General features: G+C 45.7%; 43 protein-coding genes, 1 tRNA gene, 1 pseudogene and 1 other annotated feature (1 of these 46 running past the window's edge). Of the genes and pseudogenes, 11 read left to right on the forward strand and 34 right to left on the reverse strand.

The annotated features are described in order from the left end of the window. Together QUA77_RS06240 and QUA77_RS06245 are read left to right on the forward strand one after the other, a co-directional pair. Positions 1-427: pseudogene (locus tag QUA77_RS06240) on the forward strand (CopG family transcriptional regulator); the annotation flags it as partial. A gap of 183 nt (positions 428-610) precedes the next feature. After that, complete coding sequence (locus QUA77_RS06245; RefSeq protein ID WP_333449584.1) at positions 611-2,227, forward strand: FAD-dependent oxidoreductase; 1,617 nt, start codon at positions 611-613, stop codon at positions 2,225-2,227. Positions 2,228-2,378: 151 nt separating this feature from the next. Here QUA77_RS06245 and rplL read toward each other — a convergent pair whose 3' ends face one another. The 9 genes from rplL to rplS all read right to left on the reverse strand — a co-directional run bounded on the left by rplL (position 2,379) and on the right by rplS (position 6,955). Beyond that, positions 2,379-2,771, reverse strand: a complete 393-nt coding sequence (gene rplL / locus QUA77_RS06250; protein WP_333037133.1) for a 50S ribosomal protein L7/L12 — start codon at positions 2,769-2,771, stop codon at positions 2,379-2,381. Between the two features lie 138 nt (positions 2,772-2,909). Next, positions 2,910-3,518 (reverse strand): 50S ribosomal protein L10, encoded by a 609-nt coding sequence (rplJ, locus tag QUA77_RS06255; RefSeq protein ID WP_333073877.1) that lies wholly within the window; start codon positions 3,516-3,518, stop codon positions 2,910-2,912. A gap of 29 nt (positions 3,519-3,547) precedes the next feature. Then, positions 3,548-3,720 (reverse strand) — a sequence feature (ribosomal protein L10 leader region). A 110-nt stretch (positions 3,721-3,830) separates the two neighbouring features. After that, entirely contained in the window at positions 3,831-4,544 is a 714-nt protein-coding gene (gene rplA, locus QUA77_RS06260; protein ID WP_190663916.1) for a 50S ribosomal protein L1, read from the reverse strand. Between the two features lie 199 nt (positions 4,545-4,743). Beyond that, positions 4,744-5,169, reverse strand: coding sequence for a 50S ribosomal protein L11 (gene rplK / locus QUA77_RS06265; RefSeq protein ID WP_006635588.1), 426 nt, complete (start codon positions 5,167-5,169; stop codon positions 4,744-4,746). A gap of 3 nt (positions 5,170-5,172) precedes the next feature. Continuing rightward, positions 5,173-5,811: a transcription termination/antitermination protein NusG gene (gene nusG, locus QUA77_RS06270; protein ID WP_242721257.1), complete on the reverse strand. Its 639-nt coding sequence runs from the start codon at positions 5,809-5,811 to the stop codon at positions 5,173-5,175. Beyond that, complete coding sequence (gene secE / locus QUA77_RS06275) at positions 5,808-6,041, reverse strand: preprotein translocase subunit SecE (RefSeq protein WP_172186534.1); 234 nt, start codon at positions 6,039-6,041, stop codon at positions 5,808-5,810. The genes nusG and secE overlap by 4 nt, the downstream gene beginning before the upstream one ends. Before the next feature lie 143 nt (positions 6,042-6,184). Continuing rightward, positions 6,185-6,394, reverse strand: coding sequence for a hypothetical protein (locus QUA77_RS06280; RefSeq protein ID WP_333037135.1), 210 nt, complete (start codon positions 6,392-6,394; stop codon positions 6,185-6,187). After that, positions 6,365-6,437 (reverse strand) — tRNA-Trp (locus tag QUA77_RS06285). The genes QUA77_RS06280 and QUA77_RS06285 overlap by 30 nt, the downstream gene beginning before the upstream one ends. Positions 6,438-6,571: 134 nt before the next feature. Further along, positions 6,572-6,955 carry a 50S ribosomal protein L19 gene (rplS, locus tag QUA77_RS06290; RefSeq protein ID WP_333037136.1) on the reverse strand — a complete coding sequence of 128 codons (384 nt, stop codon included), beginning with the start codon at positions 6,953-6,955 and terminating at the stop codon, positions 6,572-6,574. A 40-nt stretch (positions 6,956-6,995) separates the two neighbouring features. Here rplS and QUA77_RS06295 point away from each other — a divergent pair, with 40 nt between their 5' ends. Next, positions 6,996-8,423, forward strand: coding sequence for an inorganic phosphate transporter (locus QUA77_RS06295; protein ID WP_445302061.1), 1,428 nt, complete (start codon positions 6,996-6,998; stop codon positions 8,421-8,423). Between the two features lie 271 nt (positions 8,424-8,694). Here QUA77_RS06295 and QUA77_RS06300 read toward each other — a convergent pair whose 3' ends face one another. From QUA77_RS06300 to QUA77_RS06315, 4 genes are all read right to left on the reverse strand, one after another. Continuing rightward, complete coding sequence (locus tag QUA77_RS06300) at positions 8,695-9,294, reverse strand: hypothetical protein (protein WP_333449586.1); 600 nt, start codon at positions 9,292-9,294, stop codon at positions 8,695-8,697. Positions 9,295-9,647: 353 nt separating this feature from the next. Continuing rightward, complete coding sequence (locus tag QUA77_RS06305) at positions 9,648-9,908, reverse strand: hypothetical protein (protein ID WP_333449587.1); 261 nt, start codon at positions 9,906-9,908, stop codon at positions 9,648-9,650. A gap of 130 nt (positions 9,909-10,038) precedes the next feature. Further along, positions 10,039-14,145, reverse strand: coding sequence for an amino acid adenylation domain-containing protein (locus tag QUA77_RS06310; RefSeq protein WP_333449588.1), 4,107 nt, complete (start codon positions 14,143-14,145; stop codon positions 10,039-10,041). Positions 14,146-14,263: 118 nt separating this feature from the next. Next, on the reverse strand, positions 14,264-19,210 hold the full coding sequence (locus QUA77_RS06315) for an amino acid adenylation domain-containing protein (RefSeq protein WP_333449589.1): 4,947 nt from the start codon (positions 19,208-19,210) through the stop codon (positions 14,264-14,266). A gap of 154 nt (positions 19,211-19,364) precedes the next feature. Between QUA77_RS06315 and QUA77_RS06320 the strand changes: the two genes are divergently transcribed. Further along, positions 19,365-20,474, forward strand: a complete 1,110-nt coding sequence (locus QUA77_RS06320; RefSeq protein ID WP_333449590.1) for an alpha/beta hydrolase — start codon at positions 19,365-19,367, stop codon at positions 20,472-20,474. An 822-nt stretch (positions 20,475-21,296) separates the two neighbouring features. On the opposite strand, the gene QUA77_RS06325 is transcribed toward QUA77_RS06320, so the two are convergent. From QUA77_RS06325 to QUA77_RS06345, 5 genes are all read right to left on the reverse strand, one after another. Then, a complete protein-coding gene (locus QUA77_RS06325) occupies positions 21,297-21,452 on the reverse strand; it encodes a hypothetical protein (RefSeq protein ID WP_333449592.1) in 156 nt (51 codons plus the stop codon). A gap of 124 nt (positions 21,453-21,576) precedes the next feature. Next, positions 21,577-24,327, reverse strand: a complete 2,751-nt coding sequence (locus QUA77_RS06330) for a DNA methyltransferase (protein WP_333449593.1) — start codon at positions 24,325-24,327, stop codon at positions 21,577-21,579. 487 nt (positions 24,328-24,814) lie between these two features. Beyond that, positions 24,815-24,997 (reverse strand): SDR family oxidoreductase, encoded by a 183-nt coding sequence (locus QUA77_RS06335; RefSeq protein WP_333149533.1) that lies wholly within the window; start codon positions 24,995-24,997, stop codon positions 24,815-24,817. A 74-nt stretch (positions 24,998-25,071) separates the two neighbouring features. Next, on the reverse strand, positions 25,072-26,169 hold the full coding sequence (locus QUA77_RS06340; protein ID WP_333449594.1) for a HAMP domain-containing sensor histidine kinase: 1,098 nt from the start codon (positions 26,167-26,169) through the stop codon (positions 25,072-25,074). 237 nt (positions 26,170-26,406) lie between these two features. After that, positions 26,407-29,742 (reverse strand): non-ribosomal peptide synthetase, encoded by a 3,336-nt coding sequence (locus QUA77_RS06345; protein WP_445302063.1) that lies wholly within the window; start codon positions 29,740-29,742, stop codon positions 26,407-26,409. A 538-nt stretch (positions 29,743-30,280) separates the two neighbouring features. On the opposite strand from QUA77_RS06345, the gene QUA77_RS06350 reads away from it, so the two are divergent. Both QUA77_RS06350 and QUA77_RS06355 read left to right on the forward strand, forming a co-directional pair. Further along, entirely contained in the window at positions 30,281-32,068 is a 1,788-nt protein-coding gene (locus QUA77_RS06350; RefSeq protein ID WP_333449596.1) for an EamA family transporter, read from the forward strand. 107 nt (positions 32,069-32,175) lie between these two features. Next, the gene (locus QUA77_RS06355) at positions 32,176-32,736 is read left to right on the forward strand and encodes a Uma2 family endonuclease (RefSeq protein WP_333449597.1); all 561 of its coding nucleotides are present in this window, start codon (positions 32,176-32,178) and stop codon (positions 32,734-32,736) included. Between the two features lie 46 nt (positions 32,737-32,782). Here the strand turns inward: QUA77_RS06355 and QUA77_RS06360 are convergent, their stop codons facing one another. The 4 genes from QUA77_RS06360 to QUA77_RS06375 form a co-directional block, all read right to left on the reverse strand. Beyond that, entirely contained in the window at positions 32,783-34,813 is a 2,031-nt protein-coding gene (locus QUA77_RS06360; protein WP_333449599.1) for a bifunctional serine/threonine-protein kinase/formylglycine-generating enzyme family protein, read from the reverse strand. A 409-nt stretch (positions 34,814-35,222) separates the two neighbouring features. Beyond that, on the reverse strand, positions 35,223-35,849 hold the full coding sequence (locus tag QUA77_RS06365) for an FMN-binding negative transcriptional regulator (protein ID WP_333449600.1): 627 nt from the start codon (positions 35,847-35,849) through the stop codon (positions 35,223-35,225). Between the two features lie 237 nt (positions 35,850-36,086). After that, positions 36,087-36,521 carry an MAPEG family protein gene (locus tag QUA77_RS06370; protein WP_333449601.1) on the reverse strand — a complete coding sequence of 145 codons (435 nt, stop codon included), beginning with the start codon at positions 36,519-36,521 and terminating at the stop codon, positions 36,087-36,089. A gap of 15 nt (positions 36,522-36,536) precedes the next feature. Beyond that, a complete protein-coding gene (locus QUA77_RS06375) occupies positions 36,537-36,959 on the reverse strand; it encodes a DUF6220 domain-containing protein (RefSeq protein ID WP_333449602.1) in 423 nt (140 codons plus the stop codon). A gap of 92 nt (positions 36,960-37,051) precedes the next feature. Here QUA77_RS06375 and QUA77_RS06380 point away from each other — a divergent pair, with 92 nt between their 5' ends. Further along, on the forward strand, positions 37,052-37,795 hold the full coding sequence (locus QUA77_RS06380; protein ID WP_333449603.1) for a LuxR C-terminal-related transcriptional regulator: 744 nt from the start codon (positions 37,052-37,054) through the stop codon (positions 37,793-37,795). Positions 37,796-37,923: 128 nt separating this feature from the next. Here the strand turns inward: QUA77_RS06380 and QUA77_RS06385 are convergent, their stop codons facing one another. The 5 genes from QUA77_RS06385 to QUA77_RS06405 form a co-directional block, all read right to left on the reverse strand. Then, positions 37,924-38,997 (reverse strand): M14 family metallopeptidase, encoded by a 1,074-nt coding sequence (locus QUA77_RS06385; RefSeq protein ID WP_333449604.1) that lies wholly within the window; start codon positions 38,995-38,997, stop codon positions 37,924-37,926. A 140-nt stretch (positions 38,998-39,137) separates the two neighbouring features. Further along, entirely contained in the window at positions 39,138-39,260 is a 123-nt protein-coding gene (locus QUA77_RS06390) for a hypothetical protein (RefSeq protein ID WP_333037157.1), read from the reverse strand. Between the two features lie 18 nt (positions 39,261-39,278). Then, the gene (locus QUA77_RS06395; RefSeq protein ID WP_333119678.1) at positions 39,279-39,602 is read right to left on the reverse strand and encodes a hypothetical protein; all 324 of its coding nucleotides are present in this window, start codon (positions 39,600-39,602) and stop codon (positions 39,279-39,281) included. A 215-nt stretch (positions 39,603-39,817) separates the two neighbouring features. Beyond that, positions 39,818-40,045, reverse strand: coding sequence for a hypothetical protein (locus tag QUA77_RS06400; RefSeq protein WP_333119680.1), 228 nt, complete (start codon positions 40,043-40,045; stop codon positions 39,818-39,820). Between the two features lie 132 nt (positions 40,046-40,177). Beyond that, entirely contained in the window at positions 40,178-40,399 is a 222-nt protein-coding gene (locus tag QUA77_RS06405) for a hypothetical protein (RefSeq protein ID WP_333037160.1), read from the reverse strand. Positions 40,400-40,487: 88 nt separating this feature from the next. Between QUA77_RS06405 and QUA77_RS06410 the strand changes: the two genes are divergently transcribed. After that, the gene (locus QUA77_RS06410) at positions 40,488-40,661 is read left to right on the forward strand and encodes a hypothetical protein (RefSeq protein ID WP_333449605.1); all 174 of its coding nucleotides are present in this window, start codon (positions 40,488-40,490) and stop codon (positions 40,659-40,661) included. Between the two features lie 174 nt (positions 40,662-40,835). Continuing rightward, positions 40,836-46,544, forward strand: coding sequence for an AAA family ATPase (locus QUA77_RS06415; protein ID WP_333449606.1), 5,709 nt, complete (start codon positions 40,836-40,838; stop codon positions 46,542-46,544). A 333-nt stretch (positions 46,545-46,877) separates the two neighbouring features. Here the strand turns inward: QUA77_RS06415 and QUA77_RS06420 are convergent, their stop codons facing one another. The 7 genes from QUA77_RS06420 to QUA77_RS06450 all read right to left on the reverse strand — a co-directional run bounded on the left by QUA77_RS06420 (position 46,878) and on the right by QUA77_RS06450 (position 55,871). Further along, a complete protein-coding gene (locus tag QUA77_RS06420; protein WP_333449607.1) occupies positions 46,878-47,435 on the reverse strand; it encodes a hypothetical protein in 558 nt (185 codons plus the stop codon). Positions 47,436-48,086: 651 nt separating this feature from the next. Then, on the reverse strand, positions 48,087-48,566 hold the full coding sequence (locus tag QUA77_RS06425) for a GNAT family N-acetyltransferase (protein WP_333449608.1): 480 nt from the start codon (positions 48,564-48,566) through the stop codon (positions 48,087-48,089). Between the two features lie 196 nt (positions 48,567-48,762). Then, entirely contained in the window at positions 48,763-50,349 is a 1,587-nt protein-coding gene (locus tag QUA77_RS06430) for an NAD(P)H-quinone oxidoreductase subunit 4 (RefSeq protein WP_445302062.1), read from the reverse strand. A gap of 551 nt (positions 50,350-50,900) precedes the next feature. After that, complete coding sequence (locus QUA77_RS06435; protein WP_333449609.1) at positions 50,901-52,946, reverse strand: NAD(P)H-quinone oxidoreductase subunit 5; 2,046 nt, start codon at positions 52,944-52,946, stop codon at positions 50,901-50,903. Between the two features lie 224 nt (positions 52,947-53,170). Beyond that, positions 53,171-54,619, reverse strand: coding sequence for a Tic22 family protein (locus QUA77_RS06440; RefSeq protein ID WP_333449610.1), 1,449 nt, complete (start codon positions 54,617-54,619; stop codon positions 53,171-53,173). 115 nt (positions 54,620-54,734) lie between these two features. Next, a complete protein-coding gene (locus tag QUA77_RS06445; RefSeq protein WP_333449611.1) occupies positions 54,735-55,112 on the reverse strand; it encodes a thioredoxin family protein in 378 nt (125 codons plus the stop codon). Between the two features lie 45 nt (positions 55,113-55,157). After that, complete coding sequence (locus QUA77_RS06450; protein ID WP_333372208.1) at positions 55,158-55,871, reverse strand: NnrU family protein; 714 nt, start codon at positions 55,869-55,871, stop codon at positions 55,158-55,160. A gap of 236 nt (positions 55,872-56,107) precedes the next feature. Between QUA77_RS06450 and QUA77_RS06455 the strand changes: the two genes are divergently transcribed. Beyond that, entirely contained in the window at positions 56,108-57,112 is a 1,005-nt protein-coding gene (locus tag QUA77_RS06455; RefSeq protein WP_333054398.1) for a LysR family transcriptional regulator, read from the forward strand. A gap of 125 nt (positions 57,113-57,237) precedes the next feature. Continuing rightward, positions 57,238-57,671, forward strand: the 5' portion of a protein-coding gene (locus QUA77_RS06460) for a serine/threonine-protein kinase (RefSeq protein WP_333449612.1). 1,012 nt of this gene lie beyond the right edge of the window; the window shows 434 of its 1,446 coding nt (coding positions 1-434); its start codon is at positions 57,238-57,240; its stop codon lies beyond the right edge, outside the window.

A 57,671-nucleotide genomic window follows, 5' to 3' on the forward strand; every position in this document is an offset into this window, starting at 1 on the left:
AGAACACCGGGAACACGAGTTTCAGCAACAGCTAGGCGAAAAATCCAGTGCTTTGGAATCTTTGCAGCAGCAACTAGCCGAAAAATCCATTGCTCTGGAATCTTTGCAGCAGCAATTCGCCACCGAAAAGCAAAATCTTGAAAGCCAATTCCAGGAAACCGTGTCGAAGTCGAGTTACGAATCTTTGAAGCACGAGTTAGCAGAAAAGTCAAGTGCGATCGGCGACTTCCAAGTTAAACTGACCAAGTTGCAATATCTGGAAAATGAATTGAGCCAGAGTGCGGCGATACAGCGAAATTACGAGGCTTTGCAGCAACAGTCTCAAGAACAGCTAAGAACCATCAAAGCTTTACGGGAACAGCTAGCTCAAATGCAGGCTGTGGCGGGGATTGGCGAAGCTTATCTCAACAAGTGGCGGCGTCCCTGATTCTGCCATCGGCTACGGCAAAAACTCCGGTTGCTTTGGGCGATCCGGCTGCACCTTACCCCTGAAATGTCCTGTCAACTCGGACTCCTTCCTCTTGTAGCGATAGATTTAAAACTGTCGCCACAAGAGCTTTTTATTGCCAAATATGAGCATACTATTAAGAAATATTACAATAAATAAATTATGAGAGGCGATCGCACCCCTTTTGGCAAATCCAATCCAGCAGACACTAAGGGCCGCGTCACGGTAATTGGAGGCGGCATCGGCGGGCTGACAGCAGCAGCCCTGCTAGCCCGCAGAGGATACAAAGTGCTAGTCTTAGACCAGGCGCTCGTCCCCGGAGGATGCGCTTCCACCTTCAAACGCAAAGGCTTTACCTTCGATGTCGGCGCCACGCAGGTTGCAGGATTGGAACCCGGAGGCATTCACCACCGAATTTTCTCAGAATTAGACATAGAACTTCCCGCCGCCACACCCTGCGATCCAGCTTGTGCGGTGTTTTTGCCGGGAGAAACCGCACCGATTAGCGTATGGCGAGCTCCGCAAAAGTGGCAGGAAGAAAGGCAGCGGCAGTTTCCTGGAAGCGAAGCTTTTTGGCAATTATTGTCTGCATTGTTCAAAGCTAGCTGGAACTTTCAAGGGCGCGATCCAGTTTTACCGCCCAGAAACTTATGGGATTTCTGGCAATTAATTCAAGCTGTTCGCCCCGATACTCTAATTACTTTGCCTTTCACTTTTATGACAGTGGGAGATGCTTTGCGGCTTTGTGGGTTGGGCGACAATTTGCGCTTGAAAACTTTTCTGGATTTGCAGTTAAAATTGTATTCTCAAGTCGATACCGAAGAAACGGCGCTACTTTACGCGGCGACGGCTTTAGGAGTTTCGCAAGAGCCACAGGGATTGTATCATCTACAAGGAAGTATGCAGGTATTGAGCGATCGACTGGTAGAGGCGATCGAACGAGACGGCGGCAAAGTTTTGTTGCGGCACACAGTTGAAAGTATTGTCACCGCCAACGGCAAAGCCACCGGTACAGTGATTCGCAATCAAAAAACAGGCGAAGTTTGGACAGAAACTGCCGATCGCATTGTTGCCAACGTGACCGCGCAAAATTTAGTAAAATTGTTGTCAAGCGAGCGGAGTGTCGGAAATTTAACAGATAATTTATCCGTTAAATCAGAGAGTTCAGAGACAAAAAACCAACTCCCGAGTCAAATGGCAGGCTACAAATATCGAGTCGATAAATTGCCGCCCGCATCCGGTGCTTTCGTGATATATTTGGGAGTGCATGAAAGCGCAATTCCGGCCAATTGTCCGCCGCACCTTCAGTTTCTCTACGATTACGACGGCGAGATTGGGGAGAATAATTCATTATTTGTTTCTGTTAGCCATCCGGGTGATGGCCGAGCACCGAAGGGCATGGCGACAATTATCGCTTCCTCATTTACTGATACTCGAATGTGGTGGAATTCTGTTGATTATGAAGGATTAAAGCAAAAATATACCGCAGGGGCGATCGCGCGTTTGAGCGAATATTTCAATTTGACGCCAGAGTCGATCGTACACCAAGAAGCCGCCACACCCCGCACCTTTGCCCACTACACAGCGAGAGATAGAGGCGTTGTAGGTGGAATCGGGCAGCGAATACCAACCTTCGGGCCATTCGGATTTGCCAACCGCACACCAATTAAAAATTTGTGGTTAGTAGGTGACTCCACCCATCCCGGAGAAGGCACTGCCGGTGTTTCCTATTCTGCTTTAACAGTAGTGCGACAAATGGAGGCCGCCTCTAAAATCTAAGAGGACACGGCAATGCCGTTTCCCTACCCCAAAAATAATTAATCGCGCGAGAGATGTAACTATCGCGCGATTAATTTTAGGGAATAGTCAACAGTCAACAGTCAACCATCATTCCGGTGTCACCGGAATTGATATCCACTACATTCTCTGACTACTTGATAGAAATTTTTGCGCCCACAGCTTCAAGCTGTTTCTTCATTTCTTCAGCAGCTTCCTTAGCAATAGCTTCCTTAACTGCTTTCGGTGCGGCTTCTACCAAGTCTTTTGCTTCCTTCAGACCCAGACCGGTAATTGCGCGGACTTCCTTCAGAATGGCGATTTTCTTGTCAGCAGGAACTTCTTCCAGCATGACAGTAAATTCGGTTTGCTCTTCTACGGGTTCAGCAGCGGCTCCACCACCTGTACCTGGCATCATCATCATGCCGCCGACAGGAGCAGCAGCGCTGACGCCGAAAGCTTCTTCAATTTGCTTGACCAATTCAGAAGCTTCGAGCAAAGTCAGAGACTTAAGTTTTTCCAAGATTTCATCAGTTGCAGTAGACATTCGTTAAACTCCTAGTTCGATTGTAGGTTTGGGATTTGGAATTTGAGATTTGCTCATTCATCATTAGTTTTTCGTCTCCAGTCTTCTATCTATTGCTAAATACTAATGACTGAGGACTAATGACTAATTACTAATGACTTACACAGATGCGCTTTCTGCTTCTGCTTCTGGTTGCGCTTCTGCTTGTGCTTCTGGTTGTGCTTCTGCTGCTACTTCTGCTGAACCGCCGTCTTTTTCAGCATAAGCTTTAAGACCGCGAGCGATCGAAGTAGGAACTTGATTGATACCCACAGCCAACTTGGTTGCGACACCGTTGATAGCGCCAGCAATTTGAGCCATGAGTTGTTCTTTCGACGGCAGATCAGCTAATGCTTTAACATCAGCTTCTTTCAGTACCCGTCCTTCCATGACGCCGCCGCGAAGTTCAGTCTTCTTAGAGACTTTTTGGAATTCTTGGTAAGCTTTAATTGCGCCGCCAATATCTTCTTGCACGAACAGAAATGCCGACGTACCGGTCAGCAATTCCTGTATCGGCTGCCAGGTTTCGTTGCCTTCAACCGCAATTCGCATCAGCGTGTTTTTTGCCACTTGGCAACTGCTGCCTTTCGGACGCAAACGCCGACGCAAATCTGTAATTTCAGCAACAGTTAAGCCCGTGTAGTCGATCACGATCGCCAGTTGAGATTCGCTCAAGGTTTGCTTGAGGTCTGCAATAATCTCATTTTTTACTGCTAAAGTTTTGCCCATACTTATTTCACCTCCTTTTAGGATCGAAAACTGCCCACCAAAAACCCCGACCTTAGAGCCGGGGCAGAGAATTAAAAATTAACAAGTCAGAATTAAAAATAGAAAATTTCTAATCTTTGAGTCTTGAGTTTTTATTTCTTCAGCCTCGGCAGGAAATTAAGCGGTCGGCACCTGCGGTCTTCAGCTTATTGATTTTTGATTAGGCTATCATCAGAAGGCAGAGATTAGCAAGGGTCTGGCGTAAGTCTTGTGAGAGATTTACACAGACAGCCGAAGCTGTCTTTTACCTTCTGCCTTCTGCTTAATTCTGTACTAGGCAGCATCAAGTTTGGTATCGCGCAGAGCACTGATATCGACTTCGATCGACGGGCCCATTGTTGCGGATACGTACAAACTGCGCCAGTAGCGACCTTTAGCACCAGAAGGACGGTTGCGGTCAACAGTTTCTTGCAAAGCATGAAGGTTGACGAGCAAATCTTCCGCTGAGAAAGCTGCCTTGCCAAACATAACATGAACGATGCCAGTTCGATCGGCACGGAATTCTAGTTTACCACCTTTAAACTCGTTGATCGCCTGAGCAATGTCAGTCGTCACCGTGCCACCTTTCGGAGAAGGCATCAAACCGCGCGGGCCCAACAACCGACCCAATTTTGCCACCAACGGCATCACGTCTGGGGTAGCAATCAGGCAATCGAAGTCCATCATGCCCTTTTGAATTTCATCGATCAACTCTTCCGAACCAGCAATATCCGCGCCGGCATTCAAAGCTTCTTTAACTTTTTCGCCCTTAGCAATCACCGCAATTCTGACTACTTGACCAGTTCCTTTTGGTAGCGATACAGTTGTCCGCAACTGTTGGTCAGTATATTTCGGGTCAATTCCCAAACGGATGTGAGCTTCAGCAGCTTCGCCAAACTTAGCGGTTGCTGTTTCTTTCAAAAGTTGCAGAGCTTCCAGCGGTAGATAAGGTCTGTCTTCAACTTTCTTTTGAAGTTCTTGCAGTCTTCGCGATACTTTCTTTGCCATTGCTATCTCCTGGGGTCAGTTGATTTTAGAGTTTAGATTTTAGAATTGAGCCGTTTTGGCCATTTCAAATCTAAAACATTTGCGATTCTTAGCGAAGCTTTGCTTCTCCCCCTGAATCGACTTAGGACTTACGATTTGAGCTTGAAGATTTTAGCTTCAAAATCATGAATTACTGACAACTGCCAACTGGCAACTGACTTTAATCCGCGATCGCCACGCCCATATTTTTAGCCGTTCCTGCCACAATTTTCATAGCAGCCTCAACATCATTAGCATTGAGGTCAGGCATTTTGGTTTCAGCGATTTCTCGTAACTGAGCCTGTGTAATCGTCCCTACTTGCTTGCGGTTAGGTTCTCCCGAACCTTTAGCAATGCCAGCCGCTTTTTGAATCAAAACCGACGCCGGCGGGGTTTTGAGAATAAACGTAAAACTGCGGTCTTCAAAAACCGAAATTTCTACCGGAACCACCAGACCTGCTTGGTCTGCGGTTCTAGCATTGTACTCCTTGCAAAACATCATAATATTGACGCCGTGCTGACCCAGAGCTGGGCCGATCGGAGGAGCTGGGTTGGCTTTTCCCGCCGTAATCGCCAACTTAATTACTGCAACAACTTTCTTTGCCATTAGTTAGTTCTGTTTCTGAACCTGATTGAACTCCAATTCTACAGGCGTATCGCGCCCAAAAATCGAGAGTAAAACTTTGAGCTTGTTTCGTTCCGGGCTAACTTCAATCACATCACCTTCAAAATCCTTAAACGGCCCGGAAAGTACCACAACGTGGTCTCCAGTAGACATCGATACTTTGACAACTGGTTCTGATTCCTGAGCGTTTCTGAAGATCCGTTCTACTTCCGAATGACTCAGAGGTAGCGGTTTGACGTGACCCCTGCCGCGCCCGTAGCGGCGTTTCTGCTCTGCCCCGACAAAATTAATTACATTCGGGGTATTCTTGATCACCTGCCACGTATCCTCGTCCATAAACATACGGATGAGTACGTAGCCGGGAAAGATTTTTTCATCTGACTGCCGCCTGGAACCGTCTTTGCCGACTTTGATTGCCGGAGTTTGCGGAATTTCTACTTGAACGATGCGATCGGCAACATCCAAAGTTTGAATCCGCTGATCCAAGTTTGCCTTCACCCGCTTCTCGCAGCCAGAGGCAACTTGAACAGCATACCAGCGAGCATCAATCTCCGGCACATCTGGCGATGCTGCCTGTCCAGTCGCTTCTGTGGAATACTCAGATTCTTCTGATGCAAAAGTCATGGCCCAAACACCTTTCCCGCGCCCCAGTTAAAGAAGTTATCCACCAAATAGATCAGACTTGCTGAGAGGATTACCATCAAAAGCACGGCCAAAGACTCGCTGATTAGCTGCTGCCTGCTGGGCCAAACCACTTTGTCGAGTTCTTCTCTAGTTTCCTTAAAAAAACCCGCAGGGTTAAACCCAGGCGCCGTTATTTCTTGAGTTTCTTGAGCTTCGTCTTTTTTCGCCACGATTCAATCCCCCTTGCGATTTTAGATTTTAGATTTTAGCTGGTGTGAGTGGCTCGCGGCTCTCAGATTTTGTGACACTAACCACTTACGCCCAAGTCCCAAATCTCAAATCTAAAGCCACGACTTTTTACAAGCCCAACCAATCAACGGCGTAAATGCCGATCGCCGAAACCGATGATCGAGAAGCCACACCGAGCATTTGTTAATGGCATTTTTTGCGAACCGCCCACAAAAATTAATTCTACCCGAAAGTTTGCGGTTTTGACTGTTGCCAGCCAATAGTCCGGGCGCTTTCGGGCAGAATTTAATGTTTGGTGATTCAGCGCGCCCTGGAGGACTTGAACCCCCGACATCAGGTTTTGGAGACCTGCGTTCTACCAACTGAACTAAGAGCGCACAGGTGAGGTTGCTGAAATTCGCTTAACCTCTAGATTTCTATTTTAACACAGTGCGCTCGTAAATGGGAAACTTTTTTTTGAAATTTTTTAATTTCCCATGAACCATGAACCAAAGGGAAGCTGGGTGCATTCCTACAGGGAGCGATCGAACCGCTGTTTGACGCGAGTAGCTTTGCCCACCCGATCGCGCAGGTAGTAAAGTTTTGCTCTGCGGACTTTCCCGCGGCGCATCACTTGGATCGTAGCGATGCGGGGCGAGTGAATCAAAAACACCCGTTCCACGCCGACGCCCTGAAACACGCGGCGGACGGTGATTGTTTCATTAATCCCGCCGTTACGCATGGCAATCACAGTCCCTTCGTAGGGCTGAACCCGTTCTTTGTTACCCTCTCTAATTTTCACGCCGACTCGCACTGTGTCGCCGACGTAAATTTCGGGAACTTGTTTATTGAGTTCTTGCTTGACTCTATCTATTTCTGCCGTCTCGATAGAACGGATTATTTCTGCGCCTTTCATCGGATTTACCAAAACTCACAATCCCTTATCATATATCGAAATGCCCGTTTTATGTCAAAAAATTTCTATGTTAGATACCTCTGGGGTCGTATTTCTGCAACTAGGGGCAATGGCCGCACTCGCCTTGTACGTCGCCGCCAACTTGGGAGCCAACGATGTCGCTAACTCGATGGGAACATCCGTAGGCTCGAAGGCGCTAACGCTGCGACAGGCAATAATTGTTGCAGGCATACTGGAGTTTTCCGGCGCAGTGCTGTTCGGGCAAGGAGTTTCCGAAACTCTGGCAACAGGAGTTGTGAATGCACAAGTGTTCGCGGCCAAACCGCAAGTATTTTTAATCGGGATGGTGTCAGTGCTGATAGCTTGCGGGATCTGGCTGCAAATCGCTACCAGTCGAGGTTTGCCGGTTTCTTCATCCCATGCAGTGGTGGGCGCGATCGCAGGTTTTAGCTGTGTTGCAGCCGGAATTAATGCAGTTGATTGGCGAACCATCGGCACCATCTCCCTAACTTGGGTGGCGACACCTGTTGCCAGCGGTGCTTTAGCCGCACTATTTTACAGTGTCGTGAAGTATTCGATTCTCGATCGACCAGATCCTCTATCTCAAATGCGCGAGTGGATACCTTGGCTGAGTGCAGCAATGCTGAGCGTATTTGGGGTAATTGTACTGCCGTCTGTTGTGAATGTCGCTTTGGTGCAGACAGGGGCGATCGCCGCCGCGCACGATCGATTTGGCTGGAATCTTCCAATTCACGATATTGTCATTGGCATTGGGAGTATTGGGGCGATCGCCTTGACACTCAATAGCTGGAAAAAATTAGAATCAGTTGAGAAGGAAGAAGGTTCGGCAGCGGATTTTGTAACGGATGTAACGGATGTAAGGAATAAGAAAGAGGGAATATTTTCCCAATCTCCCCCTCTCCCCCTCTCCCCCTCTCCCCCTCCCCGCCACTCTCTCATCGAGCAACAAATGGCGAGATTTCAAGTCTTGAGCGCCTGTTTTGTAGCATTTTCCCACGGTTCCAACGACGTAGGAAATGCCGTTGCTCCCCTAGCTGCGATCGCCTACATCCGGCGCACAGGTTCCTTTCCCTCAGAGGATTTCAGCGTTCCCCTGTGGATTTTAGTTCTCGGAGGCGCAGGAATAGTCATCGGTTTAACCATCTGGGGCAAAAATGTAATTGCCACAGTAGGCGAAAAGATCATCGAACTCCAACCAAGCGGCGGATTTTGCGCGGAATTAGCCACAGCCACCACAGTCTTGCTAGCATCCCGCTTCGGTTTGCCAGTTTCCACATCCCACGCTTTAGTCGGTGCAGTCGTCGGAGTCGGGCTGATCAAAGCTTGGAAATCAGTACGCTTGCAAACTTTGCTGTCAATTGGTTCGGCTTGGCTGGTGACAATTCCGATCGCAGCAGGTTTGGCTGCTATCATCTTCAGCATCGCCCAATCCCTTGGGCAATTTTAGATTTTAGATTGAGGCATTTCAGAACAGTCAACAGTCAACAGTCAACAGTCAATTCATAAACAAAAGCAGGTAAGCTCTGCCGTAAATATTGGTGATGAATTTTACTGCAAACGGTTCCTCAAGTCGAGACGCGATTCTGGGAATAGAGATTAAACGGCACTGAGTAACCACTCCAAACAGGAGTTCCCCCGCTGCGGGGGAACTCCTGTTTTAACTGCTTTAAGTTGCTATTTAAAAGATTAGACTTTGCTTGCAACTTGCTTGCATACAACTATTTTGGTCTAACTATCGGACGGGGAGGAGCAGAATTAGATTGAGAGGGTATTGTGCCGATATTGGAAATGGCTATTTTCTTGCCTCCCCACGTAGAAGCATTATCCTTAGACCACCCAAAATCTACATCCAGAGCTGCTAATTCAGTAACTTCTTGTGGTATTTCAAAGATGAATGTTACTTTTGTGGGAATACTAGAAGCAAGGTTAATACTAAAACACCCGCACGCCGTACCATTAGATACCACCATGTCAGCGAAACTATCGCCAGATTGTGCTCTTTTGGAAGCGTGTACAGTCCCAGAAGAATCGATAGCTTTTGTTCCGCCTGCATAAAATCTTACGCCTTGACGTGTATTACCTAAATTAGTCATTAAAACATCGCAAGTGACTTGTGTAGGTTGGGTTCTGCGACAACTGCGAGACTCAAATTTAAGGTTGCTCTCTTCATCAATTGCTGATTGAGCTATTAATATGTTTTCTTTAGCTCTCTGAGCCACAGCTTGAGATACAAAGATGCCCATTGCACTGGCAAATGTTGCTCCACAAAAAAATGCTATTCCGAGTACCAGATGTTTGCGGAAAAGTGATTTGTACATTCTTTTCACTCCCAAATTCTCTAGATTTAATTGGCTGATATAGGGCGCGATCTGCACTGACGCTCCTTCCACGAAGTCGTTCCGGAAGGTTAGACTCGGTATAGCACCAGCGCTTCGCGATCGCGTGTTACAGTTGCGTAAGTCATGTTTTTTAAGTATTCCCCAGCTATTAGGTATCACTTAAATTTGCTTTCGTCAATGATATCAGTGTTTAGGCGTTGCTGATTCACAGTATGAATCACCTTTTCGCTTAAAGTTACAAAACTCACCCTCAAGCGGGCTTATGGCAATTGGGAAATCTTAAATTCATACCTGTATTCAGCAATGCTACTTTTCGCTCTACTGATTGTTGACTAATCCTTCTGATTGCCTCGGTTGGGATAAACTCGCGAAGGCAAAAGCTTCCAACCCGCAGCATCTGCACCCCAGTTGCGAAAAATCTTCACTGAAGCGAAAATTTTAGCGAAACGCCAATTATAGCAACGCTTCCAGTCAGCGGGCCACTGGGCGGTTTCGTCAGCGGCTTGCAAAGCTCTGACTTCAGCTTCGAGTGCTGCTGCGTGGCGCTGCATGATGATTTCTAGTTGCAAAAAGTGTTCTTGGGGCGATCGCAATTTTTTTACATCCTAACTACAAGCGTAATAACAGTGATTTTACCGGACATCGATTGCGTACTTCTTCATGACTAATAGCGCTTTTGCACATCAAACCCGGTTGCCGGGCGCAAGCAAGCAAAACTGCCACTCAATCACTTAATTCCTTCTCCAAGCAATGCTTTAGCTGTTGAGCCAGCACCTCGACGCAGGGCTTTCTCAGCATAGTCAGGTGATTCCCAGGAACTCTAATCACCTCTACTCTTTGAGTCGTTAATTCGCTCCAGCCAAGAGTCGGATCTTGATGACCCCTGCTTAGCTTTTCCCTCGATCTAAACAGAGTAATTCGCTGCGGATAAATTTTCGGTACATAGCTGAGAGTTGCTTGACTGTTAGCCTGAAATACAGTAAACATCGAAGGAATTGCCAGCTCGCGCCAGCTCCGTTCTTTTGACTCCTGAGATAGGATGCTCACCATAACGGCCTGTTTCCAATTCCAGCGATGCAAAAAATTAGCTGCCAAATTAAGCATCTTATTTAATTTCGGAAATTTGGCAGCAATACCGCCACTTTGAACATTTTCTGGCGCAGCCACCAAGCGAAAATAATCTACTACAAAAGGCCAAATAGAGCGGGAAACAGTAGTCAGAATAAACTTGCAACCGTCCCAAAAAGAAGGTTTGTTAGCAGAAACCGGCGCTAAAGTATCCAGCACAGCAAGCAAAGCCACTTCATCCCCCGCTGCGAGCAACTGTTGAGCCATCTCAAAAGCAACCAAACCTCCAAAAGACCAGCCTCCTAAAAAATAAGGCCCTTTTGGTTGAACGGTACGCAAGGCTGCGATGTAGTCAGCCGCCATGTCTTCAATGCTAGTTAACGGAGAACTTTCGCCGTCAATCCCCTTTGGTTGCAGCCCGTAAAACGGTTGATTTTCTCCTAGCTGAAATGCTAACTGGATATAAGGAAATACCACGCCAAAGATGGGATGGACGCAGAAGAACGGGGGATTTTTACCGCGAGGCTTAATTGCAACTAAAGGCGACCATTCCAGAGAATTTGTTTCTGAAGATAGCGAATCTGCTAAACCTTCAATTGTCGGATTTAAAAAAAGGGCAGACAGCGGCAACTCGCGCTCAAATTGCTGGTTAATCTCATTGATGAGGCGGATTGCCAGCAGGGAATCTCCACCCAAATCGAAGTAGTTGTCGCGAATGCCAACGCACTCGGCGTTGAGGATTTCGGCCCAAATTTGGGCGAGGGTTGACTCGGTTGGTGTGCGAGGTGCAATGCAGCTTTTATCTATTGAATTGCTAGTTAGAGTTCCCGGTACAGGTAGGCGCAGGCGGTCGATTTTACCATTAGGAGTTAGGGGCAGAAAATCCATCGCCACAAAAGCATTGGGAATCATGTAATTGGGCAGTTGTTCTTTGAGGAAGTTGCGTATTTCCCTGGGATTAAGGGTCTGATTGTGATTGGGGACGACATAAGCAACTAGGCGTTTGTTACCGGACAAATCATCCACAGCAACCGCCGCTGTTTCTTTGACTGCTGGATGCTGAACCAGCAGCGCTTCAATTTCTCCCAATTCTATTCGATAACCGCGAATTTTTACCTGTTCGTCAGTGCGGCCTAAAAACTCTATATTGCCGTCGGGAAAATAGCGAGCTAAGTCACCAGTTTTATAAATTCGTTCTCCTGCTTTCTGGCTAAACGGATTAGAAATAAATCGCTGGGCGGTTAATTCGGGGCGGTTAAGGTAGCCTCGCGCCAATCCGCTGCCGCCGATGTACAATTCACCGGGAATTCCAACGGGTACAGGCTGTAAATTTTCATCTAAAATATAGAGTTGAGTGTTAGCTATTGGGCGGCCGATTGGCGGTTTTTTGCGTGAAGCGAAGCTATCCCGCAGCAAATCGCCAATTTCGGCCAAACTTGACCAGACTGTCGCTTCTGTAGGGCCGTAAGCGTTAAAAAATCTGCGCCGGGAAGCCCAGCGTTTAACAATATCCGGGGAACAGGATTCGCCAGCACAGATGATTGTTTGCAGTGCGGGAAGTTCGGCGTTTGGAAGGACAGCTAGCAGCGAGGGGGGGAGGGTAGCGTGGGTAATAGCATTGTCCTGCAAAAATTGGATTAATGTTTGTCCTGGCAACAAAGATTCTTTCTTGGCACAGTAAAGTGTTGCTCCGGTTCCCAAGGCCATGACAATCTCAAAGATTGAGGCATCAAAACTCAGGGATGCGAATTGCAAAATGCGGTGATTTGAGTTTAAGTTAAAAGCTTCTATTTGAGCTAGGGCTAAGTTGTATAGTCCCCGATGTTCTATTAAAACGCCTTTAGGTTTTCCGGTTGAACCAGATGTGTAAATGACGTAGGCTAGGTTTTTTGGTAGGATATTTGTAGTTGGGTTTTCTGGGCTTTTTCGGGCGATAATTTCTCTGTCGGAATCCAAACACACTACTGAAAAAACTCCGTAATTTTCCGGCTGCGTTAAGTTTTTTGCTAAGTGCTGCTGAGTTACCAAAATCGACACCTGAGCATCTTCTAACATGAAGTTAAGGCGCTCTTGAGGATAAGTTGGATCTAAAGGCAGGTAGGCTGCGCCTGCTTTGATAATGCCTAGCAATCCGACGATCGCATCTAAGGAACGTTCTACACAAAGGCCCACTAAAATTTCTGGTGCTGCTCCCAATTGCTGCAAGTAACGTGCAAGTTGGTTGGCTCGGCTGTTGAGTTGGCGGTAGGTTAACTGCTGGTTTTCAAAGACGGCGGCGACAGCATGGGGCGATCGCGTGGCTCGCTCTTCAAATAGCTGATGGAAACACTGGTTTTGCGGATAATCTTTTTGAGTGTCATTCCAATCGATTAATAATTGCTGGTATTCTGGCGCTGTCAGCAAAGCCAAGTCGCTGAGGTGCTGTTTGGGATTGGCAACAATGGCTTCGAGCATGGTTTGGAAATGTCCCGCCATGCGCGCAATTGTGCCGCTATCAAATAAGTCTGTGCTGTAAACAAATTGCCCTTGAATACTTCCTGCATTTTCCCACAAGTGGCACTCTAAATCTAGCTTGGCGGTTCCTGCGTCAAAGTCGATCGCCTCTCCAACGATTCCCGGCAATTCTAGCGCTGCTACAGGAGTGTTTTGCAGGCTGAAACTAACTTGAAATAGGGGGTTGCGGCTCAACTCGCGATCGGGGTGCATTTCCTCAACCAACTTCTCGAAGGGCAAATCTTGGTGAGCGTAGGCTGCCATGGCGACGTTTTTTACCCGATGCAATAGTTCCCGAAAAGTTGGATTTCCCGATAAATCTGCACGCAGCACTAAACTGTTGACAAAAAAACCGATTAATGCTTCTATTTCGCTCAAGTTGCGATTGGCGATCGGCGTTCCTACTGCAATATCTACTTGTCCCGTATAGCGGTACAGCAAAGTTTGAAAAGCGGCTAGTAGAGTAATAAATAAAGTCGCACTTTCTTGCTGGCTAAATGACTTTAGCGCCTCGCTCAAAGCAGGTGATAGTGTTATAAATTGTTTGGCGCCGCGGTAGGATGGAACGGCTGGTCTTTGCCTGTCTGTTGGTAGATTGAGTGCGGTAATTCCCTTTAACTGCTGCCGCCAATAAGTTAACTGCGTTTCTAATACTTCGCCCTGCAACCATTGGTGCTGCCATTCTGCAAAGTCGGCGTACTGCACGGGCAGTGCTGGTAAGTGCGAGCTCCCATTTTTTACAAATGCTGTGTAGAGCGTTCCCAGCTCTCGAATTAGCACTCCAATCGACCAACCATCAGCCACAATATGATGTAAATTAAGCAACAATATATGTTCTGTTTCACTCAGTTGTAACAGCGTTACTTTGAATAACGGCCCGGCGGCTAAATCGAAAGGGCATTGCGCTGCATCAGTTGCGAGTTGCAGCGCTGCGGTTTCCTGCTGAGTTGGCGAAAGATTTTGTAAGTCGATAGTGGGGATAGATACCGTTAAAATGGGAGCAATAACTTGTACGAGTTCCCCTTCCAAAAGCGTAAAAGTGGTGCGTAAAGTTTCGTGCCGCTGCACAATTTCATTGAAGGTTTGCTCTAAGGATCTTAAGTTGAGCGAACCAGTTAAGCGGAGCGCTGTTGAAACATTATAGAAAGGATTACCCGGTGCTAATTGATTGAGGAACCAAAGCCGCTGCTGAGCAAACGATGCTGGAAATACAAAAACTTCTGTTTCTTGCTGCATACTTATCGAAATTGCATCCTGTTCAACAGCCATCCTTTTCATTTACTTTCTCGATTCAACATCTTGCCCAAGCCAAAAACCATCTTAAAATTATCTGCGTTTATCAGCGTTAATCTGCCCTTCATCTGCGGTTGCTCTATCAATCAAAAAATTATGCAATAGGTCCATTAAAAGATGATAGCTTCCGCCGCCGACTATCGCGCGAAATCGGCACTAAAGCCGGAGCATCACTTTTAGCATTCTTATCTTTCAAACTCTCAACAACCTTAGATAATTCTGAAATTGTCGGCGCTTCAAAAACCCGGCGCAAAGGCAACTCTACCCCGAAAGCATCTCGCACTCTCGAAACAAGCTGAGTCGCCAGCAGCGAATGGCCTCCCAATTCAAAGAAATTGTCCCGGATACCCACTCGCTTTATCCCCAAAACCTCAGCCCAAATTTTCACTAAAACTTCCTCAATAGAAGTATGAGGCGCAACATAACCGCCCACCCATTCTAACTTAATCGGCTCCGGTGCAGGCAAAGCGAGGCGATCGACCTTTCCGTTAGCCGTCACCGGTAGCGACTCCAGCACCACAAAAGCCGACGGAACCATATATTCCGGCAGTTTTTCTGCTAGATAAGCCTGCAACTGCGGCACTAATTTACGCGCTGCTTTAGCTTGTAAGGGATTGTTAGCATAAGAGCCCCAAGGACGCAAGTTATCGCTTCGGGTTTCTCCCACAAAATCTCTAATTTCGCCCCGTGCAAACATTACATCGTAGCGCCCTTGACTGTCGGAATTAGACCAACTAATATTAACATTATACGGAACTTCCAAAGCATACCACGCTTCGGGATATACTCCTAAATTTTCGACTTTTTCCACGGCTTTCTGCAACTGACCTGCCGTTGAAAATTTATCGACAACAGACAGCAACTCTGCCGCCTTAACTGCTGCCGTTACCCGCGCATTAGGCACATTAGCAATTCTTAAAACATCGAGTTGATTTTGCACTAATATTTGTTGCACCTTGGTAACAGTCAGATTCTGATTTTCATCCAACCAATCCAGCCGTTTTTCTGCGCTGCACTCCCCTTTCGGCGCTGATTTTGGGCGTGCTGTTTCAGACGCAATATGCAAAATAGCATTGTACCGAAAATCAGTTAACTCATTGTGGTAACTACCGCGAATTAATTGAATCTCTACGCCACCAATCTGCGGAAAGCGCTGCTTTAATGCGTTAAAAAAATCTGGTTCAATAACTAACTCTGTTTCTTGAAAAATTTGCATTTGTACTCGCTGCTGCAACTGTTCGCCAGAGAGAGAAGGTTCGGCTTGATACAGTTGTACGGAAGCGTGGAAAGCTGCCAGCAACGGCAAGCTGCGGACATCTCCGATGAATATAAAGCCGCCGGGGGCAGTTGCTTTCACCGCACCTTCTAGCACCTGCACGAGATAGTCGATATTCGGGAAATATTGCACGACAGAGTTGAGAATTACTGCGTCAAAAGCTGCTGTCTCTACTCCTTCCAAGTCTGTCGCCATTTTCTGAAGCAGCGTTACATTAGCTAACTCTTGATTTGCCAAGTGCTGCCGAATATAGTTGAGCGAAATAGGTGAAAAGTCTGTGCCGCAATATTGAGTGCAGCGAGAGGCAATTTGGAACAGCAACAAACCTGTGCCGCAGCCAATTTCTAACACTCGGCTAGGCTGCAAAGCTAAAATTTGGGCCGCTTGATTTTTCGCCCAGTCGCGCATCTGTTCTGCTGGGATTGGCTGATTAGTATAACTGCTATTCCAGCCGACAATATTAAAGGTTGGATCGGAGTCAACAGCAGGTTGATTGTAAGTTTCATTGTAGAGCATTTGCCACTGCAAAACCTGTTCGTCTTGCAATTGCATTATTTTGTTTTTTTCGCGGGCAACGCTATATTCTGGATTCAGGGCAACATAAGCTACTAAACGTTTATCTCCCTGTCCATCTTCCGAAGCTGTTGCTACAGTTTGCTGCACGGCCGGATGTTGAGTTAATACTGTCTCGATTTCTCCTAATTCGATGCGGAAACCGCGAATTTTTACTTGTTCGTCAATGCGTCCTAAAAATTCAAGGTTGCGATCGCCTCTGTAGCGCACTAAGTCGCCGGTTTTGTAAATTCGCTCTCCTGAATTTGGTTTAAAAGGATTGGGAATAAAGCTTTGTGCGGTTAAATCAGGGCGGTTCAGGTAGCCGCGAGCGAGTCCGTTTCCGCCGATGTACAATTCGCCAACAACGCCTGCGGGTACGGGCTGCAAATATTTGTCTAATATGTAGATTTGAGTGTTAGCAATGGGGCGGCCAATTGTCGGGGCGATGTCTGTTTGCTCTGTTACAGGAATATAACCGGAAGTTGTGACGACGGTATTCTCGGTTGGACCGTAATTATTTACTAGCTTAAATGGATGGGATTTTAAAGGATGTTGTTGCAGTTTTTCGCCGCCTGCGAGCAAGATTCGCAACGCTGTTGTTTGAGGCCAATCTAATAGCAAAACTTTCTCGGCTAAAGGTGTTGGCAAAAAGCTAATGGTGATGGCGTTTGATACTAACCAGTTTTGCAGTTTTTCAGGATCTCGCCTGATGTCATCTTCTGGAAAGTAGATGCTAGATCCCGCGGCGAGATAAGGCCAAATTTCCCACCCGCAAGCATCAAAGCCGATCGCTGCAATTTGCGTGGCCCGATCGCCCGCTGACACCCCAAACTCTCTTTGATGCCAAAAAACGAGATTTAACAAGCTCCCGTGCTCAATTTCCACTCCTTTCGGCTTTCCCGTGGACCCGGAGGTGTAAATCGCGTAAACCAGATTTTCGGCTGTGGCTGCGCTGGTTGGATTGTCGGCGATTTCTTGGGAAATCATCTCCCAGTCTGTGTCTAGAAAAACAACCCTTGGATGGTGAATTTTATCATCAGACTGTGTTTCTAAATTTTGCACTTCGCCATCATCCACCAGGGAATAAATTCCCTGGCTCATAGCTGAAGTCGGCTGAAGCCGACTGGAAACTTGTCCTCTTTCAGTCGTCTTTAGACGACTTTCGCTATTAGACAGGGAATTTATTCCCTGACGGGTAAGCAATACTGACACTTGAGCATCTTTTACCATAAAGCTCGATCGCTCAGCAGGATAGCTCGGATCTAAAATTAAGTAAGCTCCTCCCGCTTTCAGGATACCCAACATCCCCACGATCAGATCGAGCGATCGCCCGCAGCAAAGCCCGACTAAAACTTCCGCCCCAACCCCAATTTTTTGCAGATAACGTGCTAGTTGGTTGCTGCGGAGATTGAGCTGCTGATAGGTGACTCGCTCCTCTCCAAATACCAGCGCTACCGCCTCCGGTGTCCGATCGGCCTGCATTTCAAATAGCTGATGGATGCACAAATCTTGCGGATAATCTGCCTGAGTATTGTTGCATTCAACTAACAACTGATAGCGCTCTTGGGCGCTCAAATATTGCAAGTTTGCTATGCGCTGTTCGGGATTTGCCACAATGCTTTCTAACAGAGTTTGAAAATGCCCGATCAGGCGCGCAATCGTAGCTTCATCAAATAAATCGGCGCTGTAAATAACCATGCCGCTGATGCCCTCTGAGCTATCAACCCACAGCTTATTGCTGGGCGATTGGTTGCTTCCCGATCTGTTGGGCGATCGCTCCCACAAATGAAACTCCAAATCAAACCGCGCTGTACCCACATCTAACTGCTGCGGGCTGAGTGTTAATTCTGGCAATTCTAACCGATTCCCCGGCGCGTTTTGCAGCGCAAAAGCCACCTGGAATAAGGGATTTTGGTTCAACGCGCGATCGGGGTGCAGTTCTTCTACTAACTTCTCAAAGGGCAAATCTTGGTGAGCGTAAGCTCCTAATGCTACCTCTTTGACTCGGTTTAAAAGTTCCCGAAAAGTTGGATTTCCCGACAAATCTGTACGCAGCACCAAACTGTTGACAAAAAATCCGATTAATGCTTCTATTTCACTGCGGTTGCGATTGGCGATCGGCGAACCTACAACAATATCTTCTTGCTGCGCGTAATGGTAAAGCAACGTTTTAAAAGCTGCCAGCATTGTCATAAACAGCGTCACTCCTTCGCGCTGGCTCAACGTTTCTAAAGCTTCGCTCAGTTGTTTTGGCTGTTGCAAAAATTGCCTTTTGCCTCGGTAACTTTGAATTGCTGGCCTAGGTCTATCTGCAGGCAAATTTAGCATAGAAATGCCGTTTAACTGCTGCCGCCAGTAAGCAAGCTGCGTTTCTAAAACTTCCCCTTGCAGCCATTCGCGCTGCCATTTGGCAAAATCAGCATACTGGACCGACAAAGCCGGTAAAGGCGAAGGTTTTTCGCTAGCAAATGCCGTGTAAAGTGCGCCTAATTCCTGAATTAGCACTCCGATAGACCAACCATCGGAAACAATGTGGTGCATATTCAGCATTAGTAAATATTCGGCATCATCTAACTGCAATAAAGTGACTCGCAGCAACAAGTCATTGGACAAATTGAAAGAGCGTTGAGCTTCCTGGGCGGTGAGCCGGTTTGCTTCAGTTTGTCGAGATTCCTTTGGCAAGTTTCGCAAGTCCACTACATTAATCGGGAGGTGGAAAGCAGCAGTTATTCTCTGAACAGGTTGCCCCGAAACTACTGCTAAAGTCGTGCGTAAAGCTTCGTGGCGGCGCACAATTTCATTGAAGGTTTGTTGCAGCGCCGCAAAATTGAGCGAACCTGTCAAACGCAAGGCTGCCGGAACATTATAAAAAGGATTGTTCGGGACTAATTGGTCGAGAAACCACAAGCGCTGCTGTGCAAAGGAAAGCGGTAGATTTCCGTCCCGCCCCACAGGAACAATCGGTGTAGGAGTGAAACTAGAAGTACGATTAGCTGCTTTTAAAAAGGAAATAATCTCGGCTTTTTTATGAGAAATTTCGGCGCGCAGTTGTGGTGTAATAATTCCTTCAGGAGCGTTGCAGCGCAGGCGAGATCCCTCAACAAAAATATTAATATCTAGACTGCGAAGGTAAGATAAAAACTCAACTAACTCCACCCTGACAGAATCTCTGGCATTTGGCGATGAACTCGCTATTTTTGGATCGGGCATTTTGAGTCATCCTGTCATTACTTGGGCTAATCAATCAAAGAAATTCCACCAGCGCACAAGTTAAGAGCTTAACTTATCGCTTGCTTACTGTGGCCTAACCTGAGTATGATTCTGTTTGAATCCGCAACCAAAATCCTACCCAAGGTTTCAGCTTATGCCGTTCATGCCCTTCAATTTTCTGTTTCTATGGCTGGTGGGACTGCTGTCCATCGGGGTACTTGGCGGAGGTATATACATTATTTACGAATGGTACATCGGCGAACTTGTAGGGAATTCCTACTTAGTTAGCGGAGTCTTGATGCTTCTTTGGTCTGTTGGTGGCCGCTTTATCAGTTTGCCGCTGTTCCGTCGCCCCGGTGCTGACGAACCCAAGCCGACGCGGACGGGTACGGTTCAGCGAGTAGAGAGGCCTGATGGCACTATTTTACAAGTAGAATTCTACGGCCCAGAGGACGGACAGCCGATTATCCTCTCCCATGGTTGGGGGCCCAACAGTATGGTTTGGTATTACGCGAAACGGCAACTAAGCGATCGCTTCCGAGTGATTGTTTGGGATCTTCCAGGTTTGGGAAAATCCACTCGACCAAAAAACAGCGACTACTCCCTAGAAAAATTTGCCCGCGATCTCGAAGCCGTCATTGCCCTAGCAGGAACTAAACCTGTTATCCTACTCGGACACAGCATGGGCGGCATGATTTCTCTAACATTCAGTCGGCTTTTTCCAGAACTTCTAGGTAGTCGAGTAGCTGGTTTAATTCTGGTAGATACGACTTATACTAATCCCGTCAAAACCGCTATTTTTAGCGGTTTATTACGCGCTTTGCAGAAGCCGCTGCTTCAACCTATCCTCTATCTCACAATAGCTCTGGAACCGATTATGTGGGGAATGACTTGGCTGAGCTATCTCAATGGTTCACTGCACATCAGTGTAGAATTATCGGGATTTAAAGGCACTGAAACGCGCGGTCAGTTAGAGTTTTCCGCTTTCTTATCAGCCTTGGGTTCTCCCGGCGTTCTCGCTCGCGGCACATTGGGAATGCTTAAATTTGATGAAACAAAAACTTTGCGATCGATTGACATTCCTGTGTTGGTGATATGCGGCGATTCAGATATTGCCACTACGCCCCCAGCTAGCCTGCGAATGAAAGCAGAATTACCTCAAGCAGAGCTAGTTACTATACAGAAAGGAGGACACATGGCATTAATGGAGCATAACCAGCAGTTTGCCGAAGCTGTCAGGGCCTTCTGCACTGAAATTTCGTGATTTTTAGCTGCCGTCAACCTCACTGGTAAAACCTGCCCCACCCAATCCAAAATACAGCAAATAATTCATTCTCCGGGGTGGGTTTTACCAACAATAACAGCCAACAATTAACAATAGACCTCTTGCAAAAGTCTGGAGGCAAAAGAAGCTGCACCAATAAACTCAGCTTAGAATATCAGGTCTTGATAACACTGGAATAGCTGGACTTTATAATTTTGAAATCAATCAAGTTGAAAAGATTCATAATTTTTGGATCGGGCATTTTGAGTCATCCTGTCATTACTTGGGCAAATATAAAAGAAATTCCACCGGCGCACAAATTAAGAGCCAGGACTTACGGAAGTGTCACAATTAGTAAGGTGCGTCAGATCCGAAACCCTTGATAATCCGTTCATAATCAAAGTTTGACGCACCCTACAAGTCGATTCGAGCGTGCTATTGCAACTAAGTAGGCTGCGATCGCACCCATCGGGCGGTTACGCGATCGTAAGAAGGCGGCGCGGAGGATCGTCGCAAAAAAAGTGAGGCTATCCTACCTGAACTTCCTGCTCAGTTTGAACCTTTGCTAAAGCCGCTTTGAGATTTGCTTCAATCGACTCCACCTCACCCCAATGCTGGCAGTAAACTAGCAGCTTGTTACCTCTCTGAAGGATGAGATTTTGATTCTAGGTAGCTAGACATCAGGCATTGCTTTCTAAATCTTGGCTTTGAAAAATAGCAGGTGTGTCAAACTGTGTCCAGGAAAGATGGCAGCGCGATCGGCAAGCAGTAGTAGTGGAACATCGCCCCTCGTTCCATAAATTGCTCCATCACCAGCAATCTTTACTGATTACTTTCAAGTATTGCCTTCGCCTGCAAAAGTCCTTGAATATTCGTGCTGCGATCGCTGCTAGCTGTTAAATAGATGCGATCGCCATTGGAGTTAAAGGATTCCCTCGCATCTTTGACATTAAAACCTCGCTGTGGTATGACATACATGAATAGAGCAAGATAGTGATTAGAATGCCGATCAATAACCAAACAGGGATAAATTTACTGAGTTTGAGCGATCGCCTAAAAATCACGACTCACAGGAATAGCGATCGCCACATCATCGAATTTATTAACTATCTTTTTTCCTACTTCGCTTTTTCTTCTCGACTTTGAACAGTGGCGCACTTAGGGCTTCATAGAGACTAAATAAATACTCAATGCGATTTAGTTCACTAACAAAGGGTTGGGGACGATAGCAAAGGTCAACGGCTTTGTCTAGGGCTTGATGTGCTTTTACTAAGTCGGGCGGCATGGTGAGAGGATCGTAAAGATCGGCGAGGCTGCTATCGGGATATTTTGCCCTTGTGTCTAATACTGCTTGCGCGGCAGTTTCGACTTTTTGCTTTTGTTTGTCACTTACATTTTCAGGGAATGGATAATTGTTGTAAACGATATCTTTGGAATAACGATAATCGCTTTTTAATCTTCCACATACATACCTAACCCAAGTCATGTGCATCTCGGATGTGAGTATACCAAAATGGTAAAGACTAGAATTAGAAACAACAAATAATAAATCACTAGATAAAGTATTTGAATCACTAAATCCAATTGGGATATACTTTCTACGCTCACTTGAAACCTTGGGAACGATCAAATACTCCCCACTTGGAATATTCTCTACATGAAACCGAGTTGGTGTTTGTGCTAGTTTCTGAGTAGGAATGCTTTTGCTTTCTAATCTTACTTTTTTAACTGCTTCAATTCTCTTCAAGGCTTGAGGCATCTGTTTTAATTCATTAGGCGGACAATCTCCAAGCCATAAGCACCACCTCTCACGATTATTAATAAATTCATCAGATCCTACCCATTTTCTAAACCATTTGGCAGATCGTGGCTCTATCTTGATAAAGTCTTCTTTTTCTGGCGTTGTAAATAGATAGTTCCCGCCATCAATTGGTTTATTACCAATACCTATAGATGGGATATTAGACAACGGATTTTGTCTTCTTTGAATTGTTGTATCTGTTCCATTTACCAAATAAGGATTGATGTTTTTTGCCTGTATTTCCAATGGTTCGCCCTTGATATCCTCATACTCAAAAATACGTTTCTCTGCAATATCAAAGTTCGCAAACCCAATAATAACGCAGTATACAGCAGCATTTTTTCTTGCTTCATTTGCCCACTTAAAAGTTCTATGAGCAAAATGAATTTTTATTTTGTACTCATTAAATAGAACATTCCACAAAATGCCAACCTGTTCGCCTTGAGAAATTGAGTTTGTACTAACAAAAGCTACTTGAATATTTGAATTTTGAATGAGTTCTGCTGCTTTGACATACCAAGCTGAGACATAATCCATAACTCCAGCACCTTTGGCATCGTTAAATATACCAAGAAGATCATCCCTTTGTGTTTCATTCATCATTTTAGAACCGACAAATGGAGGATTACCCAAAATAAAATTTAACTTCTCTTTTGCAACAACAGACCCCCAATCAATCCGCAACGAATTACCATGCACGATCTTCGCCGCCTTCTTCAAGGGCAATCGCACAAAATACTGCCCAAACTCATTACTCACCTTCACATTCATCTGATGATCGATTAACCACATCGCCACCTCAGCCACTCGCACCGCAAACTCATCATATTCAATCCCCGCAAACTGATCTACATCGACTTGAATAATTGAGCGAACATCCATCACCAACTGCCCACTCTTATTCAACTCCAACAAAATCAAAATCTCTAAATCTCGTAACTCCCGATAAGTAATAATCAAGAAATTGCCGCAACCACAAGCAGGATCGAGGAAATGCAAACTCGAAATCTTTTGATGTAACGCCTTTAGCTTGCCCTTACTACTCTTAGCCTTCTCAAACGAACTATACAAATCATCCAAAAAAAGCGGTCTAATCAACTTTTGGATATTCTTCTCAGAAGTATAATGCGCCCCTAAATTTCGCCGTTCCGTCTCATTCATTACTGCCTGAAACATCGACCCAAAAATCGCAGGGGAAATTTTACCCCAATCAAACGCACAAGCCTTTAACAATATTTCACGCATCTGCTTATCAAACGCCGCAGTTTGCAAAAGTTCCTCAAATAACTTCCCATTCACATAGGGAAACTGCGCTAAATTCTCATCTAAATTTTTAAATCGCTTCTCATTTGGGGTATTCAAAACCTGGAAAATCGAGGCAATGTGCATCGCCAAATCACTGCCATCTTCCTTCGTATGCAGATCGATATATTCCCAAAAAATTCCCTTGTTAAAAATCCCCGTATCATCAGCAAACAAGCAAAATAATAGCCGTACCAGATACACCTCTAAGTCATGCCCTGTATAGCCAATTTCTTTGAGGCGATCATGTAGATCCCCCATCAATTCCGCCGCCGCAATATTGACAGGATCTTCATCCTTATAAACCCGTTTTTCATATCCCGCCATAAAGCCGAATAGATGCACATGATTTACAAAATCCTTTAGATCAAACTCTTTAGTTTCGTTTGTATCTAAATCATAAAGCCTGAATTTCTGAAAATCCGACACCAAAATATATTTCGGTAACTCATGCTCCTTTAAATTTGGAAAATAATCTTTTGCTTGTTGTGTAGCCTTATCTAAGTCCTTACCCCTAGACTTATGCTCCACCAAAATCGTCCCCTTCCACAGCAAATCAATAAACCCTTGCTTATTGTCTGCCTTTTTAATTGGTAGCTCAAAACTCCCCACCCGCCGCCGAGTAATACCAAAAACATTAAAAAAGTCATTCCAGAATGATTGCGACTCTGACTTCTCTGAAGTTTCACTTTCCCATTCCTTAGAAAAGGCGATCGCTCTTTGCTTAATCTCATTCCAACTTAGAGGCATATCGGCAAATGTTAAGACATAATTTTAGGCAATCTTTATACTATCATTCAGTTCCTAAAATTAGGGTAGTTGTGAGCGATCGCTTTTGGGGTTAAGCGTTAAGAAACGATCGCCTAAAAATCACGACTCACAGAAATAGCGATCGCAGATTGATTAAACTTGACCGATCGCCTTCACCGCAGCAAGATACCGCTCCTTCACATTTTCGTAGTCCAACTCCTCCGCAATTCCTTCCTGGCCACCGCGTTCAATCATATCGGCATGACGCTTTAGTGTGGTTCGGTCTGGTATTCGGTGAGTAAAGGGCGCGATCGCTGATCTTGTAGGTTAAGTGCGATCGCCTAAAAATCACGACTCACAGGAATAGCGATCGCTTTAGGGTGAGTTAATGAAATGTAACGCTCCTTATTTTTGTTTGAACGAAAGCATTCTGTTCGGAAATGTAGGGAGTGAGAGATTTTCCAAGCACATCAAGGTAAAAACTTCGCTACACAATCGATCGCACCACTCCACCCTCAACTCGCAGGGCAGCACCATTAATCGCAGAAGCTAAGGGACTGGCAACAAACGCAACTAACGCAGCAACTTCAGAGGTTGAAGCAAATCGCTGAATTAGCGAAGATGGACGCATCTTAGTGCGTAGGTTGGGTTGAGGAACGAAACCCAACATTTTCGCTACAATTTTCCTTAACTGAACCGTATTGTTTTATACTCTATTTTTCTTCTTAGTCTTAATGTCCCGAACTAAAGAAGAATCTTTGATAAATTGATAATGAAGCTTGTCCCCTTGCCCTCTGCACTTTCAACCGCAAGTGTCCCTTTATGGGCTTCAATAATACTCTTTGCTAAAAATAATCCTAATCCCCAGCCGGTTTGCTCCTGGGCACAAATGGTTCGACGAAATTGTTGAAATAGGATGGATTGAGCGTCTAGGGCGATCGGATCGCCTTCATTATGGATAGTAAGGCTGATCTGCGTTTCAGTTTGCTGGAGCGTGAGTGTAATCGGCGTACTAGCACTACCATATTTCACAGCGTTAATTGCTAAATTTTCAATCACCCGCCGTATTTCTTTACGGCTGCAAAAAGTTCTCATATCAGAATCAGAGACCACAACAAACCGCTCTCCATAAGCGAAGCTCAAATCTTCTACTACCTCTTGGACTAGCACCTTTAAATCGCATTCTTCAACTTCAATCTTTAAGCTCTGTCCTGCCCGCAGCCGACTCGCATCAAGCAGATTTTGAATCATCGAATCCAGCCGATTGATCGCACTGAGCATCCTCGCGGCCACATCCGCGTGGCTATCTCCTCGTTCCAGCCGCCGCAGAGTTAGTTGAGTTCCCATTTTTACGACATTGATGGGATTTCTGAGATCGTGAGTTAGCGTCACCATAAATAGTTCTTGAATATCTCGCAGCGTTTCGGAGAATTGAGTGGCCGCGTCATTAACGGCTTGCTCAATGGAGCCGATAATAATGTCTCTATCCTCCACTCCTAAAGGTGCTTCTTCTTCTAAAACTTGAAATATTACTTGACGGAGGAGGTGATACTCGAAAATGAGGTGACTCATGGAGTAGTCCGCATACCCCGCCCGTTCATGCCCATGCAGCTTGCCAATCCGCGTACTTTCTACCTCGTCGGCTGTAATTCGCGCAGATGTCCTGACAATTCTGTTTGAGAGTTCATCTACCAGTTGGTTTAAGTAGAGAGGTAGGGAATCTTGCAAGACAAGAGAATCTTGATGTGTTGATGCGCTGACTTCCTCACGCGCCCGCTTCTCCCACATCCGCATAATTTTTTCAGCATTTTGTTTAAGATGGTCAGACGCTTGGTTGGACATCGTTTCGGATTTTCTTGATGACTGGCTGTTGAGAAAACATTTTCTCCCTTATTTTTAATGCCCTGCAAGCAATTTTGCAAGTATATAGGCAGCCTCAGCCTTTAGGAGGTTAGGAAGTAACAGGTCTACATCTCCTCGTGAAGCAGACTTGAATATCAGTTCCCATTGCGGTAATTTCTACCGACAGGCAAATGCCAATTCCACAAAACAATCAAAATCATCCAATTATGTAAGCCCTTAAAATTCCACATCTTCGCGCTCATTTTCGTCTGTTCTGGGAGTATCCAAACCAGTCGCTGCCCAGCGCATTGTTTCAATGTATTTTGCCAGACTCGCCACAGTCGGAGCCTCAAAAAAATTGCTGACCGATAACTCGACTTGCAAAGCGTCTCGGATGCGAGAAATCAACTGAGTTGCTAGCAGGGAATGCCCGCCTAGTTCAAAGAAATTATCATAGATACTAACCTGCTGTTTTCCCAAAACTTTAGCCCAAATTTTCCCGATCGCCTTTTCGAGATCAGTCCGAGGCGCTACATAGTTTTCTGTTAGATCCTCGCTGTCTGTATCTATATCAGGCAAGGCGCGGCGGTCTACTTTGCCATTAGGCGTCAGTGGCATATTCTCCAACACTGCATAAGTTGCAGGAACCATATATCCTGGTAACTTTTCTTTCAAAAATTGGCGCAACTCACTTGACTTAAGATTTTGAGTTTCTAATTTTTCCTTAATGCCGTCAGGAATAACATAAGCTACCAAATGTTTATCGTCGGGGATGTCTTCCCTCACAATTACTACTGCTTCGCGCACTTGTGGATGCTGGCACAAAGCCGCTTCAATTTCTCCCAATTCTATGCGGTAGCCGCGAATTTTTACTTGGTCGTCAACGCGGCCTAAAAACTCGATGTTGCCGTCAACCTGATAGCGGCCTAAATCACCTGTTTTATAAAGGCTAGAACCAGATTTGTTGCTAAAAGGATTGGGAATGAATGCAGCAGCAGTTAAATCAGGCTGGTTGAGGTAGCCTTTCGCCAGTCCGTCACCGCCGACGTACAATTGACCTATAACGCCGATCGCCACCGGCTGCAAATCCGCATCGAGGAGATAAATTTGCGTGTTGGCGATCGGGCGGCCGATGGGGATAGATGTTGCGGTTTCGGGTACGTCTTGCACGCAATAATAAGCCGAAAATGTGGTATTTTCTGTAGGCCCGTAAACGTGAATTAATTGAGTGGTTTGCGCCTGTTTTAGAACTTTTTTAACCCATCTCATATCGACCGCTTCTCCGCCAAACAGCAAGCAGCGCAGCGAATTAAAAGCTTGCGGTAAAACTCTAGCAATTTGTTGAAATAAGGCAGTTGTTAAAAACAAAACTGTGATTCCTTGTTGGCGCAGTTCTAAGGCTAAATCGTGAGGCGAAAGGGTAATATTTGTGCTAATTCCCACGAGTTGAGCGCCGTTAAGCAAGGCTCCCCAAATCTCGAATGTGGCTGCATCGAATGAAGCGTTTGATGCTTGGGCAATTTTATCGGTAGGTTCTATTTTTATATAGTTGGTGTTGAGTACCAGCCGATTTACTGCTTTGTGGGTGACAGCAACTCCCTTGGGTTTTCCTGTGGAGCCAGATGTGTAAATAACGTAAGCTAGGTTGTCTGCTGTTGCGGTGTTGGCGGGATTTTCGGCGCTTTCTTTGGCTATGTCTTCCCAGTCGCGATCGAAGTAAATCACCGAGTTTGAGAAGTCTCGGAAATTCTCAATCAATTTATCCTGAATTAGCAAGACTTTAACTCGAGCATCTTCCAGCATCAAGTTTAGCCGATCGCGCGGATAGCTCGGATCTAACGGTAGGTAAGCCCCTCCCGCTTTCAGTACAGCCAACATCCCGACAATTAGGTCGATCGATCGTTCTGCACAAAGCCCCACTAAAACCTCCGCCCCCACGCCCAGTTTTTGTAGGTAGCGCGCCAGTTGGTTGCTGCGACTGTTGAGTTCTCTGTAAGTGAGGTGCTGGCCCTCGAAAGTTAGGGCGACATCCTCCAGATGCTGCTGGACTTGCTCTTCAAATAACTGATGAATGCACTTATTTTGAGGATAATCTGTCCGAGTATCGTTCCATTCTCTGAATAATTGATTCACTTCATCCTCGCTCAATAAAGGTAAGTTAGCGATTCGTTGTTTTGGATTAGCAACAATGCTTTCCAGCAGCGTTTTAAAATGCCTCAGCATTCGGGCGATCGTAACTTCATCAAATAAATCCGTATTGTACACAGCTAAGCCTCTGAGGCCTTCCGAATCTTCCCAATGTTCGCCGTACCTGCTCCTAAAATTATCCGAAGCTTCCCATAAATATAGCTCTAAATCAAAGCGCGTTGTTTGAGTCTCGAAAGGGAAAGAACTCAACTTTAATTCGGGCAATTCTAGTTCGTCTAGCGGCGCATTTTGCAGTCCGAATACCACCTGAAACAGCGGGTGGCGATTCAACGATCGCTCTGGGTGCAATTCCTCGACGAGCTTCTCAAAAGGCAAATCTTGGTGAGCATAAGCTCCCAGAGTTACTTCCCGCACTCGGCCCAAAAAATCTCGAAATGTCGGGTTTCCCGAGCAGTCTGTTCGCAGCACTAAAGTATTGACAAAAAAACCGATTAATGCTTCAATTTCGCTGCGGTTGCGATTGGCGATCGGCGAACCGACAACAATATCTTCTTGTTGCGAGTAACGGTAAAGCAAAGTTTGAAATGCAGCGAGCACTGTCATAAATAAAGTCGCTCCTTCTCGCTGCGAGAGCGCTAAAAGTGCGTTTTTTAGCTTTTTAGGCAGTTCTAAATATTGAGTTTTTCCCCGATAATTTTGCATAGCTGGTGCAGGGCGATCGGTCGGCAAATTTAACACTGAAATCCCGTGCAATTGCTGCCGCCAATAAGCTAGCTGAGTTTCTAATACTTCACCTTGCAGCCATTCGCGCTGCCACTCTGCAAAATCGGCATATTGAAGTGATAATTCTGGGAGGGGAGATAGCTGTTGATTTATCAAAGCTGTATAGATAGCCTCCAGTTCTCGAATTAACACACCGATCGACCAATCATCGGAGGCTATGTGGTGCATATTTAGCAAGAGAATATGCTCGGTTTCTTTCAGCCGCAGGATGGTGACTCGCATCAGCGGCCCGGTGGATAAATTGAAAGGGCGAAGAGATTCGGCTGCGGATAGTTTTTTTGCTTCTGTTTGCTGTTGTTCTGGTGGCAAATCTTGCAAGTCTAATACTTTTAAATTAGTCTTGAAATCGGGAGAGATTATCTGCACTGGTTGACCTGATACCGCTGCAAAAGTGGTTCGCAAAGTTTCGTGGCGCTGCACTATTTCGTTGAAGGTTTGCTTTAAGGCTGTTAAGTTGAGGGAACCAGTTAAGCGCAGTGCTGTTACTACATTATAGAAAGGGTTTTCCGGTGCGAATTGGTCGAGAAACCACAAGCGCTGCTGGGCAAATGAGGCGGGAAAGACAAAGACTTCGCCTTCTGAGGAAATATTCAGTTTTTCTATATCCTTTGTAAAGGAATTGTCATAAATTTCGGAGGCCATATCTGTTGCTCTTGGGGGATGAGATGTGTTAATTTTTGGATGGCGCGGGGGTGGCTTTTTCAGGGTGCGATCGCCTCTTAAAACTTTCGCGAGCAAAAGATCGGAACTGTTAAAATCATAAACCTGGGTGCGGGAGTGCGGGAGAAAGGCGGGCAAAAGAAACCGGATTTCTGGCCGCAGCATTAAGTTATCCATTGAGGGGCTAGGAGTGCGACCCCCCAATCAAATTTAGTCGCGGAAGGGCCTCTTAGGCTTGTGATTCGGGTGCAATCGGGTGAGTTAGATGCGAGAATTACCGGGAGCAATCCGTGGAGAGGTCATGCTGTAGTATGATTTCTAATTGCACAAAGTGTTCTTGGGGCGATTCCCTACCGGATAGCTTTGCTTCACGCAATTTTCTCACATTTGTAGCTTAGCGACTACTATTGATTCAACAGTGTCCGCAATCTTTTAGAGCCACTCACTAGAACTTGCGGCCTGATTTGGCAAAATACTTAAGAACAGTGAACGTGCAGTTTAAATTAGAGGTTATAGGCTAATGGCGCAGCGGAACGTATACTCGTCAAAGGGCGAGCCAGAGGATGCACAATCAGCAGAAGAAGTCCTCCACTCAGTAATGCAAGAACTGGACGCTTTGCATCAAAATGTCAAAGGCCAGTTAAATCAAGACATTACTCGGCTGCAAACTGAAAAAAATCACCTGATTGAAGATATTGAAGACCTCCGGGAGCAATATCGCAAATTGCAGTCTCAGCAAATGGAATCTCTGTCGGGGCGATACATTCAGCAGCAGCAATTGTGGCTGAAGCAGTTGGCTCAAGTTTTGGCTCACAATTTGCAGGATTTGTTGGTGCAGCGGTTCAACGAACTCAGCGCTAACTCTGGAAATTCTCTCAGCAGCCCGATTCCCAGCGGCGAGTTCCCGATACCCCTGCCGCCGAGCAACTACGACGAACGAGCCTCGCAGTTGCTGGCGGCGCTGGATGAAAGGATCGATCGCAGTTTCCAGATGCTGGAACAAGATTTAACGAGTTACGAAAGCGAGCTTTCCGTGCGGCTCAATAACATGAAAACCCTGGAACTGCAAGGGGAAGAGCTGTTACAAAATCTCGTAAACCGCATCAGGGAAGAACTCGAATCAGAAGAAGAATATCTTGAGAATCCTTTCGATGCTCAAGATTCCTATGTCGAGGAATCAACTAATTCTGTTAATTCTGTTAATTCTGTCCGCCCGCAACTTCTGCAGCCAACACCTGTGGAAACGCCGCGAGAACCGGTTCCACAGCCTTCTTCAGCGCCACCGACGGCACCCGCTAAAGTAGCTTCTCAAGTGCAGACAGGTTTGGTGCTGGCTTTGTCTTCGGCGGTGGTATTGTCGCTGTTTAATGTTTGTTTGAGAATTCTGATTAAAGGCAAAAATCCTCGGGTGGTTTTTGGGTTGTTTGAATTTCCGGGGGTGGTGACTCCGGGTTTTGGAAATTCTTTGTTGATTTTGTTGATGCGGCTGATCGTGGTGATGGCTTTGATGCCGATATTGGCGACATTTCTGTATCCTTCTGTGTGGAAAGATATTAGACGGTTGTTCCAGTCGGGCGATCAATCTTTGTGGGGAAAGGTTTTAGGAAGCGCATTTTTTCTGTTTTTGTCTCAGGTTTTGATTTATTTGGCGATCGGCAATATTCCAGCGGGGATTGCGATTACGATTTTCTTTATTTATCCGATCGTCACCGTACTAGGTTCTTGGATCTTGTTTGGCTCTCGCCCCAGCACAGTCGGCTTTTTGGCGATAGTGGGGATTACCGCAGGTTTGATTTTAGTTGGGTGGCCGAGTTTTGCGGTTCAACCTCCGGGCGGTGGCAATGTCGGGGTGGGAGTCGCTGCAGCACTGGCTTCTGGGATTACCTTTGCAGGTTACGTATTGCTGACGCAAATGGCCGCGGGCAAGCTGCATCCAATTCCTTTTAGTTTAGTTAATTTCGCCGCGATTTTTGTATTTTCGTCCCTGAGTTTGTGGGTGCCGCTGTCGGAAAATTTTTCTCCTAAAATCGACCAAAATGTTTGGCCCGGTTTGATTATGGGAGGCGTGGTTTTAGGGGTGCTGACGCTGTTTAGCTATCTTTTGAATAATTTTGCCATCCGCTTTGCGGGGGCTGCCTTAGCGTCAGTAATTGGCACTTTGGGGCCGGCAATGACCGCACTATTCGGTTTTCTAATTATCAATGAGAAGTTGCAGCCTGTGGCAATTCTGGGCATGGCTGTGGTGACGTTGAGCGTGGCTGCTATGAGTGTGGAACGCATAGTCACTCCTCAAAAGAAGGCTAGTTAAGGCAAGAATTTGTCCTTCATAATAGATATCAGAACCCCGACTTTTAAACAGTCGGGGTTCTGATATCTATCCCATTTAAAATCTAAAATCTAAAATCTACTTTACCTATGACTACAGTCATTAAAATAACGCCCAACTTAGAGGAGTTCCTCAAACTTCCCGAAACGGAGCCAGCTTCTGAATATATCAACAAAGAAATCATTCAAAAACCCATGCCTCAAGGTGAACATAGCAGATTGCAAGGTAAGCTTTGCAATGTCATCAACCAAATAGTCGAAACACCAAAGATTGCTTATGCTTTTCCAGAGTTGCGTTGCACTTTCGGCGGTGTATCACTCGTCCCAGATGTAGCAGTATTCCGGTGGGAAAGAATTCCTTTTCTACCATCGGGTAGAATTGCTAACCGCTTTGAAATTTATCCAGACTGGGCGATTGAAATTCTTTCTCCCGAACAAAGCCAAACAAAAGTGCTTGCTAAATTACTTGCTTGTTCGCAACAAGGCACTGAATTGGGGTGGTTAATGATTCCAGAAGAAGAAAGTATTTTAGCGGTATTTTCCGGCCAAAGAGTGGAGTTGTACGAAGGTGCAACTGATTTGCCAATACTTAATGGCATTGAGTTAGAATTGACTGTTGAAACAGTTTTTAGCTGGTTGAGTTTTAGTTAAGTTAAAAAGTTTGTGAAGCGGAACTATCCCAAGGGAATCGCCATTCTTAAACAACAGAAACAACCACTCGAAAACCAACAATACTAGCCTTGCAATCAGGCTGATATCTGAGGCGACACGCGCTGCGACAATTCGGAGGATGATCGTTCCAAGAACCCCCCCGCAACAACCTCAGCGAACAGTCCCCGTCAGACTCCCAAACGCTACCATCCGCAGGCGCACCGTTATAATTATTGTGCCAAGAATCCGCGCACCATTCCCAAACATTTCCGTGGAAATCGTACAATCCGAAAGCATTAGGTTTAAAACTGCCCACATCTGTCGTTTGAAAGCGATAAACTCCCTTCGGCGCGTCAGCGTAATTAGAATTTCCGTTGTAATTGGCTAAGTCGCTGGTAATCGTTTCCCCAAAGTGAAACGGCCCCGTAGTTTTCCCCCGGCAAGCATATTCCCATTGCGCTTCGCTAGGCAAGCGATAATTCTTACCAGTTTTGCGAGAAAGTCGATCGCAAAACTCCACAGCCTCGTACCAAGATACATTTTCTACAGGTCGATTTGCACCTTTAAAACGGGCAGCATCGGGATTGAGAAATATTTTAATTTCCGGCAGGGCCGCCACTGCTGCCCACTGGGTCTGAGTGACTGGAAATTTGCTAATATAGAAAGATCCTAAAGTTACTGGGTGCTGCGGTTTTTCGTCGCTGTCACCCCGATTTTTTGGAGAACCCATGAGGAAAGTACCGCCAGGAACAGATACCATTTCCATCAGTGTACTGCTACCAAGATGTTCTTCAAAAAAACGCGCTTGCCCGCTGTTAACCTTAGTTTGCTTCCCGCGCTTGTCTACTGTCACCACCTGAAATTTAAAAGTGCTTTTGACAGCGGGCATTCTCTGCGATGCCGGGTTCGGAGGCGGATTGGTGCGGGATTTTACCCTGCTATTGACAGAGATATTGCTATTGATTTGCCCGCTTTGATTGAGCGGAGTATGGATAGCAAGGGGCCCTCCCTTGGTCACAGAAGAATTTAAAGCAAGTGGGCCTCCCTTGGTCACAGAAGAATTTAAAGAAAGTGGTCCTCCCTTGACAAAAGGGGGTTGGGGAGGTAAACAATAGAGATTTAAAGCTTTAATTACTTCATCAGCAGATTGATATCTATTTTTGAGATAATCTTCAATTAACTTATCTAAAATTTTTGTCAACTCGCTGCTAATTTTTGTGCCTGCTGGCAAGCGTTCTCTCCACATCCAGCCGCCGTTTATCGGGTCATAAAGGTCATCGGAACCGTCAACTTTTGGCAAACATTGAGTTAGCAGTCTCAGGCAAGTTATTCCCAAACTGTACAAATCGCTTCCGGGGAAAACTTGACCGCGCATTTGTTCTACAGGCGAATATCCGGGCGTTCCTACCGTCGTGCCTACTTTGCTCATCAGCGAGCCCGTCACTTGCTTGGAAATACCGAAATCTATCAAAACTAACTCTCCCCGCCCTCCTCTTCGGAAAGCTGAATTCCGAAAATTTCCCGCCTTTGGCAGGGAGGAGCTAACAGAGGTGCGGCGCCGCATGATATTCTCAAGTTTGATGTCTCGGTGAATGACATGGCGATCGTGCACAAATTTCAAAATCGGCAGTACATCTGCCAACAACTGCCAAATTTTTTCTTCGCTAAAAACACCCTGCTGAGTTAATTCTGCTAGTAAAGTTTGCCCCTCAATCAACTCTTGTACTAAATAAAGTCGCTTGTCTTGTTCAAAATAAGCAATTAATCGAGGAATTTGGGGATGTTCACCGAGTTCGTAAAGTCGTTTCGCTTCTTCTTTAAACAATTGTGAGGCTTTTTCAAGTGCTGAGGTTCCTTGAAATTGGGGTACAAACTGCTTAATTACGCAGGGATCGTCCATGCGATCCGTATCTACCGCTTCATAAGTTCTCCCAAATCCCCCTTCGCCCAACAGTCGAATCACGCGGTAGCGGTTTCTGAAGAGAGGCGTGAGGTCGGACTGGCCGCAACTTTGACAAAATTTAGAGTTGTCGGGATTGAAAGGATGAGAACACCTGGGATTAGAACAGTAGAACATATCTGGGAAGAAATGATCCGGTTAAGGTTATGATATACCTTTTATGTCGGTCTGCCTCCTCATGGAGCTATAAAAATTAGAAAGAGATTTGAAGAAAAAAAATCATATCCTGATCGACTAATTTTCGCAACCCTCTCACCGCCGATAGTCCTCGTCGCAGTCCCCAATCGACTTATACAAATCTCTAGATTTATCAAAAATAGGGCCGAACCGATCGACATCCGTAGTATTTAGTATCAAATTAAACACTCTAGAATTATCTGCCTAATGTTCGGATACTTCCAGCCTAAGACCAAGGATTGAGCCCCAGAGCAGGTGGGTCTAAAACATCATTAAAATTAGTCAAAGCTAAATGTTTAATTTTCACTTCATCCTAAATTTAAGCAGCAGCAATTGTGCGCTCCACAGTCTAATTCGATTCCAGGTTCTGTTTCATCTCGACACCCACCGCACGAGCGGCCGGATCAAAACTCTGTAGTAGTGTGTTTGACACAGTTTCTCGATCGACTTGGCTGCGGTTTTGACTGAGCTTGTACTTTCTTTCCAGTCGAGTTACAGTCATCTCAAATCCTACAATACCATCCATCATCCCTTCACGGAATTGATTTGATAAACCGTCCCAATGCGATTGGTAGTCAACCTCGTAGGCGTCTATCATCTGATTTATCATCTTGTTCATGGCTTTTGGTGAGTCATTGAGCATGATGATTTTGGGAACACCATACGCATGAACAGCAATATAGTTCCATGTTGGTACGCTCTCGTGTTTTTCATACTGTGTAGGGGAGATGTAAGCGTGCGGCCCGGTAAAGATAGCCAATGACTCAGCAGATCCGAAGGCTTGCCATTGAGGATTTTGCTTCGAGAGATGACCGCTCAATTTTACGACCTGCCCTTGCATTGCGATGACGAGAGGAATATGTGAAGCACAAGGTACAGCCTCTACGCTAGATACCAATGTTGCAAAACTATTGGCTCTCATGAAAGCAACCAGTTTATCAAGATTGTCTTCTTGAAAAGCAGTTGGTCTATACATGGAAATTTAATCGGGAGTTCAATCTCTCGTCCATTATACTACTCGCACAGAATTGAAGAGCGATCGCTCTACTGGTAATTTTAAAGTATTGGGTATTGCGATCGCGATCTAACGACTCGGTTCAGTGGCAGACCGCCCCGCCAGACCCCAAACACACACGCAGAAACAGGGTGGAGTTTCCGCTGCACCCTCATTGTTCGGCGCCTGTTGATAACTTGATACCTCCTTTGAACGATGTTAGTTGATTGTGCCAAAGTGGATAAGTGCTGCGCGGATCGCGATGAACCACACCGCGAGTGTGGCAAATAGGTAGAGGTAGAACCGAAGTATGATGAGATTGAATGTGCAATGAACAGCACTATGCAATGTACGAAATACAACGAATACCCACGCGGCGTTCACATACACTGTATCCACCTGCTTTGTGATGAACAGGTATAGGACAAGCGCATAGAAAAGTACCGGAATCTCGAACAGGTTTTTTAGGTTATCCGATGGATTGGATACGCTGGGTGGCGAAATTTGTGCCAGGGCGCCCGGTACAGCAAGTTCATTCTGAGCGAGCTTGATACTGGTGATAAAACTGATACGGCGGATGTACATATACGCCCAAACTAAGAATGTTAGAAACACTGTTGCAAAGAAGGGACTAAAAATTGTATCTTGCGTCATTTATACCTCTCAAATTTAATGGTTATGATTGTTGGTGGGCGAGAAAGTACGCCCTAGGGAATGTACAAGGCTTGAAGAAACATAGAGTAATGTAAATCCAATTAGAGGATGGAGTATTTCCAGGTGAAGAGGACTTTTGAGATGAATGCTGGAAAATTGTAGCCCAAGCAGCACTGGCAAACTTGCGGCGAGATTTCGTATTCTGCGTGAGAAGGGCGCGATTAACGACCATCCCAGTAATACTAATGACAGCCCACTGTACCCTCGCACGAACCAAACATGAATATTCCACCATGCAGGATTATTGAAGTAGGCAACTCCAACCGTTAATAACTGAGCAATCAAGCAGACATTAAAGATGATTGAAGTCACATAAAAGCTGATGAGTATCACACGTGTGGGAGTGCGATCAGGCTCGATTTCCGAACTGGTTGTCATGTCAAGTTGCTTTGGAGTTTACAAGGATAATATAATTCGAGTATTGCAATGCTTCTAGACCTCGATCGGGTACTCTTTTTGACACCATGACCATGAACAGTCCCTTGCAGCTTTTATTTGAAGCGCTCGACCAGGTAAAGGACGAACAAGATTTGCGATCGCAAGTCCTGCCCAAAATCGGCGAGTATTTTGCAGCTAAACGATCGGGAATCTTTTTCTTCGATCAACTGCCCTTGGTAGATAGTAATCTTCAGAAAATACTGAAAGTTGGGCTATCGATCGAACACAATCCTGTTGTGCGTTATTTAGCGGAGCGCCACGCTCCTGTCCATGAAGCATTGGTGGCATCTCCCAAGGTTTGGACAATAATTTGTCCCCGACCCGATCATTGGCACGTGATGGCGGGGCCGATTGTCAGTCGCGGTCAATTAATGGGTGTAGTGGGTTGTACGCGCGAACAGTCAATGCCCGCTTTCGATACAGAAAATCTAGCGGATTTGAGTGCGATTTGTTTGCACTTGTCTGTTTGGGCTGCAACAGTACGCGAAGCGAAGCTATCCCGTAGGGAATCGCAACACCAACCTTTCAAGACCTCACGCCTAACGCCTCGTGAATTGCAAATTGCCGAATTGGTTGCTTTGGGGCGAACCAACGCAGAAATCGGGAGGGAACTTTGGATTACTGAGAATTCAGTGAAGCAAGCTTTGAAGCGAATGTTCCGTAAGCTTGAGGTTTCGTCTCGTGCAGAAATGGTTGCACAGCTTTCCGCGACAAAACACCATTTGCCAAGTGTAAAAAGCTCTCTATCCCACTTGATGCAGAACATCCACCAATAAACTTAACGCTAGAAACATCAAGAGCGATCCTCTTCGAGGGCTTCGCTAACGTATTGAATTGAAGGGCGATCGATCTACTGGTATTTTTAATGTATTGAGTATTGCGATCGCTTACCGTCGCAACTCCTTCAGTCCATCAACGCTCGTTTACAAACATCAAGTCCTTGAGTTAAGCATTGTTCTCGCCACTTGCGAGATCTGGGTGCAAACATTTCTACCAACTGGTTTTTTGTCCATTCATAGTTCTGGTCTGACTTACCCCACCAGTAAGCACGATTCTCCGCCCGCAATGCCTTCAAAACTTTAATCGTTGAGTAAGTGCCAAATTCTGCAGTTAGTAAATCATAGCGACACTCTGGTAGAAGAGCTTGGCACCATGTTTTTAATCCACCGCGAATTGGATATGACACACCTTCTGTATTGTTCGGTTCTATTTTTTCTGCTCCAAATCGTTGAGCTAGTCTTGAACAAGATTCTGATGTTGCAGATCCGTCAAACAAAAGCTTATAAGTTCCCCAGCGCCCTAAACCTGTGTGGAAATCAATATGCACTACCTCAGAAGCATTACCAATCCATTGGGGCAAATTGCTAGCTAGAATCTCTTGAGTTTTGGATGGAGCATGACCACCAAAAAACAGCCCCTTTGGAAAATCGTATTGCCCTACAGGAAAAGTGTTTTTCAAACTCGTCATTCCATATTTCAAAATCAGCCAGAGAGATTGAAAAATATAAGGTTCAAAGCGTGATGGCGACGACGTTGAATTTAGAAAGGAATTGAATTTAGGATAATCCTTTGGGCTGCCATCAAAAATTTCTTCAGATAATAAAAAGTTACGGTTTAAGTCTATGTTGTTTTCATTCCAACGTCGTCGCCATGCAAAACCATAAGGATTCAGAGCATGAATAAATATAACCTTAAAATCAGGCGACAACGATCTGAGAAGTTGGTGATTTTCTAACAAGGTAAGTTGAATTGCAGAGCCCAGAAAGCCTTCTACTCCATGCAAGCCACTAGAAATGACTACACATCGTCGTGGGTTGGAAGAACCACCGATAGCCACATCAATAGTTAATTCTTCACCAGTTGGACTAACCTGCTCGATTGGATAGGCAGTGTCCTGATAACCGACAGATGAAGATGCTGCTCGAAATCGCTCTCGTGCCGTAATGTAGTTGGGTGAAAATGCTTCTGAATAGCTCATAAATTTTAATTACCCACCAGTAAGCTTACAACTATGCTTCAACAAATAACTCAGAGCGTATAACTATTAATTATACTGTAGTTGCTGTCTAACACTTCGATCGCCCAAACTAATATCACACTATCCATAGGACAATAAGGCTAGAAACTCAGAGAGCGATCCTCTTCGAGGGCTTCGCTAACGCACCGAATTAAAGAGCGATCGCCCCCAGGTAATTTTGAAGTATTGGGTTTGGCGATCGAGTGTGGGAAACTACAATTCATCAAATGAATGATTAGATATTACTTTGTAGTTTGGGGCAATAATTGATTTAGTGCACCACACAAGTATCCCTTCACCGTGTCTTTACTTGCACCCACCCCACTGGGAAGGGTAAAGATCATCTCAACATTTAATAGATTGCCGTCCATTGAGGCAAATACATCAATTGGCAAAGCACGCTGAAATGCTGTGGCGGGATTTTCTGCTTTCATTACACCTAAGTTCAGATCCGTGCTGAGAGTCTTGATGCCTTCGCGGGCCAAAATGGGTCGTAATTGGGAAAATGCTCTCTCTATCGATAACCCCTCAACCTGAACACGTGCAGAAAAGGCGGCACCATTCAAAAAGTCCCCCTTTTTTTGAAAGCTTTCCTCGCAGGTTGTGGCAACAGCGGGGGTGGCTAAACATATGAGAGCTAGAGTCAAGACAAGCGATCGCATATTAGCTTAGTTATAAAAATGAAACGAAACAATCATCAAGATTATGATGACCCATTATAGGATTGTTTGGCAAGTGATGCAAATACCTTCGATGGTTTTTAGCATGAGTTGCAGTCCGGTTAGCATTCGCTGCTATCCTCCCAACTAGAGAAACTAGAATAATTAAGGGTAAAGACTAAAAGAGCGATCGTACTTAAGTGAACCTCGTAGTGAATAGAAGGTCGATTTAATGCTCGATTCTCATCTTCCAACCACATTTTACTCGCTTCACGTAAGTTCGCTTGTATGTCGTCTAAAGTTTCTCCTTGAGAATGCGCTCTCTTAGAAAACGGAAACATAGAGTACATATAAATCAGGGTCAGAGTCTTTCGGAACCACCCCAGTGAACGTTCTTATGAATTCCAACTCTAACAGCTTGACTTTCAAGCAAAATCCAATAAAATTAAGTTTAGCCTATCTATCACCTACCATACGTGAAATTACTTAGAGAGACGCTCAATGACACTACCTACAGATGCAGCAAGTTTATATCCAATAGGGATACCCAAAAGTCTAGCATTTGGATGTTTCGCACTCAGGTAATCAGCAGCGTGTAAACCATTTTCATCAACTTTAGAGTCGCCTGTTTCTATATCAAGGATGACCATCTTGCCAATATTATCTTCTAACTCAATTTTTGGGGGTATGCTGCTCTCATACAAATGTTTCGCTCGACGCGAACACTAGCGCTCGGTCGCAGTGCTGCAAATATGTGGTAGTAGGATGTATAATAGTAAGTTGGAATAATTCATGCTGAAACAGGTAAGCTACTGGGATGTGAAAAACCTGAGTTCGGAAAACTTTAAGCATCTGTGCGAAGTACAGCGAGAGACGTTTAAACAGATGATTGAGGTAGTGCGATCGGATAATTTATGTGAATGCGCCTTCTTACTTGCCCAACTCCAGCAGAAGTATTATAGATAAATATCCGACCCTGATGCACTTTAGCATTGAATGAGCGGATAAAATATTGCCACTTGCTAATAAGCTGATTCCCTGCTCGTTTAATTTTTCCCAACAGGCGATCGAACATCGCCGTCTCCGATTTCCCTCTATCAATTCCAGGCCAGAATAATCGTACTCATGGAAAAAACGAATATGAAAACCACGCTGCCCGGTTACAAACTCTTATCGTTGCCGCTTCATGAAGGTGTCAATACAGTTATTTATCGGGGGGTTAAGCAGTCGGAGCAAACTCACGTTATAGTAAAAACCCTCAAAGCCGAGTATCCCACAATAGAAGAAATCGCCCGGTTGAGACATGAATATAAAATCCTCAAAACTCTTGACATGGCAGGGATTGTCAAAGCTCACTCTTTACAAAAGCATAATAACGGTCTGGCGCTGATATTAGAAGATTTTGGGGGAAAATCTCTGAAAAACCTAATCGCAGCTAAACACCTTGAAATAAGCGAATTTCTAAGTCTGGCAATTCATTTGGCAGAGACCCTAGCTCAACTGCATGAAAATAAGATTATCCATAAAGATATTAAACCGCAGAATATCATTATCAATTCCAAAACAGATAAAATTAAAATCATAGATTTTAGCATTTCCACGTACCTAGAGCGAGAAAACCAGAGCCTTAGCAATCCCAACTTGCTAGAAGGCACCCCCGCCTATATGTCTCCAGAGCAAACCGGGCGGATGAATCGCTCAATTGACTACCGCACCGACTTTTACTCATTAGGTGTCACCTTTTATGAAATTCTGACTGGAAAGCTCCCGCATCAAGCCACCGACCTCCTGGAATTAATTCACTGCCATATCGCTAAAAGACCAGTGCCACCCCATGAGCATATCGGTGAGATTCCCGAAGCGATTTCTGACATCGTAATGAAATTATTAGCCAAAACCGCTGAAGACAGATACCAAAGCGCCCTGGGGCTAAAAGCTGACCTAGAAATGTGCCGTCATCAACTGCAAACGCATGGGAAAATTGGCAACTTTCCCATCGGTAAGAGAGATAAATTTGGACAATTTCTTATCCCGCAAAAACTATATGGCCGCGAGCAAGAAGTAGCCACTTTGATGGAAGCCTTTGAGCGAGTCTCCGGCGGAAACAGCGAAATGATGCTAGTGAGCGGTTACTCAGGAATTGGCAAATCTTCCTTAGTGAATGAAGTTCAAAAACCCATTCTCCGGCAGCGGGGCTATTTTATCTCCGGTAAATTTGACCAATTAAAGCGAAATATTCCTTATGCTTCATTGATTCAAGCTTTCGCCGGCTTGATGCGGCACCTGTTAACAGAAAGTTCGGAAAAACTAGCGATTTGGAAACAGCAACTTTTAGAAGCTTTAGGCTCCAATGGCCAAGTCATAATAGATGTCATTCCCGAAGTCGAACTGATTGTCGGCCCTCAAGTAGCTGTTCCGCAATTGGGGCCATCTGAATCAGAGAATCGCTTTAATCGCGTGTTTAAAGAATTCATTCATGTATTTACTAAACCCTCACACCCCCTCGTCGTCTTTTTGGATGACTTACAGTGGGCAGATTCGGCATCGCTCAAGTTAATTCATCTGCTGATTTGTGACCCTGACAGCCAATATTTACTGCTGATGGGAGCCTATCGAGATAATGAAGTTAGTCCGACGCATCCGTTGATGCTGACGTTGGAGGAGATTCAAAAGAATGGGGCGGTTGTAAATAATATCACCCTCCGTCCTTTGGATATTGGCAACGTCAGCTTGCTGGTAGCGGATACCCTGAAGGAGTCTTCCGCTCCGAGAAACCGGGTTTCTGAATTGTCCGAGCTACTTTTCAATAAAACTCAGGGGAATCCTTTCTTCTTGACTCAGATGTTCGCTACTCTGCATCAAGAAAAGCTATTAACCTTTGAATTCAGTGCTGGGTGCTGGCATTGGTCATTGAACCAAATTCAAGCAGTAGGCATCACGGATTATAATGTCGTCGAACTGATTGCCAGAAATATTCAAAAACTCTCGGAGGAAACGCAGGATGTCTTAAAATTAGCCGCCTGTATTGGAGACAAATTTAATTTAGAGGTTCTGGCTATTGTCAATGAAAAATCTCAGTCGGAAACGGCAGCCCATTTGTGGGAAGCGCTTCAGGCTGGCTTGGTTTTGCCCCTGAGCGAAGCCTACAAAATCCCTCTCGTTTTTACCTCCGATGAAATGAGCAGGGAAGGAAATGAGACAATAGCTCCAGATTCTCCTCTGCTATCATGCTCACCTGGTCCTTTCCCTTACAGCCATCACGCGCCTATCGCTTACAAATTTCTCCATGACCGGGTGCAGCAAGCGGCGTATTCTCTTATTCCCGAATCTCAGAAACAACAGACCCATTTAAAAATTGGTGAACTGCTACTTGAGAATACTCCAGCAGACGAGATTGAAGAAAATATTTTTGAGATTGTCAATCAGTTAAATGTTGGGGCTGACTTCATCACCGATCAGCCCAAAAAAGATCGTCTAGCCCGATTAAATTTAATAGCTGGTCGAAAAGCAAAAGCAGCGTCAGCTTATGAAGCTGCTGTCACCCAACTAAGAGTAGGGTTAGAACTTTTGGCAGAAAAAAGTTGGCAGAGTAACTACGATCTGACACTAGCACTCTATGTAGAAGCGGTGGAAGCAGAATATATTAATACCAATTACGAAAAGTCAGCAATTCTTGCTGAAGTTGTTCTGCAACAAGCTAGCACCCTGCTCGAAAAAGTGAAAGTATACGAGCTACAAATCCAGTATTATATGGCTCAAAATCAGATGTTAAAAGCCATTGATACGGGACTGCAAGTGCTGGATATGCTGGGTGTTTCCTTGTCAAATGACGAGGGTAACGGGGGTTTTCTGGTTGAGTTGCCAGATATCGCAGACTTAGACAATATCCCAGAGATAACAGACCCTTACAAAATAGCCGCTTTAAGTATACTGACTTCTCTTATTTCTCCTGTTATTACTGCTAATCCCGCAATTTTGGCTCCACTTGCAGTGACTTTGGTTAAAATCTGCATGGAGTATGGTCATTCGCCTTTTACTGCTTTTGCGTATGCTTTTTATAGTGTAATACTGTGTTCGGTAATAGGGGATATAGATGCCGCATATCAGTCGGGTAACTTGGGATTAACGTTGTTGAATAAATTTAATGCTAACTCGCTTAAATGTAAAGTTAATCAATTATTTTATGGCTTGGTTATACACTGGAAAGAGCCAGCTAAAAAAGCTTTAGTCCCCTTACTGTCAGCGTTTCAAAGTGGAGTGGAAACTGGAGATATAGAATATGCCGGTTATTGTGTTACTGTCTATTGTGCGAGCATATTTTTAACGGGCGAACGATTAGACATTGTAGAAGAGGAACAAGAGCAATATCTAGATTTAGCGCTCAAACTAAAACAAGATTATTCTATCTATTACATCCAAATATTTCACCAATTGACGCTAAATCTTCAAAATGAATCTGAGACCCAATGTCAGTTGGCGGGCAAAAGTTTTAATGAAACACAAATGTTGCCTGTTTTTATTGAAACTAACAATAGAATTTTGCTGTTTATAACTTATCTAGCCAAGACAATTCTATTATATCTATTTAAAGAACCCAAGAATGCCGTTGCCAATGCCTGTTTAGCCGCCGAACACGCAGTCAGCGTGATGGGAATGGTAGTTAGTGCTCCTCACAACTTCTATTATTCCCTTGCTCTACTCGCTGTTTATCCTCAAGCTTCACACGCCGAACAACAGCAATACATCAGCTTAGTTGAAGCTAATCAAGAAAAAATGCAGAAATGGGCATTTCATGCCCCCTCTAACTTCCAGCATAAGTACGAATTAGTGGAGGCGGAGAAAGCGCGGGTATTGGGTAAAATTGGCAAAGCGATGGAGTATTATGACGCTAGCATTCAAGGAGCCAGAGAACAGGGATACATTCAGGAAGAAGCCCTAGCTAATGAACGCGCTGCTGAGTTTTATTTCTCTCGCGGGCGGGAGAAGATAGCGGAGATTTATTTGACGGATGCTTACTATGGCTATGTTCGCTGGGGAGCCAAAGCAAAAGTGCAGGATTTATCAGAAGAATATCCTGAATTCTTCTCGCGAATACTGACTAAAGAAACCCCCAGCTTCGACGTATCACGGACGACGTGTTCGACGACTACCGGGAGTTTTGCAGCACTGGATTTCGCCTCTGTGATGAAATCTTCTCAAGCTATTTCTGGCGAAATTGTTCTGGAAAGTCTGCTTTCTAAGTTATTGAAAATTGCGATCGAGAATGCTGGGGCTGAAAAAAGCTATTTAATTTTGGACAAAGATGGTCAACTCGTGGTAGAAGGGACGGCAAGCATAGATAATAATGAGGTAGTCGTGCTGCAATCCGCACCAATAGAAACTACTCAGAAATTGCCTTTTTCTCTCCTCAATTATGTGGCTAGGACTCAGAAAAATGTGGTTTTAAATGATGCGAGTCAGGAGGGAATTTTTACCAGGGATAGCTATATAGTTAACGCCCAACCCAAGTCAGTTTTATGTATGCCGATCGTCCATAAAGGAAAGCTCATTGGTCTGCTTTACTTGGAAAATAATCTGACAAGGAGTGCGTTTACTCCCGATCGCCTGGAAGTTTTAACCGTGCTCTGTTCTCAAGCGGCGATTTCCCTGGAAAATGCCCGACTCTATGCCAATTTGTCTGAGGCGACTGACAATCTGAAACAAGCCAATGAGCAATTAGAAGATTACAGCCGGACTTTAGAACATAAGGTGGAAGAGAGGACGCAGGAATTAAAAGAAAAAAATCTGCTCCTGAGCCAGGAAATTCGCGATCGCGTGCAGATAGAGCAAGCTCTGCGAATATCAGAAGCGCAATTAAAAAAACAAGCCGAACAACTAGAGCTTTCTTTCCAAGAACTCAAGCGCACCCAGACCCAGCTAATTCAGACTGAGAAAATGTCCTCCCTGGGACAGATGGTGGCCGGGGTGGCCCACGAAATCAATAACCCGATTAACTTCATATATGGCAACCTAACTCACGTCAGGACTTACTGTGAAGACATACTAGGACTGGTGAAACTCTATCAAGAACAATACCCCCATCCCACAGCAGCGATTGTTGAGGATATTGAGGCAATCGAATTAGATTTCTTGATGGAAGACTTACCCAAAGTGCTGGATTCGATGAAGGTGGGGGCAGACCGAATTCGCGAAATTGTCCTCTCCCTGCGAAACTTCTCGCGACTGGATGAAGCGGAAATGAAAGAGGTCGATATCCATGAGGGCATCGATAACACCCTATTGATTTTGCAGCACCGACTGCAAGCCAAATTAGATCAGCCTGCTATTCAAATAATTAAAGAGTACGGCCCGCTGCCGCTGGTGGAGTGCTATGCGGGCCAACTGAACCAGGTGTTTGTAAATTTACTGGCGAATGCGATTGACACTCTTCATGACCAAAGGGGGGCGCGCACGATCGCAATTCGCACCTCAGTGGGGTATGGGGAAGAAGAAAAATCCCCGATTTCCAATCCCCCCCTTGCGGAAAGCTCTACATTTTCTTCGGCTGAGGTGGATTCCCAGAACCTCGCCCCGGCCCGGAAAGCTCCCCAATTTGTTGTGATTCGCATTTGCGACAATGGCCCCGGTATGACAGAGGAAGTGAACCGGCGGCTGTTCGACCCCTTCTTCACGACGAAACCCGTAGGGAAGGGCACGGGTCTGGGGCTGTCAATTAGCTACCAGATTGTGGTAGAAAAACATCGCGGACAGTTGAAGTGTGTTTCTCATCCCGGCCAGGGAGCAGAGTTCATCATTCAGATTCCTATTAGACACGACTCTCAAAAATTGGCTTTGCAAAGCCAAACCTGATGATTAGTTGTTATTGGTATTTCCATTCGTCTCTCTACAGGATTAAGTTGAAGGATAGAATGCGATCGCGAAATTAGATTTCAAACTGTGAATCTAGCAGTCACACTTCACTCTCCAAGCATTGGCCGTACCTACAATCTGTAGAAGTTCCAATTAGAACCTCCAATGATTAGCCTTTGTTTGATTACAACCTGTAGCTTATATCGCATACATAGCGGTCTAACGGCCAAATGCAGCGGCGGCAGATAATCTCGAACTAAAGACCAGTGGGTTTCGACCGTCCACTGCCATGCAGTGTTAGGCTTAGGCGTTAGATTGGTTAGATTGTATGCTTTAAAGAAAATCTGGTGATTTAGACAAATCCTTAAAGGCTCCCAAACTCTCTCTTAGGAACTCTATCATCCCCCTCAGTTCTTCAAGTTGAGCTAATAGTCGGGGATTTTGTTCGTCTAAAAGGGTAATTAAATTGTGGTAATCTTCTACAGAACTGGTATCAAGAAACGCTAGGTTTTGATGAATTAATTTGTTTCGCTCAGCTACAATGCTGGCAAGTTTACGTTTTTCTACTTTTAAGAAATCTGTATTGTCATAAGTAACCTTAAATGATAGAGAAATACCTGCCTCAGAAAAATCTGGTGTAGGCTCAGATTGACTAGCATCTCCCAAAATATTTTTATTAAATTCCTGAACTAACTTACCTAATGTTTGTTTTCGGAGTCGAGTTTCATTCCTACGTAACTGAGCTGAAATTGTTTTTCCAGTTCCATCTAATTGGCTCACTGAAAGCAAGTATTTGAAGGCTGCTTCGATTTTTGAAAAATTAACTATGTTTCTCCCCAGTTTTCTTAATGCTTCAGCTCTAATTGCTTCAATATCTACTGAGTCATTCATAAGGCCTAATTAACAAATTAGCGGACACTTACAAAACTTACATATATTCTTGCAAAAACAACAGATTGGCGGATGCTTTCAGTTCTAATAAACTTTAGCTTAATTACCGTCACAACCATTAACTACTAGACAACTTATGCCTTAATCAAAAGGGAATTAGATACTCCCAAGAAAAGGTTAGTAAGAACGGGTGGCAAGAACAGCTCTAAAGAAGAGTGAAGCCTAACTATGTATTCACCGTTAGAGCTGCTGCATAACACCCAAGATTTCCAAGATTATCCGTTAGATCTGCTCGATAACATCTCAATTTTAAGGGATTAAGCAGAAACCTTGCAGGTTAAGTCTGGGTTCTTGGGTGCTATCCGTCACCTTTGCTGGATACCAGGCCCTATATCGATCTTATCCAGCATTAACCTAATGTCCTAACCTACCGCTCTGATGTGCCTTGAGCGCTTAGTGGAGGCTCTGCCTTCGCGGAGTATGCCCGGGCGGAGTAGGAACGAGTGCGATCGCCCCTCGCTGTAGGTTGGGTAAAGCTTGTCACGTCCTTACTTGTGAATCAGGGTAACGTGAAACCAAACATGACTCGATTGAGCGATCGCGATTAACTAGCTATCGAACAAAGTAAACCTTGAGGCTTAACATTTGCACTTAAAGCTTCTTGAAGTATCTGGCAACTGGGAATAGCTCAAAGCCCACCTTTTCATAGGTGTGACGGGCTCTTTCATGGCCAGGATCGCCCCCAGTCTCAACCATAGCAACAGACATCCCAGCATCTTTCATCCAACCCAGAGCGAATTCTATCAAAGCACTACCAATGCCGCGACATTGAAAGTCTGGATCGACGGCAACCATGTAGATTTCACCCATGCTGTCCTCTGAGTGTAGTTTCACGGCTACAAAGCCCATAGTAGAACCTGCATCGATCGCAACCCATACATTCGTGTCTTCCGCAGCACAGACATCCTCCACAGCTTTTTGCTGGCTCACACGCCAATGATTGGGATAGAATGCCTGGTAAACATCAGCGTTCATCGCCTTCTGAATCGAATCAAAGACTGGGGTCCATGCCCGAAGCGAAAGACGAATAACAGCATCAAGGTGGCGAGGGTCGTAGGGTTCAATTTGCATTCCCACATGAACTCCTGTTAACTCTGAAAGCTGGCGTTGCTGAATAGAGGTATGAATTCAAGATTTCCCAATTGCTATAAGCCCGCTTGAGGGTGAGTTTTGTAACTTCAAGGGAAAAGGTTATTCATACCGTGAATCAGCAACGCCCGCTATTTTTACATTAGTTTGGGGGTTTTCTTCCTAACTCCCGTTCAAATCACAACTTGCTCGGCTCGATCGCCGGAGCACGCAGAGACACAGTTTTATCCGTAGCAGCCTTAGCCACAAGCGACGGCACAGAATCTCTCAGCTTAGCCGTCAACTGAACAGTAGTCGCATCGTAAACCTGAGTCAGCATCTTCGGATACAAACCAATGCCAATAATCGGCACTAACAGAGCCGCAATAATAAACACTTCTCGCGGTTCCGCATCCACCAATTCCTCGTGATCCGACAATTCCTTATTCTCAGGCCCGTAGAAGATTTCACGCAGCATCGACAGCAGATAAATCGGAGTCAAAATCACCCCTACAGCAGCTAGAAATACCACGCAAACCTTAAACACTGGATTGTAAGCATCGCTGGTTGCAAAACCCACAAACACCATCAATTCTGCTACAAAACCGCTCATTCCCGGCAAAGCCAAAGAAGCCATAGAACAAGCAGTCCACATCGCGAAAACCTTACGCATTTTCTGCCCCACACCGCCCATTTCATCGAGCATGAGGGTGTGAGTACGATCGTAAGTGCATCCTACCATAAAGAACAAACTCGCCCCGATTAAACCGTGGGAAACCATTTGCAGCATTGCACCGCTAATTCCCAAATCGGTAAACGAAGCTATCCCAATCAGCACAAACCCCATGTGCGAAATCGAAGAATAAGCAATTTTCCGCTTCAAATTGCGCTGAGCAAAAGAAGTTAATGCCGCGTAAACAATATTTACCACACCCAAAATTACCAAGATGGGCGCGAAGGTAGCGTGAGCATCTGGGAGCATTCCCGCATTCATCCGCAGTAAAGCGTAACCGCCCATTTTTAGCAGAATTCCTGCTAGCAACATATGGGCGGGTGCGGTTGCTTCCCCGTGAGCGTCAGGGAGCCAAGTGTGCAGCGGAAAAATTGGCAGTTTGACGCCGTAAGCTATTAAAAAACCTGTATACAGGATCAATTCTACATTGGGGGCATAATCTTTAGCTGCGATCGCCCGCATATCGAAAGTCACCGTATCGCCGTAAAACGCCATCGTCAGCCCGCCAAGCAAAATAAACAGCGAACCGCCTGCGGTGTACAGGATAAACTTAGTTGCTGCGTAGAGGCGCTTTTTGCCGCCCCAGATGGACAAAATCAGGTAAATCGGGACTAATTCCAGTTCCCAAACCAGGAAAAACAGCAACATATCCTGCACGGCAAAAACTGCGATTTGGCCGCCGTACATTGTCAGCATCAAAAAGTAAAAAAGCTTCGGTTTAAATGTGACAGGCCAAGCAGCTAAAGTAGCCAGCGTAGTAATAAAACCAGTCAGCAGAATCAGCGGCATTGATAAACCGTCAGCACCCACCGACCAATTCAAATCGAGTTGCTGCACCCAAGTATAGCTTTCTACCAGTTGCAAATCTGGATTGCTGAAGTCGTACTGAGTGTAAAAAGCGTAAACAAGTAGGGCAAAATCGATTAAACCCACAATTAGGGCATACCACCGCACCGTCTTGCCATCCTTATCGGGAATTAAAGGAATCAGCAAGGACGCAGCAATGGGAAACAGAATTGTTGTTGTTAACCAGGGAAAGTTAGCTGTATCCATTGCGTTTTAAAATGATCCATCAGTTATTAGGTTTAAACACATTTTGGCAATTTTAGCCTAAATTTTATACTTTCTTTAGACGGAACATTTTTTTTTGCTATTATTTGGACAAATTATGCGATCGCAACAGTTAAGTTTAATGAAAGATTTATTTCTATAGCAATCCTCGCATCATTTGTGAATTTCTTACTCCCTCCCCTTGGCATCGGGGAGGGTTGGGGTGGGGTAAAAAATTTATGACTCCTGCAAGGATTGCTATATTTGCTAATTCTCAATGGTGATTTATTAACCTAATACCATTTCTCAAAATATCTCCTAGTGGGGATACGGCAATGCCCAAAGCGTGTAAAATTAAGCCTAAAATCCTTGATAAATATTGCTTTTACCTGAGTCTATATCCCCCAAAATCCCCCTTAAGAAGGGGGACTTTGAGAGAATACTCTTGTTCCCCCCTTATCAAGGGGGGTTAGGGGGGCTCTAGACTTCGAGACAAACAAGAGATACAGTCGGTTTGACATTAAGTTGACACTAAATGCCGTGTCCCTAAAGATTTAACCGACTCCAGAAACGATCGCAAAACCCAGAACTGCGACAAACACAATCAGGGCATAAAACTGAGCGCGACCGCTCTCAAAGTATTTCAAACCTTCGCCGGTAATCAGCGTGACCAAACCGGTCAGGTTGACTACACCATCGACGACTCGCAAATCAACTTCCATGACTTGCCGCGCTAAACGGCGGCTGCCTTTGACAAAGAGAAAATCGTTGATATCGTCGAGATACCACTTGTTGAGGGAGAACTCGTAAAGCGGTTTGATTTTTTGGGCGATCGCACTTGCGTCAATTTTACGGCTCAAATACATCAGAGAAGCCAAAGTAATGCCCAGCAAAGCAATACCTACAGAGCTTCCGCCCATAATCAAAAATTCCGTCAAATTGAACTCAGCAGCGTGTTCCAAAACTTCTTCGAGAGATTCGCCCGGAGCGCGAACAAACTGCTCGAAATAATTGGCAAACGGCGTACCGAGAAAACCGATAAACACAGAAGGTACTGCTAGCAAGACTAACGGCAGAGCCATTGTCAGAGGAGATTCGTGAGGCAAATGGTCGTGCTCATCGTGACTGTCGCCAGTTGATGCCAATTCCTTAACGTTCATCGCTCCCGGGCCGAAAACAACACCGGGTTGCAAGAGTTGCCGCTTGATGGCGCTGTCATTGCCGCGGAATTCGCCCTCAAAGGTGCTGAAATACATTCGGAACATATAAAACGCGGTCATCCCGGCCGTCAACCAGCTAACAGCCCACAGAGCGGGATTTGCTGCGAAGGCGCTGGCGAGGATTTCGTCTTTTGACCAAAAACCGGCAAACGGGGGAATGCCACAGATTGCCAAATTTCCGATTAAAAAGCAAGAAGCGGTAATCGGCATATATTTCCGCAAGCCGCCCATGACTCGCATATCTTGAGCGAGTGCGGGGTTGTGGCCTACAACTGCTTCCATACCGTGAATCACTGAACCTGAACACAGGAACAGCATTGCTTTGAAATAAGCGTGAGTCATCAAGTGAAAAAGTCCGGCACTGTAAGCGCCGACGCCCATTGCCATCACCATGTAGCCGAGTTGGGAGATGGTGGAGTAAGCGAGGCCTTTTTTGATGTCATTTTGGGTAATCGCGATCGAAGCACCCATAAATGCCGTAAAACAGCCGGTGCAGGCGATCAAATTCATGACTGCCGGCAGCCCTTCAAACACCGGGTACATCCGAGCGATCAGGAATACGCCGGCGGCTACCATTGTCGCGGCGTGGATCAGGGCCGAAATCGGTGTCGGGCCTTCCATTGCGTCTGGCAGCCAGACGTGGAGGGGGAATTGAGCGGATTTGGCTGCTGGTCCCAAAAATATCAGGACGCCGAAGATGGTCGCCAGAGTCGCGCTGAGGGCGCCGGATTCGACTAATGAGTGCAGGCGTTCGCCCATCACCTCAAATTCAAAGCTGCCGGTGGCCCAGTAAATGCCGAGGATGCCCAGCAGCAGGCCGAAGTCGCCGACGCGGTTGGTGACAAAAGCTTTTTGGCAAGCGTCAGCAGCGGGTTTGCGATCGTACCAAAATCCGACTAGCAGGTACGAACACATACCTACGAGTTCCCAAAAAATGTAAATCTGAACGATGTTCGGGCTGATTACCAGACCCAACATCGACGCGCTGAAGATGCTCAGGTAGGCGTAAAAGCGCACGTACCCGTCATCGTGAGCCATGTAGCCGTCGGTGTAAATCATCACCAAAAAGGCGACCGTAGTGACGATCGCCAGCATCACCGCCGTCAGGGGGTCGATGATATAGCCCATATTCAGCGAGAAGTCGCCTGCAGAAGCCCACTGAATAGTGCGGGTGTAGGGTGCGTGGCCCTGTAGTTGACTCCACAGCAATGCGAAGGATAGTACCATTGACCCTCCGAGCGCGGAGACGATTAATATCGCATTCGCTTGTCGGAGTTTGTTGGTTGCCTGGTTAAAGGTGATTAAGCCTAGACCTACTAGCATTGCGCCTGCCAGCGGCAGGACTGGAATCAGCCAAGCATATTGATAAAGCAGTTCCATGACTGATAGGTAGTTTAAAGTTTCTACTAGATTGACAAAACTGTAAACAATTGTGACACAGGCTTGGACGACTGGGCATAAATGCTTGATATTTTTTGAAGTATGCTGAGTTGGCGGCCTTATGGATTTAGGTTGTTAGGAGTTAATGTGCCATAAATCTCACCCCGAACAGAGTCGGGATGAATGAATGCCCGTGAAACTGATATTGCGGAGGTCGATCGCGATTACCCCAAGTTTAGAATCGAATCTGTAGTGGAGGCGATGAATGTGGAACTGCGAACAGTTGCCGGTGTTGCATTTAAAACATTCGCTAAAATGTCGCCATTAGCTAACAAGATTAGCGTGTTTGCACCCTCCGCATTGAAATTGAGGTCATTAAGAGTGATACTGCCTGCGATCGCAATTCTATCCCCTTGATTTAAATCGGTAATTCGATCGGCAAAATTTGCATCCCGCACCCCTGCATCAACATCTATTTTGATAATAAAATTATCTATTTCGCCGCCGCCCGTAAGAATGTCAAAACCTGCATCGCCTAATAAAAAATCATTACCTTCGCCGCCGTTGAGAGTATCATTTTCTCTCCCTCCCCGCAAAAAATCACTGCCACTTCCACCGTCTAGACTATCATTATCTTGACCGCCGCTGAGCAGATCGCTGCCATCATCTCCGAAAATTAAATCGCTGCCTTTGCCACCCCGCAGCAAGTCGCTACCAGCGCCGCCGCGCAGCAGATCATTTTCAGCATTCCCATTAATTACATCATCATCTGATGAACCACTCACGGTATCGTTACCGTCTAAGGCTCGCACGCCGCCAGGAAATTGAGTCGCACTGTTTGGAGGTATTTGAAATAAATCATTGCCAAGAGTTAAGTCAAAAAAACCTCCGCTAGCGGATGCAGTCAATAACTTATTAAAAACGCTCAACTGCTCAAAGTCTGTGATACTTCCAGGAAGTTGGCGCACAAATTCCCGCGACTCCTGCGAGGGAATCAAAATCAATTGGTTCAAGAACGCGTCGTCCTCAGTACGCAAAGCTTCCAAAACGCTCTCCAAGTTCACCACCTCAATCTTAATTGTGGCAGTGAGATTCGGCTGCTGCTGCTGGAAGCGCTCCACCAGTTCCTGCAGTTCTTCCTTGTTAAAAAACAAGGGAATCACCTCTTGCTGGTTGCGCTGAATCGTCAAATAACCATTTTCCGGGCCACCTCTGGCCAAAAACAGAGGTACACCGTTGAACTCGTTAACCTGTTGACCAGTCTGCTGAAGTACAGTTTTAGCCAACTGCACCTGCTGCGGAGCCGGAACGTAAGAAAATTGGATCTCCTCCGGCTTGCCTTTATTTGCTTGAGTGATCTGATAAATTTCCCCCAGCGACACCGGCGTCACGCGCACGGAGGCCGCCAACTGAGGGTTTGTAGTTTTCAGTTGATCGATAAAAGCTTGAGCATCCTGCTGGCTGATAAAAATTCGTGCCACTGAATCATTGCCGGTTTGACCCTGACCTTGTTTGGGAACAGTAGAGATGAGGGGAGCACCCTGAGCATCTGTAATCACAAACACCGGCACCGAGCGCAGCTTTTCGTCAATTTCTGTATTAGACAGTGCTAATGCTGTGAGATTTCCCGCTTCCGAGGCAGGGAGCAAGTCAACATTAACTAAATTAGACATGGTGGTATTAACACGTGTTAAATTCGTTAAATCTTGTACTTACCGGCACAATAGGTGTTATATCCCCGAATTTTTTAAGAAGTCGGGGGTCTAACAGCTATGGGACTTAAAAATGTTACCTGTTGGCTACTTCCTGAAGTTGCAGCCGTTGAGATGGGGAAGCTACGTGAGCTGCGAGCATCCAGGAATCCAGAGTTCGCCGCAGTTCCTCGCGTCCTTTGTAGTCTTCAAATCTAAATCGAACTTTATCGCCCTCAAACAAAATCAGCGTGGGCAGACTTGTCAGCCGATAAGTGTGGGCCAACTTGAAACATTGATCGGCATTCACCCCAACCAGCTTGATTTTTTCTGCCCACTCTGCCTCAAAAGTCTTAAGCGTGGGGTCGATCGCGCGGCACAAACCGCACCAAGGAGCCGAAAAGTGAACTAAAACGGGGGTAGAGGCTTGAAACACCTCTTGTGCAAAAGTGCGTTCGCTAACCGACAACACCATGAGCCCTCAAAATTTAATAATTTTTTTTCTATCCTAGGGATCATGCTACCAGTATATGTTCCTAGTGACACGCATCAAAAAAGGATGAATTTCCCACAGCAAACCAGTAAAAATGACTACACCTACGTAGGAAGGGCGCAGAAACTCAAGCAAATCAAGGGTTTGACGCTTTTGTAGGATTGCCAAAAAAGGCATGATTGAGGTTCGAGATTTGATGGTTTCAAAGGATTCTCCAAAACGAGCCTGAAGTCGCCTGTCGCCGTGCCACACTCCGAAGAGGTGGTGAAGTACCAAACCGATGGAAGTGACGAGGGTAAAGCTAGTGCCAATCCACAGGGTGTGGGCCACGCACCAAATCACCTGTCCCACCATTTGCGGGTGACGGGTGATGCGAATGATGCCAGTTTCGTAGAGGTGCACTTGGGGCTTTTGGACGGCGGCAATTTCTAGGAGGTTGAAAGTTGCTGGGTACAGAAACAGAAAGGAAATTGCCGAAAGTATCCAAACTGCGGGTTTAACTCCGGGTAATCCCTGTACTTGCCAAAGCTGTACGCCGTCGTAGCGGTGGTTGAAAAAGTAGACAATCAGAATGACGGCTAGCGGCAAACTGACAAGGGCAAACAAAACGCGGTAAAGTCTCGGCCCGATCAGCTTTTCACCTTTGGGCCGGAGGGCTGCTAAACCGCTGTGGGCGATCGCAAAAACCAGTAACAAGCCCAGAATAACTAAGTGGGAGTCGAGCGCCAAGTCGATCGTCATTGCAAATATTAAGAAAAGTTATTGATTCTCGGCCAATTTGTGTCACAAAGTATCTATGGGAGCATTCAGCGGTTATCAGTCAGTTAACTGTTCACTGTTCGCTGTTGACTGTTGACTGTTCGCTGTTCGCTGTTGACTGTTCGCTGTTGACTGTTCGCTGTTTGCTGTTCGCTGCCTACAGTCAACCGTCAACCGTCAACTGACAACTGACAACTGACAACTGACAATTTAGATATATGTCTGACCTTCCTTTCACTTTAGACCAGTTACGCATTCTCAAGGCGATCGCCTCTGAAGGAAGCTTCAAACGCGCCGCGGACAGCCTCTATGTATCCCAGCCAGCAGTTAGCTTGCAGGTGCAAAACTTAGAGAGACAGTTGGACGTGCCGCTGTTTGACCGGGGGGGGCGGCGGGCGCAACTGACCGAAGCCGGACACCTGCTGCTGAGTTACGGCGAGAAAATTTTATCGCTTTGCCAGGAAACTTGTCGAGCTCTCGAAGACTTGCAAAATCTCCAAGGCGGTACTTTGATCGTCGGCGCTTCTCAAACAACGGGAACCTATTTGCTGCCCCGGATGATCGGGATGTTCCGCCAAAAGTACCCGGATGTAGCAGTACAGCTTCACGTTCACTCGACCCGCCGCACGGCGTGGAGTGTGGCAAACGGGCAAATCGATTTGGCAATTGTTGGCGGAGAGATTCCTACCGAACTTGTAGAAGCTTTAGAAATTGTTCCTTACGCTGAGGACGAACTGGCTCTGATTCTTCCTCCGTCCCACCCGATGGTACAACAAGAAACTATCCAAAAAGAAGACCTTTACAAATTGCAGTTTATATCCCTCGATTCGCAGTCTACGATCCGCAAAGTAATCGATCAGGTACTGACTCGCTGCGGCATAGACACGCGCCGCTTGAAAATAGAGATGGAACTAAATTCGATCGAAGCCATTAAAAATGCCGTTCAGTCGGGGCTCGGAGCTGCTTTTGTGTCGGTTTCGGCGATCGAAAAAGAGTTGCTCATGGGCGTCTTGCACAAATCTCAAATGGACGAAGTTTTGGTAACTCGCATTTTGTCGCTGATTTACAACCCCAACCGCTACCGTTCTAAAGCAGCAGAGGCTTTCAGCAATGAAATTTTGCCCCAGTTTGCTACTTATTCGACCATCCTGGAGAAGAAAGAACCCCCGGCGCTCGATTTGGGATTCATAGAAATAGGAACTCCCAACTCGGCGGGAAGTTAATCTCTTAGGTCGCTGGCAGTTAGCAGTTCGCGGTTAGTTGAGAAATCGAAATCTGGTTTAACAATCGCTTTTTCTTCCCTCTTCCCTCTTCCTTCTTCCCTCTTCCTTCTTATTAGCAAACAAAAATGGAAGTTTACTGCACCCGACCGGGCTGCCCGCGTCCTCAAAACTATTTTCCTGACCTCGATGACAGTTCGCGGCTTAAAACGGTGCAGCAAAAGTTTTGCACGACTTGCGGGATGCCCCTGATTTTGGGCGGGCGCTATTTGCCCGTGAGGTTGTTGGGTCAAGGCGGTTTTGGGGCGGCATTTTTGGCTAGAGACCGCTATACTCCAGCGATGCGGCAATGCGTTGCTAAACTTTTGCAGCCGTCGGTAAGTCTGACTCCGCCACAGCTACAAATCGCTCAAACTCTGTTTGAACGGGAAGCGGCGGTGCTGGAAGAACTGGGAAACGAACATTCCCAAATTCCGAGTTTGCTGGCTTTTTTTGAGCTGACTGTTACGAGTTTGCAGCCGGGAAAAAACGATCAGTTTTTCTATCTGGTTCAAGAATTTAT

Origin of the sequence: Microcoleus sp. K5-D4 (genome assembly GCF_036704575.1) — a bacterium.
GTDB lineage: Bacteria > Cyanobacteriota > Cyanobacteriia > Cyanobacteriales > Microcoleaceae > Microcoleus.

Coding starts and splice junctions, on each gene's coding strand:
- QUA77_RS06245 (WP_333449584.1), top strand. CDS start 611: ATGAGAGGCGATCGCACCCCTTTTGGCAAATCCAATCCAGCAGACACT.
- rplL (WP_333037133.1), bottom strand. CDS start 2,771: ATGTCTACTGCAACTGATGAAATCTTGGAAAAACTTAAGTCTCTGACT.
- rplJ (WP_333073877.1), bottom strand. CDS start 3,518: ATGGGCAAAACTTTAGCAGTAAAAAATGAGATTATTGCAGACCTCAAG.
- rplA (WP_190663916.1), bottom strand. CDS start 4,544: ATGGCAAAGAAAGTATCGCGAAGACTGCAAGAACTTCAAAAGAAAGTT.
- rplK (WP_006635588.1), bottom strand. CDS start 5,169: ATGGCAAAGAAAGTTGTTGCAGTAATTAAGTTGGCGATTACGGCGGGA.
- nusG (WP_242721257.1), bottom strand. CDS start 5,811: ATGACTTTTGCATCAGAAGAATCTGAGTATTCCACAGAAGCGACTGGA.
- QUA77_RS06280 (WP_333037135.1), bottom strand. CDS start 6,394: ATGTCGGGGGTTCAAGTCCTCCAGGGCGCGCTGAATCACCAAACATTA.
- rplS (WP_333037136.1), bottom strand. CDS start 6,955: ATGAAAGGCGCAGAAATAATCCGTTCTATCGAGACGGCAGAAATAGAT.
- QUA77_RS06295 (WP_445302061.1), top strand. CDS start 6,996: ATGCCCGTTTTATGTCAAAAAATTTCTATGTTAGATACCTCTGGGGTC.
- QUA77_RS06300 (WP_333449586.1), bottom strand. CDS start 9,294: ATGTACAAATCACTTTTCCGCAAACATCTGGTACTCGGAATAGCATTT.
- QUA77_RS06310 (WP_333449588.1), bottom strand. CDS start 14,145: ATGGCTGTTGAACAGGATGCAATTTCGATAAGTATGCAGCAAGAAACA.
- QUA77_RS06315 (WP_333449589.1), bottom strand. CDS start 19,210: ATGCCCGATCCAAAAATAGCGAGTTCATCGCCAAATGCCAGAGATTCT.
- QUA77_RS06320 (WP_333449590.1), top strand. CDS start 19,365: ATGCCGTTCATGCCCTTCAATTTTCTGTTTCTATGGCTGGTGGGACTG.
- QUA77_RS06325 (WP_333449592.1), bottom strand. CDS start 21,452: ATGTATGTCATACCACAGCGAGGTTTTAATGTCAAAGATGCGAGGGAA.
- QUA77_RS06330 (WP_333449593.1), bottom strand. CDS start 24,327: ATGCCTCTAAGTTGGAATGAGATTAAGCAAAGAGCGATCGCCTTTTCT.
- QUA77_RS06335 (WP_333149533.1), bottom strand. CDS start 24,997: ATGTTGGGTTTCGTTCCTCAACCCAACCTACGCACTAAGATGCGTCCA.
- QUA77_RS06340 (WP_333449594.1), bottom strand. CDS start 26,169: ATGTCCAACCAAGCGTCTGACCATCTTAAACAAAATGCTGAAAAAATT.
- QUA77_RS06345 (WP_445302063.1), bottom strand. CDS start 29,742: ATGGCCTCCGAAATTTATGACAATTCCTTTACAAAGGATATAGAAAAA.
- QUA77_RS06350 (WP_333449596.1), top strand. CDS start 30,281: ATGGCGCAGCGGAACGTATACTCGTCAAAGGGCGAGCCAGAGGATGCA.
- QUA77_RS06355 (WP_333449597.1), top strand. CDS start 32,176: ATGACTACAGTCATTAAAATAACGCCCAACTTAGAGGAGTTCCTCAAA.
- QUA77_RS06360 (WP_333449599.1), bottom strand. CDS start 34,813: ATGTTCTACTGTTCTAATCCCAGGTGTTCTCATCCTTTCAATCCCGAC.
- QUA77_RS06365 (WP_333449600.1), bottom strand. CDS start 35,849: ATGTATAGACCAACTGCTTTTCAAGAAGACAATCTTGATAAACTGGTT.
- QUA77_RS06370 (WP_333449601.1), bottom strand. CDS start 36,521: ATGACGCAAGATACAATTTTTAGTCCCTTCTTTGCAACAGTGTTTCTA.
- QUA77_RS06375 (WP_333449602.1), bottom strand. CDS start 36,959: ATGACAACCAGTTCGGAAATCGAGCCTGATCGCACTCCCACACGTGTG.
- QUA77_RS06380 (WP_333449603.1), top strand. CDS start 37,052: ATGAACAGTCCCTTGCAGCTTTTATTTGAAGCGCTCGACCAGGTAAAG.
- QUA77_RS06385 (WP_333449604.1), bottom strand. CDS start 38,997: ATGAGCTATTCAGAAGCATTTTCACCCAACTACATTACGGCACGAGAG.
- QUA77_RS06390 (WP_333037157.1), bottom strand. CDS start 39,260: ATGAATTGTAGTTTCCCACACTCGATCGCCAAACCCAATACTTCAAAA.
- QUA77_RS06400 (WP_333119680.1), bottom strand. CDS start 40,045: ATGTACTCTATGTTTCCGTTTTCTAAGAGAGCGCATTCTCAAGGAGAA.
- QUA77_RS06410 (WP_333449605.1), top strand. CDS start 40,488: ATGCTGAAACAGGTAAGCTACTGGGATGTGAAAAACCTGAGTTCGGAA.
- QUA77_RS06415 (WP_333449606.1), top strand. CDS start 40,836: ATGAAAACCACGCTGCCCGGTTACAAACTCTTATCGTTGCCGCTTCAT.
- QUA77_RS06420 (WP_333449607.1), bottom strand. CDS start 47,435: ATGAATGACTCAGTAGATATTGAAGCAATTAGAGCTGAAGCATTAAGA.
- QUA77_RS06425 (WP_333449608.1), bottom strand. CDS start 48,566: ATGCAAATTGAACCCTACGACCCTCGCCACCTTGATGCTGTTATTCGT.
- QUA77_RS06430 (WP_445302062.1), bottom strand. CDS start 50,349: ATGGATACAGCTAACTTTCCCTGGTTAACAACAACAATTCTGTTTCCC.
- QUA77_RS06435 (WP_333449609.1), bottom strand. CDS start 52,946: ATGGAACTGCTTTATCAATATGCTTGGCTGATTCCAGTCCTGCCGCTG.
- QUA77_RS06440 (WP_333449610.1), bottom strand. CDS start 54,619: ATGTCTAATTTAGTTAATGTTGACTTGCTCCCTGCCTCGGAAGCGGGA.
- QUA77_RS06445 (WP_333449611.1), bottom strand. CDS start 55,112: ATGGTGTTGTCGGTTAGCGAACGCACTTTTGCACAAGAGGTGTTTCAA.
- QUA77_RS06450 (WP_333372208.1), bottom strand. CDS start 55,871: ATGACGATCGACTTGGCGCTCGACTCCCACTTAGTTATTCTGGGCTTG.
- QUA77_RS06455 (WP_333054398.1), top strand. CDS start 56,108: ATGTCTGACCTTCCTTTCACTTTAGACCAGTTACGCATTCTCAAGGCG.